At 28.1% G+C, this 54,451-nt stretch carries 47 protein-coding genes and 1 other annotated feature; of the genes, 42 read left to right on the top strand and 5 right to left on the bottom strand.

The window, feature by feature from the left end:
- Positions 1-436 precede the first annotated feature (436 nt).
- The 3 genes from RWN11_RS01340 to RWN11_RS01330 all read left to right on the top strand — a co-directional run bounded on the left by RWN11_RS01340 (position 437) and on the right by RWN11_RS01330 (position 3,899).
- Positions 437-2,038, top strand: a complete 1,602-nt coding sequence (locus RWN11_RS01340) for an ABC transporter ATP-binding protein (protein ID WP_314159997.1) — start codon at positions 437-439, stop codon at positions 2,036-2,038.
- A 157-nt stretch (positions 2,039-2,195) separates the two neighbouring features.
- Positions 2,196-3,392: an MFS transporter gene (locus tag RWN11_RS01335; RefSeq protein ID WP_314159996.1), complete on the top strand. Its 1,197-nt coding sequence runs from the start codon at positions 2,196-2,198 to the stop codon at positions 3,390-3,392.
- A gap of 117 nt (positions 3,393-3,509) precedes the next feature.
- Positions 3,510-3,899, top strand: coding sequence for a hypothetical protein (locus RWN11_RS01330; RefSeq protein ID WP_314159995.1), 390 nt, complete (start codon positions 3,510-3,512; stop codon positions 3,897-3,899).
- A 210-nt stretch (positions 3,900-4,109) separates the two neighbouring features.
- Here the strand turns inward: RWN11_RS01330 and RWN11_RS01325 are convergent, their stop codons facing one another.
- Positions 4,110-5,708 (bottom strand): ABC transporter ATP-binding protein, encoded by a 1,599-nt coding sequence (locus RWN11_RS01325; protein WP_314159993.1) that lies wholly within the window; start codon positions 5,706-5,708, stop codon positions 4,110-4,112.
- A gap of 675 nt (positions 5,709-6,383) precedes the next feature.
- Here RWN11_RS01325 and RWN11_RS01320 point away from each other — a divergent pair.
- The 18 genes from RWN11_RS01320 (at position 6,384) to RWN11_RS01235 (ending at position 25,581) form a co-directional block, all read left to right on the top strand.
- Positions 6,384-7,127, top strand: a complete 744-nt coding sequence (locus RWN11_RS01320; protein ID WP_314159992.1) for an ABC transporter ATP-binding protein — start codon at positions 6,384-6,386, stop codon at positions 7,125-7,127.
- 17 nt (positions 7,128-7,144) lie between these two features.
- On the top strand, positions 7,145-9,553 hold the full coding sequence (locus RWN11_RS01315; protein ID WP_314159991.1) for an FtsX-like permease family protein: 2,409 nt from the start codon (positions 7,145-7,147) through the stop codon (positions 9,551-9,553).
- A 391-nt stretch (positions 9,554-9,944) separates the two neighbouring features.
- On the top strand, positions 9,945-11,525 hold the full coding sequence (locus RWN11_RS01310; protein WP_314159990.1) for an ABC transporter ATP-binding protein: 1,581 nt from the start codon (positions 9,945-9,947) through the stop codon (positions 11,523-11,525).
- A gap of 124 nt (positions 11,526-11,649) precedes the next feature.
- A complete protein-coding gene (locus RWN11_RS01305; RefSeq protein ID WP_314159989.1) occupies positions 11,650-12,465 on the top strand; it encodes an AAC(3) family N-acetyltransferase in 816 nt (271 codons plus the stop codon).
- Between the two features lie 198 nt (positions 12,466-12,663).
- Positions 12,664-13,869, top strand: coding sequence for an MFS transporter (locus RWN11_RS01300; RefSeq protein ID WP_314159988.1), 1,206 nt, complete (start codon positions 12,664-12,666; stop codon positions 13,867-13,869).
- A gap of 118 nt (positions 13,870-13,987) precedes the next feature.
- Complete coding sequence (locus RWN11_RS01295) at positions 13,988-14,323, top strand: hypothetical protein (RefSeq protein ID WP_314159987.1); 336 nt, start codon at positions 13,988-13,990, stop codon at positions 14,321-14,323.
- Positions 14,324-14,905: 582 nt separating this feature from the next.
- A complete protein-coding gene (locus RWN11_RS01290) occupies positions 14,906-15,118 on the top strand; it encodes a hypothetical protein (RefSeq protein ID WP_314159986.1) in 213 nt (70 codons plus the stop codon).
- A complete protein-coding gene (locus tag RWN11_RS01285) occupies positions 15,109-15,729 on the top strand; it encodes a hypothetical protein (protein ID WP_314159985.1) in 621 nt (206 codons plus the stop codon). The genes RWN11_RS01290 and RWN11_RS01285 overlap by 10 nt, the downstream gene beginning before the upstream one ends.
- A gap of 445 nt (positions 15,730-16,174) precedes the next feature.
- Entirely contained in the window at positions 16,175-16,372 is a 198-nt protein-coding gene (locus RWN11_RS01280) for a hypothetical protein (RefSeq protein ID WP_314159984.1), read from the top strand.
- Positions 16,373-16,652: 280 nt separating this feature from the next.
- The gene (locus RWN11_RS01275) at positions 16,653-16,943 is read left to right on the top strand and encodes a hypothetical protein (RefSeq protein ID WP_314159983.1); all 291 of its coding nucleotides are present in this window, start codon (positions 16,653-16,655) and stop codon (positions 16,941-16,943) included.
- Positions 16,944-17,253: 310 nt separating this feature from the next.
- The gene (locus tag RWN11_RS01270; RefSeq protein ID WP_314159982.1) at positions 17,254-18,210 is read left to right on the top strand and encodes an ATP-binding cassette domain-containing protein; all 957 of its coding nucleotides are present in this window, start codon (positions 17,254-17,256) and stop codon (positions 18,208-18,210) included.
- Complete coding sequence (locus tag RWN11_RS01265) at positions 18,203-18,991, top strand: ABC transporter permease (protein WP_314159981.1); 789 nt, start codon at positions 18,203-18,205, stop codon at positions 18,989-18,991. The genes RWN11_RS01270 and RWN11_RS01265 overlap by 8 nt, the downstream gene beginning before the upstream one ends.
- 1 nt (position 18,992) lies before the next feature.
- Positions 18,993-19,784, top strand: coding sequence for an ABC-2 family transporter protein (locus RWN11_RS01260; RefSeq protein WP_314159980.1), 792 nt, complete (start codon positions 18,993-18,995; stop codon positions 19,782-19,784).
- Between the two features lie 467 nt (positions 19,785-20,251).
- Complete coding sequence (locus RWN11_RS01255; protein WP_314159979.1) at positions 20,252-20,950, top strand: hypothetical protein; 699 nt, start codon at positions 20,252-20,254, stop codon at positions 20,948-20,950.
- A gap of 757 nt (positions 20,951-21,707) precedes the next feature.
- Positions 21,708-22,592, top strand: coding sequence for an ABC transporter ATP-binding protein (locus tag RWN11_RS01250; RefSeq protein WP_314159978.1), 885 nt, complete (start codon positions 21,708-21,710; stop codon positions 22,590-22,592).
- A 4-nt stretch (positions 22,593-22,596) separates the two neighbouring features.
- Complete coding sequence (locus RWN11_RS01245; protein ID WP_314159977.1) at positions 22,597-23,367, top strand: ABC transporter permease; 771 nt, start codon at positions 22,597-22,599, stop codon at positions 23,365-23,367.
- A 191-nt stretch (positions 23,368-23,558) separates the two neighbouring features.
- Entirely contained in the window at positions 23,559-23,804 is a 246-nt protein-coding gene (locus RWN11_RS01240; protein WP_314159976.1) for a hypothetical protein, read from the top strand.
- 428 nt (positions 23,805-24,232) lie between these two features.
- Positions 24,233-25,581 (top strand): IS3 family transposase gene (locus RWN11_RS01235; protein WP_314159975.1). Its coding sequence is split into 2 segments (ribosomal slippage): positions 24,233-24,722 and positions 24,722-25,581, totalling 1,350 coding nucleotides; the frame shifts between segments, so codons are not numbered across the junction.
- 232 nt (positions 25,582-25,813) lie between these two features.
- On the opposite strand, the gene RWN11_RS01230 is transcribed toward RWN11_RS01235, so the two are convergent.
- Positions 25,814-25,918: a putative holin-like toxin gene (locus tag RWN11_RS01230; RefSeq protein ID WP_314159974.1), complete on the bottom strand. Its 105-nt coding sequence runs from the start codon at positions 25,916-25,918 to the stop codon at positions 25,814-25,816.
- Positions 25,919-26,225: 307 nt separating this feature from the next.
- On the opposite strand from RWN11_RS01230, the gene RWN11_RS01225 reads away from it, so the two are divergent.
- The 4 genes from RWN11_RS01225 (at position 26,226) to RWN11_RS01210 (ending at position 28,717) form a co-directional block, all read left to right on the top strand.
- Entirely contained in the window at positions 26,226-26,402 is a 177-nt protein-coding gene (locus tag RWN11_RS01225) for a hypothetical protein (protein WP_314159973.1), read from the top strand.
- A gap of 370 nt (positions 26,403-26,772) precedes the next feature.
- Positions 26,773-26,931: a hypothetical protein gene (locus tag RWN11_RS01220; protein WP_314159972.1), complete on the top strand. Its 159-nt coding sequence runs from the start codon at positions 26,773-26,775 to the stop codon at positions 26,929-26,931.
- Positions 26,932-27,017: 86 nt separating this feature from the next.
- Positions 27,018-27,677 (top strand): IS21-like element helper ATPase IstB, encoded by a 660-nt coding sequence (gene istB, locus RWN11_RS01215; protein WP_314159999.1) that lies wholly within the window; start codon positions 27,018-27,020, stop codon positions 27,675-27,677.
- Positions 27,678-28,174: 497 nt separating this feature from the next.
- Positions 28,175-28,717, top strand: coding sequence for a hypothetical protein (locus RWN11_RS01210; protein WP_314159971.1), 543 nt, complete (start codon positions 28,175-28,177; stop codon positions 28,715-28,717).
- A 485-nt stretch (positions 28,718-29,202) separates the two neighbouring features.
- Here RWN11_RS01210 and RWN11_RS01205 read toward each other — a convergent pair whose 3' ends face one another.
- Complete coding sequence (locus RWN11_RS01205) at positions 29,203-29,331, bottom strand: hypothetical protein (RefSeq protein WP_314159970.1); 129 nt, start codon at positions 29,329-29,331, stop codon at positions 29,203-29,205.
- Positions 29,332-30,072: 741 nt separating this feature from the next.
- On the opposite strand from RWN11_RS01205, the gene RWN11_RS01200 reads away from it, so the two are divergent.
- The 10 genes from RWN11_RS01200 (at position 30,073) to RWN11_RS01155 (ending at position 42,446) form a co-directional block, all read left to right on the top strand.
- Complete coding sequence (locus RWN11_RS01200; RefSeq protein ID WP_314159969.1) at positions 30,073-31,272, top strand: hypothetical protein; 1,200 nt, start codon at positions 30,073-30,075, stop codon at positions 31,270-31,272.
- 505 nt (positions 31,273-31,777) lie between these two features.
- Entirely contained in the window at positions 31,778-32,593 is an 816-nt protein-coding gene (locus RWN11_RS01195) for an ABC transporter ATP-binding protein (protein WP_314159968.1), read from the top strand.
- A gap of 1 nt (position 32,594) precedes the next feature.
- Positions 32,595-33,368, top strand: coding sequence for an ABC transporter permease (locus RWN11_RS01190; protein ID WP_314159967.1), 774 nt, complete (start codon positions 32,595-32,597; stop codon positions 33,366-33,368).
- A 1-nt stretch (position 33,369) separates the two neighbouring features.
- The gene (locus tag RWN11_RS01185; protein WP_314159966.1) at positions 33,370-34,158 is read left to right on the top strand and encodes an ABC transporter permease; all 789 of its coding nucleotides are present in this window, start codon (positions 33,370-33,372) and stop codon (positions 34,156-34,158) included.
- A gap of 438 nt (positions 34,159-34,596) precedes the next feature.
- Entirely contained in the window at positions 34,597-35,409 is an 813-nt protein-coding gene (locus tag RWN11_RS01180; protein ID WP_314159965.1) for a Cof-type HAD-IIB family hydrolase, read from the top strand.
- 16 nt (positions 35,410-35,425) lie between these two features.
- Complete coding sequence (gene rlmH, locus RWN11_RS01175) at positions 35,426-35,902, top strand: 23S rRNA (pseudouridine(1915)-N(3))-methyltransferase RlmH (protein ID WP_048803186.1); 477 nt, start codon at positions 35,426-35,428, stop codon at positions 35,900-35,902.
- Positions 35,903-36,010: 108 nt separating this feature from the next.
- Positions 36,011-36,889, top strand: coding sequence for a restriction endonuclease (locus RWN11_RS01170; protein ID WP_314159964.1), 879 nt, complete (start codon positions 36,011-36,013; stop codon positions 36,887-36,889).
- 13 nt (positions 36,890-36,902) lie between these two features.
- Positions 36,903-37,691 carry a hypothetical protein gene (locus RWN11_RS01165; RefSeq protein WP_314159963.1) on the top strand — a complete coding sequence of 263 codons (789 nt, stop codon included), beginning with the start codon at positions 36,903-36,905 and terminating at the stop codon, positions 37,689-37,691.
- A gap of 218 nt (positions 37,692-37,909) precedes the next feature.
- Complete coding sequence (locus RWN11_RS01160; RefSeq protein WP_314159962.1) at positions 37,910-39,340, top strand: sodium:alanine symporter family protein; 1,431 nt, start codon at positions 37,910-37,912, stop codon at positions 39,338-39,340.
- 141 nt (positions 39,341-39,481) lie between these two features.
- Positions 39,482-39,701, top strand: a binding site (T-box leader).
- 102 nt (positions 39,702-39,803) lie between these two features.
- A complete protein-coding gene (locus tag RWN11_RS01155) occupies positions 39,804-42,446 on the top strand; it encodes a valine--tRNA ligase (RefSeq protein WP_399535790.1) in 2,643 nt (880 codons plus the stop codon).
- A gap of 235 nt (positions 42,447-42,681) precedes the next feature.
- Here RWN11_RS01155 and RWN11_RS01150 read toward each other — a convergent pair whose 3' ends face one another.
- The gene (locus tag RWN11_RS01150) at positions 42,682-42,819 is read right to left on the bottom strand and encodes an LPXTG cell wall anchor domain-containing protein (RefSeq protein WP_314159961.1); all 138 of its coding nucleotides are present in this window, start codon (positions 42,817-42,819) and stop codon (positions 42,682-42,684) included.
- 17 nt (positions 42,820-42,836) lie between these two features.
- Entirely contained in the window at positions 42,837-43,436 is a 600-nt protein-coding gene (locus tag RWN11_RS01145) for a hypothetical protein (protein WP_314159960.1), read from the bottom strand.
- A gap of 251 nt (positions 43,437-43,687) precedes the next feature.
- Between RWN11_RS01145 and RWN11_RS01140 the strand changes: the two genes are divergently transcribed.
- From RWN11_RS01140 to RWN11_RS01110, 7 genes are all read left to right on the top strand, one after another.
- Positions 43,688-44,305 carry a CBS domain-containing protein gene (locus RWN11_RS01140; protein WP_314159958.1) on the top strand — a complete coding sequence of 206 codons (618 nt, stop codon included), beginning with the start codon at positions 43,688-43,690 and terminating at the stop codon, positions 44,303-44,305.
- Position 44,306: 1 nt separating this feature from the next.
- On the top strand, positions 44,307-45,116 hold the full coding sequence (locus RWN11_RS01135) for a pyruvate, water dikinase regulatory protein (RefSeq protein ID WP_314159957.1): 810 nt from the start codon (positions 44,307-44,309) through the stop codon (positions 45,114-45,116).
- Positions 45,117-45,169: 53 nt separating this feature from the next.
- On the top strand, positions 45,170-47,806 hold the full coding sequence (gene ppdK, locus RWN11_RS01130; RefSeq protein WP_314159956.1) for a pyruvate, phosphate dikinase: 2,637 nt from the start codon (positions 45,170-45,172) through the stop codon (positions 47,804-47,806).
- A gap of 368 nt (positions 47,807-48,174) precedes the next feature.
- Positions 48,175-50,715 carry a transglycosylase domain-containing protein gene (locus tag RWN11_RS01125; RefSeq protein WP_314159955.1) on the top strand — a complete coding sequence of 847 codons (2,541 nt, stop codon included), beginning with the start codon at positions 48,175-48,177 and terminating at the stop codon, positions 50,713-50,715.
- 181 nt (positions 50,716-50,896) lie between these two features.
- Positions 50,897-51,757, top strand: coding sequence for an RNase adapter RapZ (rapZ, locus tag RWN11_RS01120; protein WP_314159954.1), 861 nt, complete (start codon positions 50,897-50,899; stop codon positions 51,755-51,757).
- A 4-nt stretch (positions 51,758-51,761) separates the two neighbouring features.
- Positions 51,762-52,745 (top strand): YvcK family protein, encoded by a 984-nt coding sequence (yvcK, locus tag RWN11_RS01115; RefSeq protein ID WP_048803173.1) that lies wholly within the window; start codon positions 51,762-51,764, stop codon positions 52,743-52,745.
- A 22-nt stretch (positions 52,746-52,767) separates the two neighbouring features.
- Positions 52,768-54,117: a glucose-6-phosphate isomerase gene (locus tag RWN11_RS01110; RefSeq protein WP_314159953.1), complete on the top strand. Its 1,350-nt coding sequence runs from the start codon at positions 52,768-52,770 to the stop codon at positions 54,115-54,117.
- Positions 54,118-54,451: the final 334 nt, after the last annotated feature.

Raw genomic sequence — 54,451 nt, 5'->3', positions numbered from 1 at the left:
AGTGTATGCGAGCATAGCACCATCCCCTTTCATATTGAAGTAGCCACCATCTTTACCGGAAACTAATGTCCCCTAACTTCTCTCTCCAATTTTGATTATATCAAATTAAACGGTGATTATCAATAATTTATAAATATACGTAATATTATAAATTTAACGAATTCTAAAAACAACCTTGAATTTTCAGAAATAACATTGACTAGCAATTTTTTATTTGATATAATTTCTATAATTTAACAAAACGTTAATTGGATTTTATGTTGAGTGGAAAGTTAATCTATAGATTGAATTATTTTAGAATATCAAATATTAAGAAAGAAATTGATTGGCTTCTATGAGAAATTGATTTCTTTTTATTATATTTAGATTTTCAAAGGTTATTATAAAATGAAAACTGAACTTTTAAATAGAAGGACTCAACTAAGGAGTGGGAAATATGAGGAAATTTTTATTTGCGGTAGTTTTATTACTTATTACAGCAGTCTCGGGGATTAATATTTATTTTTCTTATCAAATTAAATATGTTGTTGATGCCCTTACTACTAAAAATGAGCAATTATTCTACAATCAAATTATATATTTATCTGTAATTATTATACTAATGCTTATATGTGAATATTTACGTCAGATTTTAGATACTATTTATCTAAATAAAGTTGGGTTTAATATTCATAGAACACTTGTGGGTAGTTTACTTAGGAATAAACTAGATACAAAGAGTAAAAATTTATTATCTACTGTGAACAATGATATTGAAATGGTGAAAGATCAATATTATAATACGATTTTCTCTCTGTATCAGGGGTTAGTTTATTTTATTTTTGCTATAATAGCGTTGTTCAAATTAGATGTAACAACAGCGTTTTGGGTTATAGGATTGTCACTATTTCCGATTGTAATTCCTAACCTATTCAAAGCATATTTGAAAAATGTTCAAAATACTATTTCTAAACAAAAGGCTAGATATAATGATAAACTTGAAGATTTTTTAGAAGGGTTATTAGTTATTAAAAATAGTGATTCGGCTAATATATTTTATGAAAAATTACTTAATGAATATAAAAAAATAAATAAACTTGTTAATAGAAAGAATATTTTAGCATCACTTGTAAATGTCTTAACAGGATTAGTATTCTACGCTACTATTATTGCTATTTTATATATAGGAGGGCGTCAAGCTCTGTTAGGAAATACTAGTGTAGGGGATATAGTATCTATTTTTACTATTTCTGCAGAGTTAGTAATGCCTATTAATTTGATAACAGCTTCTATAGCTAATATAGCATCGGTAAAAGATATAAAGAGGGAATTAGATTCTAAAGAGAGGTTTGAATATATAGATAGTCATAAAATTATCGATTTTAAAAATATAGAAGTTCGAAATGAAAGTTATAAATTTAATAATAGAGAAATTTTTAGTAATTTTTCAGCTAGTTTTGAAAAGGGTAAAAAGTATTTAATTCAAGGAGATAGTGGTAGTGGAAAATCGACGTTAGCATTATTATTAACGAAAAACCTTGAAGGATGTAATATCTTTTTAAACGGAAAAAATATTAACAGTTATGAATATAACACAATTCAGAAAATAATAACTTATATTCCTCAATATAGCTTTATATTTGTAGGTACGATTATCGATAATCTTACTTTTTATAAAAACATAGAAGCGGATAAAATAATGACCTTAATAAAAGAAACTAGATTAGATGACAAAATTAAAGAAGCTTCTGATTTGATTAATACTACGTACGATAAGAGAAAATCAAATTTATCTGGTGGACAAAAACAAAGGCTAGCATTAATTAGGGCTATCTTACAAGAAAAACAGATTATAGTTTTAGATGAAACATTATCAGGATTGGATAAAGATACATATATTTTAGTTGAAAAATTACTATTAAGTATGAAAGATAAGACTTTAATTCATATATCACACAGATCTTATCCAGAAACTTTGAAAATGTATGATGAGGTATATGTAATGGGGAGTGAATCAAAAGTTCCAAATTTTAAAAAAAGTTTACATGAGCACTCGTAGACGTAGTGATTTATTGATATATAAATTCACCTTATGAAAGCTTTTTAGATATTTGATAAACTTTTCGGAGATGACTCGATAAAATCTCCTTGTCCGAAATCACAATTTTTGAGTCACTTTCATAATATTTTAAAATATAGAGATAGGAGAGTCTAATATGTTAAATAGAAATTTTAATTTATTATGGTTATCACAGATAGTTAGTTCAATTGGAAATAAACTGACTATATTTGGATTTCCATTAGTAGGAATATTCATTTATGATACTACGGTATTAGAAACTTCTATGATTACAGTAATGTCGTTTTTACCGAGCTTACTTTTTGGAACAATAATAGGGGTTGTTGTAGATAGGGGGGATAAAAGGAAAATAGGGATTTTTACAAATATAATTTGTTTTGTTATTTCTATAATATTGTTTGTATTTTCTATTTTTAAAATATTATCACTGTGGGGATTTTACATTTTAATTTTCTTATTGAATACATTCTTATTATTTGGGAGTATATCTTTTTATAGTCAAATTCCTATGGTAGTAGAGAAAGAAAATCTAAAGAAAGCAAACTATAAAATGGAATTAAGTAATAGTGTTATTGATACTGCTGCTCCAAGTGTTGGGGGAATTATATTTGGTTTATTTTCTGCTCCATTTATTTTTATAATAGATGGGATAACATTTGTGCTAGCAAGTTTTTGTCAGATATTACTTCCATGTGATATAGAGAAAGATAAAGTAAAAACAAAAAAGAAATCGATAGTTCACATAAGAGAAGCATATAATTATTTTTTTAATAATCAAATATTATTTAAATTGGCGATGAGTTACTTTGTATTGGTATTCGGTATAGGTATTTTTCAATCGATTCAGTTTTATTACTTAAGTAAGGTTTTAAATGTTGATCCATATACAATTGGGATGATTATAAGCGTAGGGAATATAGGTCTTGTAGTAGCATCGATAAGTTCTTTAAAAATATCTGATACTATAGGAATGGGAAGAACTATAATATTATCATTTATTTTATATGCAGTGGGCTTCACTCTTTATTATTTAAGCAGTGAAGAGAGTACATTATCTTTATTTGTTGCAACGATGTGTATAGGAGCAGCGATGCCTTTATATAATGTGAATGCTACTACAATAAGACAGAGTAATGTTGATTTATCAATGTTGGGAAGTGCTTCTGCTATTTGGAGAATTTTTGGAAGAGGACTTATTCCACTAGGAGCGGCAATAGGTGGAGGTATTTCAACATATTTTTCGGTAAAAATGGCGATATTAATATCGGTTATTATAGTTTTATTAGGTTTTGGTATAGTATTATTTTCTGATGAATTAAAAAAATACACATAACATTACATCACAAATATTTTGAATGCGTTTTTAAAAATGGTATAATATACTTGAATAAGTATAAGTAATTATATTGTATTAGTTAATAAAATAATTTTAAAAGGGAGGAGGAGAAAAATGAATAAGCTTAAAGATTTAGGTTTGTTGGTATTGCAAGTTGAAATAGTAGGTTTCTTATTTATAGCGATGAATAAATATTTAACTAACACTACAAGCTTTTTACCTGAAGCTTTCACTCAAGATAAAACAGATATTAAGGCATATAGTTTAGCTGTATTGGCGTTTATGATATTAGGTATTGCTCAATATTATGTGGTTGACTTATATGACAAAATCAACTGGAAAAAAGCGAGTGTAATTGAATACTTGGTAGAGGTAGCAGGAGTTTTACTAGTATTTATCTATTTACAATTTATAGATAATCTAGTTAAGTTTGTATTTCTATTTGTGTTAGTTTCATTTTTATTTATAATGAGATATTTATACTTTTATAAGAAATTTGCATAAGTTTATACTTTTGAACAAAGTCTGGAGGAAAACACTGTTCAAAGTGTAGAAATTTTTAGTTTAAAATTTTAATTTGGAATGTAGGTATTCAATATAATTATTATACTGCTGTTGCTAGATTATATAAGGGAAAATAAAAAAACGGGGGTGACTTAAAAATCGTGATTTTTGAGTCACTCCCATTTTGTTTAAACCATTTAATAAATCATATTACTGTACTTTTAATTCTACACATTCTGTTAGTTGTTTTTTGATTTCTTCTTGTATATGGTGAGAAATCATTATTAAGGTTAACTTGTTGTCAGCTAAGATATTGTTTTCTATCTGTACTGCTGTTTTTTCATCTAATGCTGAGGTTGCTTCATCAAGAATTAAAATTGGATAATTTCTAATTAAAACTCTCGCAAGAACTAGTCTTTGCTTTTCCCCTCCTGATAGGATTTCTCCCATATTAGCTAGGTTGTGATTTAAGCCGTCAGGTAAAGCTTTAACTCTATCAGCTAAACAAACTTTTTCCAATATTCTCCATATTTCTTCATCTGAATAACTATCATCTAAAGTGATGTTATATCGAATTGAACCGCTGAAAATAGATGTTTGTTGACTCACATATCCAATCTCTTTTGAGAAGTTAATATCATCTTGTATTTCAAGAGGATTTCCATCGATTAATACTTTATCTTGGTTGGATTGTAATTTTCCTAGTAGCAACTTGATTATAGTAGATTTTCCAGAACCACTTTTACCGATTACGGCATATTTTCCACCTTTATTTATATTAAAGTTGAAATTTTTAATGACATGGTTATCTCCGAAACTATAATTAAAGTTTTTAAATTCAATATTTTCTTCAACGTGTGGATAAAGTGTTTCTTTAGCAGTTGATTTAGTTATAACGCTATTTAATATTTCTTTTGTACCGATTACCTTAATATACAGATCAACCAATTGATTGATAGAAGTAAGGTATATGCCTAGTATAGTAGATACCGAAGCTATCGTTCCTATAGTTAATTCATTTTTTAAAACTAAGTAAATCGCAAATATAAAAATTAATAATTCAAGTAACTTCTCGATACTTTGTAAAGTTAACTCAGCAAATGCCATTAATTTAGAAATACTATACTGTTGATCTTCTTTTTGAATCTGACTAGCTTTAACATTTTTTGAGAATAAATTTATCTTACCGATATTTTTTAAATCTTCATAACCTGTTAAATATTCCTTTAAAACTCCAGAGAATTTCCCTGATAAAATTGATAAATTTGTATATCCTACACTAATTTTATTACCGAACTTACCGCTTATTAAAAACATAGCGATTGATGATAATAGGGCGAATACAACAAATTTCCAGTTAATAAGCCATAAAAATACTACTGATGAGATAAATAATACAATAGCACTAAGTAAACCAGTTAATGGTGAGAATAAATACGCAGATAATAATTCAAGTTGATAAGTGTATTTAGTCATATGCTCACCAGAATCAACCTTATTAAATTCTGATTGAGACATAGTTTCTATGTTTTTACTAATTCTATCACCTAGATATATTTTCCATTGTTTAACTAATTGTGCAATTATAATTTTTAACCACGCTCTAAGCATTTCTACTATTATTAAAATACAAATAATAACGCCAACTTTTGTCCATAGAGATCCTGTTTTGTATATTACAGAATCAACAATATCAACACGAGCGTATACAACATAAACAGTCCCTATTGATACTATTAGTGTTAAAATAAACATAATGGATAACTTTAATTTGTTCAATGTTATAACTTCTAAAATATTTTTAATCATATTGCTCTCCTTTGTATAGATTATATTTCTATAGAAGTTATTCAAAAATAGTGACTACCGAGACATCGATTTGTCAATTTCTCCATGAAGTTTCTTAGATCTCTAAAAGCTTTTATAAGGTGAGTTTAGACTACGAATACGAGTTCTCATATAAACTTTTTTAAGATTTAGTTATTTTTGAATCCCCTATAGTATTTATGTAACTTTAATTATACTGACTTTTTTTTTTGTGTCAAGATAATTAGAGTAAGTTTTCTGAAAAATACAATTAATTAAAATACAAAAAAAGATAAGAAATTTTATTGCTAATATAGAAAGAAATATTATATAAGAAAAAGAGATGGGAAATATTATTGTATTTAAATCAATTTTTAAATAAAAAAATGTCGATTTCATAATGTATAAGTATGGGATATTGATTCTTTAAATAAGAAAAATATTTTTATTTGGTAAAAATAAGTTTTATATGTGAAAATATTCACTTTCTATGTTCATTGTGATAAAATACAATTAAAGTAAACGGTTACTTTTGTTTTTTAAAAAAATTCAAATATCAAAGATAAAACAAAAGTACGGTTACATAAATAGTATAATAAAGGGAAGACCAATATATTTTATAAAGTTTAGTTTTATATGTGATGTGAAATATATGGAAGTAATTAATAGGCGAAAAATATGATAAATTTATTGAATATTAACAAAGAAATTAATAACAGAAAAATTATAGATAACTTAAATTTATTCGTGGAAAAAGGTGAATTTATTGTTATTATGGGGAAGAGTGGATCAGGGAAAAGTACCTTATTAAAAATTATTGCAGGTTTGTTAAAGCTAGATAGTGGTAAAGTAGTAATTGATAATAAAAATATTACTAGTCTTAACAATGAGAAACTAGCAGAATATAGATTAAAGAATATAGGGATAGTTTTTCAAGATTATCAACTCCTAGATATTTTTACTGCTTACGAAAACATTATTTTTCCTGCTAGAGTACTAAAAAAGGAAGATACAAAAACAATTAGAAATAAAGCAAATTATTTTATAAAAATGGCGAATTTGGAGAATGAAAAGGATAAAAATATAACTGAATTATCAGGAGGAGAAAAACAAAGAGTAGCATTTGCTAGGGCATTTATGAATACCCCTAAAGTTATCTTAGCAGATGAACCTACAGGAGCATTAGATTCAAAAAACGCAGCTAATTTGATAAAATTTATTCGTGAATCTATAAAAAAAATAGGACAGACGATGATAATGGTTAGTCATGATTCTTATGTTGCTGCATATGCGGATAAAGTATATTTTTTAAAAGATGGAAACATTATTTCAAATTTATCTTTTGACAAGACTAATATAGATATTGATTTAAGTAATCGAGTAGATTTAATACAAAGAGAGTTATTAAAAATTAACATTTAGTTTATGGGGGAGAAGATATGATAAAGAAATATATTTTAAATTCAATAAAATTTAATAGAAATAAAAGCAAAATTCTATTAATATCTTCATGTATAAGTCTAGTATTATTACTAGTTTTTACTCTTATATTCTTCAGTGTGAGTACTGGATTAAAAAATAAAAATAATCAGAAATTTGGAGAATATGATTTACAATTTGGGTACATCGAAAGAAATGTGTTTTTTGATAATGATAAGATAAGGGAGATTCCTATTCCATATGAAAAGTTTAATAAATTATTAGTTTTAGAATTAGAGGATAAATCAACAATTTATGGGCTTGAAAATAATTCTATGGAACTTGCAAAATATCAAACATTAAATGGAAATAAAGAGTTAAATAGTGGTGAAATAGTTATTAATAAAAATTATGCTGATAAGTATAAATTAGAAGTAGGAGATACTATGACTATATATAATAATAGTTATAAAATATCTGCAATTGTTTCTAGTAATATTCAGGATAGTTTATCGTTGAAAATATTTATTAATTTATCTGATTTACAGAAAAATAATAATTATAAAGATAAAGTTAATTTGCTTCAGTTAAAAACAAAAGCAAATAAAGAAGCTATAAAACAAATGTTAGAACAATATTTTAATGATAAAAAATTAAAATATGATAGTATGAAAGGTAAAGAATTAGATTATAAAAAAATAAGAATATATACTCCTTTATTTTATATTATGATAACAGGAATGTTTCTGACATATATAATATCATTATTTGGAATTTTTAAAATGAGAATAAGATCTCGTTTTTTTGAAATGACAGTCTTAAAGAGAATGGGAATTAGTCATAAGTATCTAAATAAAATATTTATAGGTGAAAACTTAATCTTAGCAACAGTAGGATCGGTATTAGGAATATTCTTATCAGGTGGTATATATTTACTTTCTAATAGTATTTTTAAGAAGTTAGATGTATCTTTTGAAATACTTTCATTTTCAACATTTGTTTTTTGTGCAGTTGTATATTTACTGTTAAATCAACTAATAGTTTTCTTAGTAACATATCTGTTGCTAAGAAAAGAGAAAAATAAATATGTAGACGATATTGAGGTTATTCATAAAAAAGATAGTATTATCAATACAAAATTAAGAAGAAAAATTTTATCCTTATTAATAATAAATTTATTATTCTTTGTAATGTCTAATGTATTAGATAATGAAAATTTTAAATATTTAACTGTAGCTATTTTAATAGTATCATTTTTTATAGTGTTTAAGTACTGTTTTGTAGGATTGTATAAATTGTCCGAAAGAGAAAAGTTCTTTGATATTTCATATCCAGTTAAATCATTTGCAAATAATTATAATAAATATGCTATGATAATGAAATTGATGGTTTTATCAATTGTTTTACTATTATTTAGTTTCAATTTTTTATCTATATTTTCTAATAAGGTTAAAGAAAATACTTTAAATCAGTTGCCTGCTGATTATATAATAACAAATGCTGATCAGAATAAAAGTGAGAATTTTGTTAATAATAATGATTTAAAATATATAGAGGAAAACATACAAAGCAATAATATAGTAGAAATATTATATACAAAAGACTATAGAATAGCTTCAAATGTTCCATATAGTGATGATTGGAAAAGATTAAGTGAAAAATCAAAGGTTGATATAAATGAAATAGAAATTATTAAATTAGACATAGAAAAAAGAGATAAACTAAGAACTTTTAATGTGATTTCAGGGAAAAAATTAAATAATAATTTTTTAGATAATGAGTTGATTTTGAATGAAAAGCTTAGGAGATTATTAAATCTACAGGTAGGTGATACTCTAGATTTAAAAGATTCTAGAACAGGGAAATTGGAGAAGTATGTCATATCCACAATAATAGACAATCAATTTTATCCTTATAATTTAGTAGCTATTGCACCTAAAACATCAAGAATAGAAACTTCTAATATCTTATCAGTAGAAGTCTATAATACTGACAACAATACTGATGTTATTAAGAATTATGTGAATTCTAATAGACATTTAGAAGGTCTATATACAAGAGATGTAATAAGTGAAAATTTACAGTTTTATAACTTTGTTTATTTTGGTTTGTTATTTTTAAATATCTTTATTTTAATTATATTTGTAATAAATCTATTTAATTCGATGATATTAAGTTTAGAAGAAAGAAAAGCTGAAATTCAGATATTAAAAAATATGGGAATATCTTTAGACAAAATAAGAACTTTTGTAATTGGAGAAATCTATATGAATTTCATAGGAGTTCTATTATTTTCATTACTAATTATTATATATATTTCATTAGTATTATCTCTAGCGATAGAAGTAAAACTAGTCTTAATGATTTATGGACTGTTATTAGCAAGTTTTATTATATTATTGATATTATCTAGAAGAATTGTAAAATAATAATATAAATTTTAAATATTATTTTGTTGATGAATCTTAAATATGAGAAATTAATACGGACTTTATAATAGAATTTCTTAGTTATTTGTTTTTTGATAGGTGGAAAAATAAAGGCAAGAGAGAAGTTAAACTGTTCAGGTGCGCTTGGGAGTGACTCAAAAATCGTGATTTCAAAGAAATCGATTTTTTAGTCACTCTCAATTATACTGACTTTTTTTTCGTGTCAAGATAATTAGAGTAAGTTTTCTGAAAATTATAATTTTATATTGTTTCTATCTTTTTTCTGTACTATAATAAAGGTATAAATATAAGTTGGTGTTTTACACATTTCTCAAAATTTCCCTTATTAGTATGTTATTAAATTAAGTGGAATTAAAAGTAGGAGGTACTTATGAAAAAATATATTTTAAAATTTAAATATAGGTTCTTATTAATTTGTTTTCTTATATTGTTAAGACAGTTATTTCTTATGAAGAGTAACTTTTTAAATGCAGATGCTATAACTGTGCTTACTAATAGAAATCTACATAGTTTCTTTGAAATTATCTTATTCTTATCAGTTACGTGGATTGTTATTATAGTAATTGATAGGGTGGTAAAGGTAAGAGAGGAGATTTTTATTCAAGATATTGGAATAGATGTTAAGGATAATCTGTCTAGTAGCCTTATAGAATTAGATATTGAAAAGTATAAAGATAATTCATCTGGTGTTTATCAATCTTGGTTTAATAATGATATTCAAATGATTCAAGAAAAAGGTTTGAGAAATATATTTGCTATAATATACAGTCTTTCTGGTGTGGTATTCTCTCTTTATGCTCTATTGAAATATCACTGGATCATTTCTTTAATTACTATTATAGGAACGGGAATATTAATTTATCTTCCAAAAATTTTTAATAAAAAACTTCATAATATGGGAACAGAGGTTACTAAAGAAAATGAGAATTATGTTGCTTCGTTAGAGGAGACGATTCTAGGCTATGATACGTATTTCTCTCTTAATAAATTACAAATAATTCCTAAAAGAATAGCTAATATAAGTAGAATTTTGAAAAATGTATTTGTTAAACAAAGTAAGTTGGAAAGTAATTATTATATGCTTAACTTTGGCTTAAATGTCTTTTTCCAAGTGTTATTAGTTTTTGTTACAGGGTATTTAGTTGTTAAGGATAATTTGGAAATCGGTGCAGTTGCAGCTGTAGGAATGTTTTCTAATCTTGTATTTGATGGTATGAGCCAAGTTGGTTATAGAATAGCATTTATTAAGGGGGCAAAACCTATTATCTCTAAGCATGATGAATTCATGTTAAATAATAAGGATACTCACTTACCCGTTGAATATTCTTTAAGAGAAATATTATTTAAAATAAAAAACTTATATTTCAGTTACGGTGATAAAGAAATTCTAAATAATGTGAATTTTGATATAAAAGAGGGGAATAAATATTTAATAAGTGGAGATAGTGGCGTTGGTAAATCAACATTATTTAAAATAATTACAGGACAATTAAGAAATTATGAAGGTAGTGTAGAGTATTGTAGTGTTGATTTGAAGAAATTATCTACTAAACAAATACTAGAAAAATTGACTATAATTCAGCAAGAAAATTTTGTATTTTCAGGTACTGTTAAAGACAATATAACTATGGGAGAAGTGGTAGAAGACAGTGAAGTAGCTAAATATTTAGAAAAAGTAGGCTTAACACAGAAAGACCTCTTATATTCAGAAGTAGAGGTTCATGGAAAGAATCTTTCAGGAGGACAACGCCAAAGATTGGCTATAGCTAGAGCGTTATTTAATGGTAAAAAAATACTTTTAATTGATGAAGGAACATCAGCTTTAGACAAAGAATCAGCGAAAAGTTTAGTAGAAATGCTGTTAGGAAATAAAGAATTAACGATAATAATGATTAGCCATGACATAAGTGATGAACTAAGAGGAAAATTTGATAATATTATTAAATTGTGATACAAATGAAAGTTAGTAAAAAATGATATAGATTGAATAGAAAAATGAAAATAGGGGAGTGCTCAAAAATTGATTTTCCGAAAATAAGATTTTGAGTAGCTCCCATTTAATAAGGAGGACAAGCATGAGTTATAAGTTTATGAGTGATGCTTTAGATAATAATTTAATGCCAATAGGTAAAAGTGATTTTTTAAATTTATTTAAAGATTTAGAAATAGGAGAAGGCGATATCTTGATTGCACATGTTTCTCTTAGTAAATTCGGTTATATAATCGGTGGTGCAAGATGTATTTATGAAGCACTTATGGAAAGATTAGGAGAAAGTGGAACGCTTGTTGTCCCAACACAATCTTTAGAAAATATGTCTCCAGAGTATTGGGAATATCCTAAAGTTCCTAAGGAGTGGATAGAAAAAATAAAACAGGAAAGTTTATCTTATGATGTTGATCTATCTAGTACACGAGGTATGGGAAAATTTAGCGAGTTTATTATGAATCTAAAACATTCTGTTAGAAGTTCTCATCCACTATATTCTTTTTCAGCAGTAGGAGAAAAAGCACAGGAAATAATAAAAGAGCATCCATTAAATGATGGTTTAGGATACAATTCACCATTGGGGAGATTGTATGATCAAAATGCCAAAATTTTGTTATTAGGAACTGATTTTGAATCTAATACAGCATTGCATCTTGCAGAGTACTCACTAAATCGAAAAACAATAAAAGAAAGTGCTAATGTGGGTGGAGAGTGGTTAGAGTTCTCTAATATCGAATTAGATATATATGATGATTTTTTAACAGTACAGAAAGAATTCTTGGAGAATTGTAAGGAAAGTTATCAAATAAAAGGGATTCAGAAAACATCAGTTCTTTGTATAGATTTAAAAAGTTGCGTAGATTTTGCAAAAGAATACTATAGGAAAAAGGAAGAAGTGAAGTAGAGGGAGCATGATTTTATATTAAAATTTTCAAATTGTTACCACTTTATTTTCATATTATAATAAATATAGTAATTGTTTATATGTTATGAAAAATAAGGGAGAAATTTTTCGAAGGTGTATTTAAAAGCTATAAATTCACATATTATTAAAATTTTAGAATAAGACATGAGAGACTATGGAATAAAAAGGAATTGATTTATGAATAAATATATGAGTGTTTTAAAAAATGTTGATTTTATAAAGTATTTTTTTTCGATTAACTTCACAACATTAGCGCAATCATTTGTTAGTATAAGCATTATCTGGTTGATTTATGAAGAAACTAAAAATCCATTATTGATAGCTATTTTTGGTGTGTTGACTCAATTACCAGCTATAGTTTTTGGACCATTAATATCAAAAGTGTTAGACAGGTTTAATATTGGAAAAGCAATGTTCTTATTTTTACTACTAAGAGCTGGTATTTTTCTGATTATATTCTTATTACCGTTTAATGATAAGATATCTTTAAGTATTATAGGATTATTGATAGGCTTGAATAGCGTTATAGGAATTCCTTTATCAGCAGGAGGAGATATAATAATAAAAGAGGTGTGTGATGATGAACAATTAGTAACAGCTAATGCATTGATGATAATATTTTTCGACATCTCTTATATCTTTGGTTCGATTTCTGTTGCGATAATGGGAGTGCTAGGTAATAATAGAATAGCTTTCATAATAGGTGCTGTATTATTTTTCATTTCAGCGATAATAATAAGTACAATAAAAAGTGACGAGATATTTAGTAACAGTGAAAACAGACAGGAAAAATATACAATATTTAGTTCTATGAAGTATATTGTAAAAAATAGTGAGATATTCCTTATGACAATTAATACGACATTGTGGAATATGTTTACTTGGGGAAGTTTTATCGTTTTATTACCAATATATGTAGAACAAAATTTAAATAATGATAGTGTAGCGTATGGAATATTAAATTCTTTACAATCTGTTGGTATTATACTGGCTTCGCTTATAATAGGTTTGCAATTTATATCAAAAATTAAAATAGAAAAATTAATTTGCTTAGGTATTATAGTGCATTGTTTATTATTGATACTGTTTTATTTTAGTACGAATATTATTCTTTCAGTAATTATACTTATTATAGCAGGAATCGCTTCAGCACCAGTACTAATTTATAAAGCAACATTTTTTCAAAGAAAAATTTCTAGAAAAATAATGGGGCAAGTATTATCATTAATCCTAGTTTTAGGAAGTGTCTTGTATTCTCTAGGAGGCATAATTATAGCGTTTCTGATAGAAAAATTAGGAAAAGAATATTTTTCATATATAAATTTATATTCTTTAATTATCATTATAGTAATATCACTAATGAGTCTTAAAAAAATATCGTAGATTTATCTGTTATAAATTAAAAAATACTTTTACAGATTGAATTAAAGGTATTTATTTGGTATGAGAGAATGATATAATTATATCTGTAAATAAGTACAACAGAAAGGGGAAAATAATTATGGATCCTATGATTGAAAAAATGTTTAATGATAATTTACTAAATTTTAAAGTTATTGTTGAACTAGTAGATTATTTAAGGGTTAAGTACGGTGAAGAACCGTCATTTACATTTGCTTGTTTTAAAAATGGGTTAAATATAGAGCAAACTGAAGATTTGCTTATTTTCTATTCAGACATTACTGATGAAATAGCAGCCGAGGATATACATTTATTAGATAGAAATTTATTAATAGAAAAAACTAAAGAAAAAATTCCAAATTTGACAGATGATAATAAAATTGGAGAAATAGTAGACAGTTACATTAATTGTTATTTTTTGTTAAAAGATGAATAAATTATAGTATCAGATTAAGTTATTACTAAATCAAGAGTCTGTTTTTTGAAATTAATGGGAGAATAAAGTGAGGAAGAATAGATTTAATAATTTAAAATTAGTACATATGTTGTTAATTATGAAAAAGGATGATTAGAAATTATGAAATCAAAGAAAGATTTTTTTGAAAAATTATTAATTTATACATTTCCGATTATTATAGTAGTAGATATTATAAATAGATATTTAATTAATAATTATATGCTGTATATTTTAAACAATATTATGTATGTAGGATATTTTATAATAATTCTTGTGTTTCTTTTCAATAAAAATAAGAAGAGAAAAAGGAAAGAAAAGAGTTAAAAGACAATAAAAGGAGAGATTGTATAATCAAATTAGACATTTGGTGTATTTTATTCCTCCAAGGGAGTGACTCAATAAATCGATTTCTCCGAAATTACGATTTTTGAGTCACTCCCTTTTTTTATGCCTATTAGAATAGCAATTTTGGAAAATTTCCATGTTGTTTTTTTTCTATAAAAGAATTAATTTATCTTGATTTTTAGCTGAGGAAATGGTATATTTAGTGTATGAAAGTGTATGATTATAAATAAAGAGGGAATGATATTTATGGCTACAAAAAGTTTTACAGCGGATATTAAATTTAATAGAAAAAATGCTGATAGTTTAATAAAAGCTTTAGAGTCTACAAAAAAAGCAAAAACTGTTGAGGTTTCTAATGTAGAAACAATAAAAGATTTAAGTTTAATTAAAAAGATGTTTTCTTCTAGAAAGGAAAAAGAATGTCTTTAAAAATTATAGGGTTGCAATCATTACTAAAAGCACTGGATAAAGAAACTGTCCAAGAAATACTAAATAAATTTGAAAGTATTCCTAATACAGAAACTGGAAAAGTTAATGATGTGGAATACTTTTTACATTCTAAAGCTATTCAATTTGAAAAAATGGCAATTTCTACCACTCATTTGATATTTAGCGAACACAAAGGAAATGACGTATTAGTAGGATATTTTTCAGTAGCAAATAAACCTCTGACTATGTCGAAAAGAAATTATAGTAACTTATCATCTTCTCAAAAAAGAAAATTATGTCAGGGAGGAAGAAAAACAGAAAGTGGCGGTTATGTTTTAAACAGTTATCTCATAGGACAAATTGGTAAGAACTATTCAAAAGAAGCATTACAAACAAGAAGTATAACAGGAAACATGATTCTAACCTTAGCGTATGATACATTATTGCAAGCAAAAATGATAGTTAATGCAAAATACGTTTGGTTAGAATGTGCTGATACCCCTAAACTTTTAGATTTTTATAAGTCTTTTGGTTTTTCAGAGATAAAGGATTATACATCTGAAAATAATCTAAAGCTATTATTAATGAAATTAGAAGAACAAAAAAATTAATTCAATCTTTATATTTATGACTTACCAATTAAGGTAGGTCTTTTTTATTTCCGCTTATAATAGAGATTTTTAAAAATTTCCGTTAAAATAAAAAAGTTTAAAAAAAACTCTTGACGTTATACCTTGTGCAAGGTATAACGATAAATGTAAAGGAGGTGAGGTAGTGAGTAACAGAAGAAATAAAAAAAACAGACTCTCACAAAGACAAGATGCTTGGGTTAGCAACTGTGTTAGCTATCTTAGAAATAGTAAACACAATTCTTGAAATCTTTGAAAAAGTCTGTAAATAGACCATTAGGGAACGGAGCTTATAAAAGCTCCTAGTACCTAAATGTTATTCACATTATATCATGAAAAAAGAAAAAATACAAACTATGATTATAGTATTAGGTATATTTACCGTGATAATTTCAATTATCTTAAAACTTATTTAGGAGGTTTTACAATGATAGATAAAGCGATTAAACAAATAGAAGAATTATTCAACAGTGACTTAACTGATTATAGAATTTCAAAAGATACAGGATTAACGCTTAGCGTTATTCAAAATTACCGCAGTGGTAAGTATGAATTAGAAAATATGACTTTAAAAGTCGCAAATAAATTAATTAGATATTCGGAGGAATTAAAAATGAGAAATTAGTATTTCAAGTGGATTTTAGAAGTGATGAAGATAGATTATATCAATTTTATATGAGGGGAAAAAAAGGGGGAAAGCCTCTTGATACTCTATAAAATCTACTATTTTTTGACTATTTTCTATTATAATTAAATTACAGCAAAATATACTTAAATTGCTGTTAAATTAACGTTTATTAATATTAAATATCATGAAGTATATTATGTCTAGAAAGTATGAGGTTTCAGCCGTTAATGAGAGATTTTATTGCACTAGTACCTCGATTCCAATAGATGATAATTTTATGAAATTCATAGATAAATTGCCGTATTCAGAAGATGTTAAGAGACTAGCTGGAACAAACCATCATATTAATAAAACAAGAGGGAAAAAACTATCTAGTGTAAGGAAGAGTATATATTCATTAATGTTTTCTATATCTATATTTCAAGAAGCTGATGAATTGACATTATTTAAGGACAAAATTAAAGTGGAGTTGGAGAAACTACGTTTATCATTACCAGAAAGGTCTTATGAATTTATAAAAAAAGAGATGGGGTTAAATTTTGATTGGCATAATAAATTAGTAAAATAAGAGGAAGTATTATGAAAAAGAGTTAAAAAACAATAGAAATAAATTACGCAATTCTGACCTCATCTCATGATTTAGTGAGATGGGGTTGTTTTTTTATTGTTTCAAAAATCACCGAATTTGCTAGAGAAAATAATTTCCTTATCGCAAATTAAAAGAAAAATAAACATAATATTCAGAAAATATTGACTTTATGAGAAAAACACGTTAATATAGTAAAAAACAAAAGAACAGGTTCTAGAAAAATAGTAGAATTTGATGAAGAAAATCATCGTAAATCGGATAATAAATTAGTAAAATAAAAGGAAATATTATGAAAGAGATAATTAGTGTTGAGAGTCTTAGTAAAGATTACATAATAAAAAATAGAGTTAGCTTTTTTAATACAGAAAAGACGGTTAAACAAGCGTTGAAGGATATAAATTTTAGTATTAAAGAAGGAGAAATTGTAGGATATATAGGAAATAATGGAGCTGGGAAATCTACAACAATAAAATTACTGTTAGGAATACTAACTACTACAAAAGGTTCAATAAAAGTGTTCGGTAAAGATCCGTTTGTAAATAGGCAAAAAAATGCTAAAAACATAGGTGCACTATTCGGACAAAAATCACATTTATGGTGGGATTTATCACTAATTGATTCTTTTGAGTATTTATCAAAAATCTATGAAGTAGATAATAAAGAATGGTTAGACTATTTAATAACAGAATTAAATGTAAAAGAGTACTTATATCAACCGGTAAGGCAACTATCTTTAGGGCAAAGAATGCGTGGGGAGTTTATAGCTAGTATTATTCATAAGCCTCAACTAGTGTTCTTAGATGAACCAACTATCGGTTTAGATATAGAAACAAAGAAGAAAATTATGGAATTAATACTAAAAATAAATGAGAAGTATAATACTACTATCATACTAACAACTCATGAGATTTCTGATATTGAAAAAGTATGTAAGAGAATGATTTTGATAAGTGATGGCGAAATTAATTATGATGGTGAAGTGAAGAGCTTCAAGCAAATTTTTAATAAATATAAAAAATTAAAAATGTACGGAGAGAATATAGTAGATTTGGCTAAAGAAGGAATATTGCCTTTACGTACAAATATTGATTCTAAAGAATTTGTTTTTGATGAAACTAAATTTAATGTGTTAGATATAATAAAACTACTACCTAATGAAAGTATTATTACACAAACTGAAGTGTTGGACTTAAATCTACAAGAAGTATTGCTTGTGAAAGATAAGACAGGTGATAAATATGAATAGATTTTTTGCTTATACTTTATATCAATATAAAAGTTTATTACAATACAAATTTAATACAGTAATGCAGATAATTGCATCACTTTCTATGGTATTAATACAGTATAGTATCTGGATATATGTTGAAAAATACAATTCTAAAAATATTGATGAAATAATAACTTATGTACTGTTTGCGATTATTTTACAAATAGTTTTACCTATAAAAATAATTACCAATTTTGTATCTGAGAAGATTTTAAAAGGTACTATTATTAATTATTTAAATAAGCCTAATAGATTAATAGTCATAACGTTTTTCACTACTTTAGGCAATTTTCTCTATAAATTAAAATTCCAAGTACTGTCGATTTTAGTTATTTATATTTTACTGTTTAATAATTTAATATTTAGAACTATATCTCTTAAGAGATTTGTACTTTTTATATTCGTGTATACTTTGAGTTATATTATTGCTTTTTTATTAGGTTATATTATTGCATTATTATCAACGGTATTTATAAGAATAAACGGTGTATCTGAATTAGTTAATGCTCTTCTTATTATTTTCGGTGGAGGGTTGCTACCTTTAGATTTATATCCGAAACTATTATTAAGAATATCAGAGGTAACTCCATTTTACGCTGTAATGTATGCACCTATTTCTATTATTGTACATGATAATGATTTAGGAAAAGTCTTATTTATTCTTGGTGTACAGATGTTTTGGTTAATCATATTATTGATAATTTCAAAAAAACTATCAAGATATGTATTTAACAAGTTTGATATAATGGGAGGTTAATATGAAGAAACATTTATATTTATATGCAGAGTTTTTTAAAATGGATGTAAAAAGGATATTGAGTTATAAACTAGATTTTATTATAGGAAATTTTGGTTATTTACTAGATACTCTTACAACATTATTTGTATTACTTATTACGCTTAATTATACAGAATTAATCGGTGGCTTTTCTTTATATCAATTGTTGTTTTTATATGGTTTTCTAACATTAACATCGGCATTATGGGAATTTTTCTTCGTTACAACTTTAGAAGTCCCATATTTAATTCAAACTGGAGAACTTGATTTATTTTTATTAAGACCACTAAATATTCTTTATCAATTTATTATTTTCCAATTAGATGAGGAAGCCTTATTTGAGTTAATTACAGGTGTAGTAATTGTGATTTTTTCATTATATAACTTAGATATTGATGTAAATTATTTATTTATAATAAAATTTATTTTATTTACAATATCTGCAGTTTTAGTAAGAGAGGCTATATACTTAGCATTAGTATCGATTAGTTTCTTTTCGATAACAAATGATGGTATAAAATCAGTTTTATGGCAATTGTATCAATTGGCAAATTATCCAGTTAATATTTATCCGTTTTTTATTAAAGTAGTACTAATAATTATTCCATTCGCATTTGTGGGATATTTCCCAGTGGTAAATTTAATAAATTTACATGATAGTTTTAATTTAGAAACATGGCTTTTAATATTATTTGGACCGCTTCTACTTATATTAATCTATAAAACAATATGGAATTTCGGATTAAAAAAATATCAAAGTACAGGATCATAATAGTAAAAAAGGTTAATGAGTTATGAGAAATAAGAACAAAGTGAATCATATAGGAGGTGTTTTTTATAGAATTTAATGTTAAATTAGCGAGAAGTTTGTATTTATGTTTGAATTTAATTTTGAGTGTTTTATATTCATACATAACGGTGAAATTTATATCTGTATATAATTTTCCTATATATTTTATTTTGTTAATAACGACTTTGATAGAAATATTTATTTTTTTAGACACTAGTTATTTCAGATTATTAACTAGTATAAAAACAAAGTATTTTTATTATATATTAATAGTTTTTTCAGTAGTAGTATTTATTCTTAAAAATAACATAAACTTATACTACGTATTAACATTTTATTTTGTCTATTATTTATTAATATCGATAGTGCTACTTAATTATAATTTATTTGTAATAGAGGAAAGTAAGTCTATCAAAGCTGGAGTGACAGATATATCCTTATATAGTAACTTGTCTAAATTGCTTGGCTTTTCTTTAGGAAGTTATATTTATAAGGTGAATATTGATGAATATTTAATAGTATTTATAATTATGTTTGTTTTATTTTCAAGTTTCAAAATAAATAATTTTAAAAATGAAACTGAGAAAAATTCTGAAAGATTAGTTTTTAATAAATTGAAAAGAAAATATATTATTATCAATACAGCGTTATTATCAGGAGCAGCAGTGTTTTTTATACCGTTGTTTATAAAACAATTAGCGGCTAGGAATTTAATACAATATTCTAGTATTATATTTTTTATACCAGGACTAACAGTAGTTTTATTTTTAATACTTACTAAGAAATATGATATAAATTTAAATAGAATACTTATGTTTTACATAATTTTTGATATAGTATTCTTCATATTGGTTATATGTGAGGTGTTTTTACCATTACAAGTGATATTATTATCTTTAATAGTGGCACTTGGGGTATCAATCAGTATAAAATTAAGGACTAATTTCATAAAAATTAATGATAAAGATTATAGAAAAAGTATAGTTCAAATTTTTCGAATAAGTGCACCATTATTTACTATTATATTGAGTTTTGTAGGATTATATGTAGAAAACATTGCTTATTATATTTTGCTAATAAATGCAATTTCGGCTATTCATGTATTGTATGTGAATTTAAGAAATAGAGAGCACACTTTATTAGATTAAGGAAAAGTTATTAGAAAAAATTTTAAAAATGAAAAATTAATAAAACAATGTACACTTAGTATTTTTAGAAATAGCTAGGTGTACATTTTTTATCTTAATTTAAGAAGTAATACCAAGTCATATTCCTATTTAAACTGGTATTTATTTACTTTAAAAAAACAAGAATTAATTTTTGAAAGCGTTTTTTTTTTTTTTTCTTTTCATATTGCTTTCAAATCGTTTTTATATTACAATAAAACTATAAAGCTTTATAACCTCATAAAATAAGGAGGACAAAAAAATGGTATTAGATATTGGAATTTTATAGTTTATAATGTAAAAAATAATAAAGAGAATCATCATTATTTTTTGAGTTTCTAATGATCTTAAAAAATTGTTGTTTCTCATTATAACTTGAATAGAGGAGAGGAGTCAGCTATTTTAACAGACGATAATGATTTTATAGTATTTGTTAAAGTAGATACTCGATTAATAAGCTACTCATTCAAGAAGATGCACTTTATTGTGTAAGCTACATATTAAAGAGTTAAAGGGGCTGACAAAAAGGTCCTAAAATTTAACAAAGTGTCTATGAGAACTCATAGACGCAGTGGTTTATTGATATCTAAAGTCGCTTTATAAAAGCTTTTTAGATATCTAATAAACTGTGCGGGGGTGACTCTAAAAAATCGATTTCTACGAAATCACGATTTTTGAGTCACTCCCTTTTCTAAAAAGTAATTAGAAGTAAAACGTAATATCGGAAGGAGGGAGTTAAATGGTAAAACTTTTAACAGTAAAAGATTTAGCATATAAATATAAAAATTCTAGTGATTACGCGATTAAAAATATTTCTTTTTCTGCGGAAAAAGGAGATATGATTGCACTTATAGGTAAAAGTGGTTCAGGGAAAACTACGATAATTAATTCTACATTAGGATTGTTTTCTAATATCGAAGGTGAGGTATCTTTCGGTGAAGGAGTGTCTGTTCGAGATGTGGATTATTGTATGCAAAATCAATCAGTAGATTGGTACTTAAATGTATACGACAATATTTATATGGGGCTATTATATTCTCAAAATACTATTAGTAGGAAAAGTGTAGATGAGATTATTGATGTTCTAGGTTTAAAAGGTAAGGAGAAATCTGATTTAACAGAATTATCTGGTGGACAATTGCAGAGAGTACAAATAGCAAGAAGTCTGGTGTCAGATTCAAAAATTTTATTTTTAGATGAACCTACTACAGGATTAGATGTAGTATTATCAAAAAATATATTAGAATACATAAAAAATAATAATAAAGAACATGCTGTATTTATATCTTCTCATGATTTAGATCTTATAGAAAAGTATTGTAATAAGATAATTTATATAAACGACGGGGAATGTTTATATTTTGGTGAAATGAGCACGTTCTTAAGAGAATATAATAAAGAAATAGTATACAATATTTCTTACAATGGTGAATTAAGTAGAGATATAGTAGAGAAATATAAAGATACTATTACAATCGTTGATGATAAAAATTTAAAAATTTTCTTGGAAAAAGAAGAGGAAATTTCGAATGTATTAAAATTATTATTGGCAGAAAATATTACAATAGGAAACTTGCAGAAAGAAGAAATTACCTTGAAGAGAATATTGGAATTGGAGGAGTAATTATATGAAAAATGTAATAAAGAATTTTTGGGCAACATCGTATATAGAATATAAGGCGATTGAAAATAATAAGCAGATTATATATACTCAGCTTATGGTTCCAATTTTGTACTTTGTATTCTTTGGATTTGGGATAGGGAACTCTTTTTCAAGTTTGGCTTTTAAAGGAGAAAATGTTAGCTATATTGAATATATTTTTGTTGGAATAATTGGAGTAATACTAAATTCTCAGATGAATCAGTCGGTTTATAGGGTGAATTTAGATAAAAAATGGGGACTTTTAGCGTATAAAAGAATAAAAGGAACATCGGCTATTTCTTATTTTTTAGGGAAATTAGTATTTCCATTAGGAATCACAATAGTCCAAGTATTACTAATTTACTTTTTATCGTTCTTTTTAGGAATAAAAATACAGATAGTTCCTTTCTTAAAAGTATTAATTATTGTAATTATTAGTCTAGTATTTTGGTTTTCTCTTGGGGTTATTATCTCATTAGGAACTGTATCGTATAGAACTAGAGACCTTATCTTGGGAACATTATTACTACCGATAATTTTTGCTGCACCGACTTTTTATAGTTTAGACAATTCTAAGGCGCTATATTATATATCAAAACTTAATCCATTAACTTACCAATTAACGAGTATGAGAACTGTAATTTTTGATATGGATCTTGATATAAATACTTATGTTACAATATTCTTAAGTCTAATAATGTTTGTTTTAGCAATAAGCGTGATAATAAGATCAGAATTATTAGGTGATGAGAGATAAAAGAATGTACACTTAGTTGTGATAGAGACGACTAAGTGTACATCTGTTTTATATGAAATGCATTATCGAGATTTTCGTATTGATACCATTGTATTTTCATATTAAAATAATGGTGTAAAGTTTAATAACACTATAAAAATAAAATTATACAGAATATGAAATTTCCACATACATAATAGGAGGTATTGATAATGGACAGTATATTAGGATCTATAGTTGCAACTATAACTATTGCTTTTCTTTATTTTATGTTTAGAAGGAATTCTCAACCTATTTTCAAACAGAATAAACAACAATTATTAGTAGGATTAATACCAATTGTTGTATTTTGTATATTCTTTCCAAAGGCTATCAAAATAGCCATAATTTTTTTAACAGTTGAGATTATTTTATATATAATAGATTATCACAATGAGAAGAAAAATTCTATAAAATAAAGTTATATAATTCAAAAAGTAAAAAGGGAAGTAATATTTATCTAGTTTTTAAAAGGAATTTATGCTTTTTTCATAATAATTTTACTATATCTTTTTAAAGTATTTTCTATGTTTTTGATAAAGATTTGTATTATAATGTTCATATGAATAAATTCCTTTCTGTAGTGTTGTAACTTATAGTTTAAAGGAATTTATTATTTTTTTTACCTTTTCCGTAATAATTATACTATATCTATTGACATTTACCACTTGAGTTTTATCTGAATTATGGTATAATAAAAATATAAAAAGAGTCTAGCGCTAACTAGACTCCAATGTAGAACCGTTTAAGACGGTAGCTTATATTTGAATTAAATTAATAACTCGTCCTACTCGCCAAAAGGGTAATAGCCCCCAAAATTTGGACAAATTTTGGAGGGCTATTTATTATGAAATTAACAGATGAAAATAGGATAGAAATGTATAGACTTAAGAAAGAAGGATACTCATACAAGGAACTGTCTAAAAAGTTTGAAATTGATCCTAGTAATGTGAAGTACATGGTCAAATTGGCTGATTTACATGGTGAAACAGTGCTGATTAAGGGGAAAAATAATTACTATCCACCAGAATTGAAATTAGATATAATCAATGAGGTTTTAATATTAGGACATTCTATAAAATCTACTTCATTAAAGTACGCATTACCAAACCCTGCTTTACTTAGTAATTGGATTTCAAAATTTAAAGAAAACGGGTATAATATACTAGAGAAACCGAGAGGAAGAACTAGTAAAATGAAAAATAATAATAAAAAGATAGAAAAAAATGAATTATCAAAAGTAGAACAATTAGAGAAGGAACTTGAGTACCTACGTGCGGAAAATGCAGTTTTAAAAAAGTTGAGGGAGATAAGGTTAAAACAATCTCAAACGAAGAAAAAACAAAAATAGTAGAAGAATTAAAGGAAACACATAGATTAAACATACTATTAAAGATTTTAGGCTTATCTCGTTCATCATATTATTATACAAAAAATAAAGAAGATAAAGATAAAAAAAATAAAAATATAGAAGAAGCTATTCTATTAATTCAGGAAAAGAACAAATATAGATACGGTTATAGAAGAATAACATTAGAACTTAAAAATATGGGATTTGTAGTAAATCATAAAAAAGTTTTAAGATTAACGAGAAAACTTGGTGTATTATCATTCGTAAGACCTACTAGAAAATACAACTCATATAAAGGAGAAATTGGAAAAATCGCAGATAATATAATAGCTAGAGATTTCTTCGCCTCAGAACCATTAAAAAAATGTTATACAGATGTAACTCAATTCAAGATTGGAGAGGATAGAGTTTATTTAGCACCTATAATTGATGGATATAATGCGGAGATAATAGCTTATAATATTTCATTCTCACCTAACATGGAACAACAGTATGAAATGTTATCGCAACTTCAAGATAATAGGTACGATGGCATGATACTACATAGTGATCAAGGTTGGCAATATCAACATATTACATATAGAGAAATTCTTAAAGCAAAAGGAATTAAACAATCAATGTCTAGAAAGGGAACATCGGCTGATAATGCATTTATGGAATCCTTCTTTGGAGTTTTAAAATCTGAGATGTATTACGGATTCGAAAATACTTTCAAGAATAAATATGAATTAAAAGAAGCTATTGTAGATTATATAAAATATTATAATGAGGAAAGAATAAAGTTGAACTTAGGTGGATTAAGTCCCGTAAACTATAGAAAAATTAATAGAAACAAATATAAATAAAAAGAGACTTTCATTCCCTTTTACAGTTTAGATTTCTCTCCTATTTAGTCAAGGACAAGGGCTACGCCTTTTAAAAATCCTTGACTAAATAGTTCAAAAAATCTAAAATAACTGTAAGGAATGAAAGTCACTAAAAGTAATAAAATTTACTGACTTTAAAGTTTAAAATACTAAACAAAAATAACTGAATATTTTGTCCAATTTTTTGGGTGCAGTACCAAGTGGGGACGGGTTATTTTTTGTTTTGGTCTTTAAAGATTTTATAGCACAAACCAATTAATGCGATAACAAATGTACCGAACATAAATAGAATCTGCACAACTTCAAAGGCTGTCAACTCAGGCTACCTCCTTTCTTGAAAGATTTTGGATATATGCCCATAGGCATCACCTACTTTCCTAAAAAAGAATAGCCACCGTCTTCACTCTTCTACATACCTATTATTATACAATAAAAAAGATTATTTTTCGACTGATAGAGCAACCTATCGTAGATTTTCAAGTCTACGGTAGGTCTTTTTTATTGATGGGGGTTCATTTTAATAAAAATCTTTTGTCTATAGATATAGGAAGAGTGGAGAATTTTTTTAAAGTCGGTACTCAAGATAAATCCAATTGTCCTATATCTACTAGGGGGATAAAACTATGAATTACAACAAAAAAGAAGAAATCAAAAAACTTAGAAAGAATGGTTTAGGATATAAACGTATTTCAGTTATTACTGGGTTGTCGCTTAATACTGTAAAGTCTTATTGTAGACGGTGGGATATAGAAAAAGAAACGAATGAGGATGTTAATAGATGTTTATTATGCATCAAATAAAAGGTAAAGTAGAATCTCAAATGAAAATATTAGATGAAATACGGGCATACAGTGGAACATTGACACTTAGCGGATTAGTGTAATTAGTAGAGAGGATAAATACAAGAGAAAATAACAAATTATCTCAAGCAACAGGTAAAATCCCCATTTTTAAATTTGAAAAAGAAAAAGATTCCTTATTATCATTACCACCTGAAAAAATAAGGAATCGATACAGAATCAAAACTAAAACCTAAAAAGTGAATAGTGTCGGTATGATTACAGTAGATACTAAGCAATATTCTATAGGTCGAAAATATATTGGACAAAATTATAATATCAAGTTATTGATTCGAATATATACATATACTCTAACACAAAACTTATTGAAATGCACGAGATAAGTAATATAAAAATAAACTATAATCCTGAACATTATAAAGAAGGTTTAAAAAATAAATTTTCAAATAAAGAAAAAACAGAAATAGAGGAAATGGCTAAACAAAATCTTAATAGTATAGGAGGAGTATATAAAAATGAAAATAACTAGCACATATGAGAGAATAATAAATAATCTAAATTTTTTAAAGAGTAAAGAGTCATTAGCTGTGCTTGATCAAACATTAGAACAGGTAAATAAAAAATAATCTTACCTTTATAGACGGATTTCTATACTTTACACAAGCACAGGTAGAAAAGAAAAAGCAAAATCTTATTCAACATTCTGTGAAAGTAGCAGAATTTCCTAGTGTAAAAACTTTATCGGAGTTTGACTTTGACTTTCAAGAATCAATAAATAAACAACAAATATATGATTTCAATTCATTGAGATTCATAGATAAGAAAGAGAACATAGTATTTTATGGAAATAGCGGTGTTGGAAAAACACATTTAGCTATTTCTATAGGAGTAACCGCAGCTCAGAATAGGAAATCCACATACTTTATTAAATGTGCACGTCTGATAGAAATATTAAAAAAAGCTCAGTTAGAAGGTAGACTAGAAGAAAGATTAAAGAAATTTTGTGGTTATAAATTATTAATAATAGATGAATTAGGATATCTTCCCATAACCAAAGAGGAATCTAAATTGTTCTTCCAATTAATAGATAGACGTTATGAAAAACATAGTACAATAATAACTACAAATATAAATTTCTCACAGTGGGATGATGTATTTGGCGATCCATTAATCGCTAGTGCAATAGTTGAGAGATTACTACACCATTTACATGTAGCTAAAATAACTGGAAATTCTTATAGACTAAAAGATTTTTTCCAAAAAGCAGATGAATAAAATGTACATTTTTATTTTGAATTTTTTTGACATATTTAGATTGACATTTACAATATTTTATGTTTAGAAGAAATTCTCAACCTATTTTCAAACAGAATAAACAACAATTATTAGTAGGATTAATACCAATTGTTGTATTTTGTATATTCTTTCCAAAGGCTATCAAAATAGCCATAATTTTTTTAACAGTTGAGATTATTTTATATATAATAGATTATCACAATGAGAAGAAAAATTCTATAAAATAAAGTTATATAATTCAAAAAGTAAAAAGGGAAGTAATATTTATCTAGTTTTTAAAAGGAATTTATTTTTTCCGTAATAATTTTACTGTATAAAAATTTGACGTAAATTATTTTTTTCGATATAATAAGTATAGAAGAAGTCGGAGAGTAATACCGACTCTAAAAAGAAAATACTCTCAAGTTGATGTAGTCGTAGGAGTCGCGACTCTAAAAAGAAAGGCTCTTTTTTTATACAGTAAAGGAAGATAGATTATGTCAAATATAAATAAAAATAGTTTATATTTTCATTTATTAACTGAAGATTATTTTAACATATATAATAGCTTAGATGAATTTCAAGAAGATGTTTCAAGAGGACATGGCGTTATGATACTTGGTATTAATGATCTTTTAATTGCTATTCCATTACGCTCGGGTATTTCAGAAAATTTAAAAAATGCAAGACATATTTTTCCGTATACAGTGTATGAAAAAAGTGATGGGAGAAAGTGTTTAAAAGCATTAGATTTCAGCAAACTAACTATTATTAAAGAAGAACATATAGACTATTCAAGAGTTTATCGTTTTAAGGATATAGAGGAGAAGAGATTTTATTTAAGTAATTCAAATCGTATTTTTACAAGAGTAAAAAATTATGTCCAAAAATACATAGATATTTGTAACAAGATAGAACAAAATAAGTTAATAACCAAACGAACTTTACAACCATATCAATATAGTACGCTTAGAAATTTTCATTCTGAATTAGGTGTAGTTATCACAAAAGAATTATTTATCAGTCAATTAGTAAAATAAATCAACTAAGCATTGGTAATAGCCCCCAAAATTTGTCTGAATTTTGAGGGCTATTACTCTAGTTAACTAGTCTTTTTCTTTATTATATATTTAATGATTATATATGATAGCGATATAAAAATAATATATTTTAAATTTGTTATTTTTATATTAATTATGTAAAGGATATTTATGATACTTGTAAAAATTAGTAATAAAATTATATCGATTTTATCAGTTAATATATTTAATTTATTTTTATTTGAATCTATTACTATGTAGAATATTCCAATAAGTGTACATATAAGTAAATAATTTATTATGAATGTGTTCTTTATTATTACATAATTTATTATATTGATAATTGTAATAAATTTAAAACAAGTTAATACGTTTTGCGTCACTGTTATCTCCATTTTTATTTAGGTATTTATCAATGAGACTTTAAAATTATGATTTTATTGAAATTAATTTTTTAAAGTTGATCTCAATGTTGATTAAGTTAATTATTTATCTTTTTTTCTTTTTTCTTTTAATTTTTCTATTTTTTTATTGACGAAATATGAACGTGTTCCTGATAACAGGCCTGTTATTACAGCGAATATTGCTATTTCTATATATTTTTCAGTATTCATTTTGTTATCTCCTATATATTTTATTATTAATTTATTTGATGTTGATAATATTTGGCTTTGTTAAAGTAAACAATAATTTCATTATATAATTCAGCCTCTATTGTCATCCAAATAGATGTTTTTAAAATTTATTGTGCTATGAATTTGTAGATTTAACTATACTTTAATTACATAGAAGATATAGGGGGGACTAAAAGACCAGTAGAAAGCATAGTACGTATAAATTTAAAATTTTTATTCATGAAATATACCTCCGCTTATGAATGTAAAGCATAATATAGTAATTACAGATAGATTAAATCATACTTCTATTATTAACGCTTTCATTGTAACGTGTTTTTGTGTTAAAGTCAATTAAAGACAATAAAACGTATATTTTATGGGAGATTGTATAATTAGATTAGACACTCAAAAATAAAGAGGGATTAGTATATATAATTAGATATAATATTTTTGTATTTAAAAAATCCTTTATTAGTTTTCTCTAACATTAAAAATTCGTAATTTTCAAATTATTTATTTATATTATAAGGTATTAATATATTTTTTGTTTTTTCAGATATTTATTCTCTTTTTTCAGAAAAAAGAATTGACTATATAATGTATTAGTGCTAATATAGATTCATATTTTATTTATGGCTTCTGGAATGATATCATATAAAGTGTTTTCAGAACTCAGAGGTTTTGGAAATATGAAAGATATAATTCGAATCAACTTACTCACATGGGAGGTGTATAATTTTGAAATTACTAAAAATATTTCCTAAGAATTTTATTAATCTAATCTTAGGGCGTTCGGTATTGAATATAGTAGATAGCTTTTATATGGTTGCGGTAACGATTGCTTTGGTAGAAGTATATAGTATAGAAGCAAGTACTTTGACGTCGTTTGCTTTAATAGGAATGATTCCATCGCTAGTCGCATTTTCATATAGTTATTTCTTTAATAAGATAAAAAATACAAAGTTTTGGATTCTCTGTTTCCAAATTATGCATATTATTTTAGTCAGTCTTTTAATATTTGCATTAGTTAATAAAGCTCATATTTCTTTTATATTTATTTATAACTTTTTATTTAACTTAGTAAATTGTGTTCTTACTTCATTAAATGTAAAAGTGACACCAGAAGTTCTTGATAATGATAATAATTTGATTAAAAAATCAGTTGATATTCAATATTTTACATCAAACTCATTAGATATACTTAGTAATTTCGTTGCATCGCTGTTACTTGGTTTTATCACTTATTTATCACTTATGCAACTAAGTATTCCAATCTTTTTAGCGGGAGTATACTTTTTTACAAAGTTAAACCTGAATAAAAATATCCAGACTATCGAAGAAACTGAGGAAACAGAAGAGGTGGTTGAGGCTAGTATAGTCGGCAATATAAAGACATTGTTTTCACGAAAAGCAGCGTCAAAGATAATTGTTATCGAAGCATTTCTTAGTGGTGCTACTGACTTGCTTTTAAAACTGCTTCCGCTTTATCTTATTAGCATAAATATTGATGTAAAATGGTTAGCTTTAGTTCTTTCTGTATGGCGTGGTGCGGACTTAGTAGGAGCAATGGTTGCACCTTTTGTAAAAGTTCCTCCAAAAAATTTCTTTTATATGGATTATTTGATATCAGGAACTAGCTTTTTATTAGTATTTATAATAGATAATAGTTATCTAAAATTATTGTTTTTCTTTATCACCTTCGTCGTAATAGGAGTTTCTGGAAACTTCTTTGAAAAAATGCTTTATGATGATTATGAGGGAGAAGATTTTGGAGCTATTCACACTATCATAACTAGTTTTTATTCAGTATTTGGCGTCTTGTTTTTATTAATACCTTTCGTTTATGACAATATAAAAGTTCTTGGAGTATCTTTGAACATATTAACAATAATGTTTGGTTTGGGAATATTTGTTTTATTGAAATTTGAAAAACGTTAAAAGGAAAAAATATATCATAAGTATTTAAAAGAAGAAATAGAACGAAGGATAAATAATAATTCATAAAGAAAAAAGAATAGAAATTCATTCGAAAAGTGGCTGACCAAAAGGTCCTAAATTTTAACAAAGTGTATATGAAAACTCATAGACGCAGTGGTTTATTGATATCTAAATTCGCTTTATAAAAGCTTTTTAGATATCTAATAAACTTTGCGGGGGTGACTCGACAAAATCGATTTCTACGAAATCACGATTTTTGAGTCACTCCCTTTTCACTATGAGAGAGTAGTGTAATCTGATATAATGTATAGAAGCAAAAGATAAGATTATAGATTTTTTTAAATCTCCTAAAGGAGTTTTTGTATGATAAAATTAGTTGTTACAGAAATAACAACGTAAAGTAGAATATAAATAAACGTTATTGAAGTCTCTCTATTAAGGGATTTGAATATAATTAGTTGTTGAAAAGTCTAGGTTGGAATTATTTTAGGAAATGGAGAAAGTGATGGATAATATAATAGATGTAAAAGGTCTAAAAAGAAGTTTTAAGACTCCGAAAAATGGTGAATTTGAAGCTATAAAAGGAATAGACTTTTCAGTGAAAGAAGGAGAAATTTTTGGTTTACTTGGACCTAATGGTGCGGGTAAAACAACAACAATAAAAATTTTGACTACGATGCTTGCTCCAAGCGAAGGAGAAGCAAAAGTGTTTGGGTTTGATACTTTTTCGGAAGCCAAAAAAGTTAGAGAATATATTAATTTTGTTTTTGGTGGTGAGAGGAGCCTTTATTGGCGGCTTAGTGCAAGAGATAATTTGGCATATTTTGCAGATCTATACAAAATTCCTAGTAAAGATCAAAAAGAGTTAATTGAAAAATTAATAGCTCAAGTGGGGTTAAGTGAGTTTATAGATAAAAAGGTAGAAACTTTCTCCAAAGGAATGAAACAAAGACTTCAAATTGCAAGAGCATTATTAAATAATCCAAAAGTAATATTTTTAGATGAACCGAGTATTGGATTAGACCCAGTAGGAGCAAAAGAATTAAGAGAATTAATAAAAAAACTGTCTAAAGAAGGAGTAACTATTTTACTAACAACTCATTATATGCCAGAAGCAGAAGAACTTTGTGATAGAATTGCAATAATAAAAAAAGGTAAGTTACTGGCTATAGACGATGTAGTAGGTCTCCAAAATTTAGTTTCTAACGAAAGAAAAGAAGAAATAAAAGCAAAGAAAGAACGCGAACAAGAAGAGAAAAATAAAAAGAATTTAGAAATAACGTTAGAAGATATTTATATAGAGCTATTGGGGGATGCATAATATGTTAAGAGCGATATTAATGAGTGCCAAAGTTCAGATGAAACAATCGATAGCACGCCCAATGTTTAGATTTTGTATTTTTATTAGCCCGATATTAAGTGGAATTTTACTCGGGATGATTTATCAAAATCGTAGTGTGGAAGATTTTATGTTATATGCTTTTATAGGAGCGGGAATTACTACTTTTTGGGGAAGTATTTGTTTTTCATCAGCCAGTGATATGGATAGAGAAAAATGGCTAGGAACTATGCCAATGATTTTCACCTCACCGATAGGTTTCGAAAATATCATTTTTGGAAAAATTTTAGGGAATACACTTTGGGGAATTTTTAGTTTTGGACTTAATATGCTGACGGTAAAAATTTTATTTAATAAATCTATCCAGTTTGCAAGTTTTAGTTATTTTGTATTAATAACAATCTTAATGATAGTATCTATGATAGCTGTCGGTTTTATGATGGCAGGATTATTTACTTTATCTAGAAAAATAAGTATTCTTATGAATGTTATTGATTATCCGATAATAATGCTAACTGGGATGGTCTTTCCTATTTCGATTTTCCCAAAATTTATTCAATATATTTCATACTTATTGAGTCCAACATGGGCGATGGAAGGTTATAAATTAGCTGTTCAAGGTGGCAGTAATGAAGAATTATTGAGAGTAGCTTTTATACTGGTGATTATTATAATTATTTATTTTATTATTAGTATATTTTCATTTAGAAAAATTAAGCAACTATGTGTTATTAATGGGACTTTGGAGGTATTTTAATATGGAAAATATGTATAGATTTTTTAGAAGAGTTAGTTTTTCATATAAAATGTCTTCGGTATTAAATGATTGGCGTGCTTTCTTTACTATAGATTTGTTAATTCCACTAATGCAAATGATGTGTTATTCACTAGTAGGATACTATGTTTATGGTGCGGAAAATATTGAAAAATGGGTTATAAGTAATGCGATAGTAACTAGTGCATTTACGGCAATTTATAGAGTTGGTCTTCAGTTAGCGAGGGAGAGGGCAAGTGGAACATTGTCTCTAATGTTAGCTACTAAAACGAGTATTTCAGAAATATTAATTTCAAGTGCAATCTCAACTATGTTACTAAGTTTTGTATCGGTAGTTTTTGGAGTTAGCGTACTTAGTTTATTATTAGGACTAGCTTGGAATGGACAAAAAATATTGGAGTTTGTTTTTATTTTAATATTAGCAATATTTGTAGCGACTTGTTTTGGATTTTTTATCTCGTGTTTAATATTATTAACGACAGAAATTCACCTAGTAACGAATACTATAGACAAAGTGCTTTTAATATTTACAGGAGCGAATTTTCCAGTTAGTAATTTTCCATATTTAGTAGAGCAATTTTGCTATACTTTACCTCTAACACGATCTATACTTTTAGCGCAAAAATTAATAGGTGGAGAGAGTATAATAAGCAACATATATCTAATTAGAGGAGAGTTAGTGTTAGCTTTTGTATTTTTAATATTAGGAATAGTGTTGTTGAAAAATATGGAGAAAGCTGCCATAAAAGGAAGCAAATTAGATTTACTGTAAGTAAATATAAGTCTCAGAGTAGAAATGCTTTGAGTCTTATTTTTTATGTTAATTTTAGAAAAAACTTAATATTAGAGTGATTTAATGAGGAAAACGGAGGGGGCTGCCCCAAAAGTCCTAAATTTTAACAAGGTTTATATGAAAATCCATAGACGCAGTGGTTTATTGATATCTAAATTCGCTTTATAAAAGTTTTTTAGATATCTAATAAACTGTGCGGGGGTGACTCGACAAAATCGATTTCTTCGAAATCACGATTTTTGAGTCACTCCCTTTTCACTATGAGAGATTAAGGTTATCTGATATAATATATTGAGTAAACAAGGGTTAAACAGATTTGTAGAATATGATTAAATTAAGGATAGAACAAATCGTTAAATGATGCACCCCCTAAGAGGGTTTTGCACCCCCCCTAGTGATAAAAAAAGGAGCTTTTGTATGATAAAATTAGTTGTTACAGATATTGATGATACACTATTAAATAGTGATCGTGAGATTTCTAAGAAAAATAGAGAAGTAATTGGAGAGTGTAAGAAACAAGACATTAAAGTTATTTTAGCATCAGGTAGACCTGATTTTGGAATGATGAGTATAGTAGAAGATTTACAACTTGATAGTTATGATAACTACTTACTTTCGTTTAATGGAGCTAGAATTGCTAATCTTAAGACGAATGAAGTAATCTATGAGAAGTTTTTATCTCCTGAGAGAATTAAGTTCTTAATAGATGTTGCTTTGGAGAATGATTGTGATATTCTTACTTACCAAGGTGGGAAAGTTCTTACGAATCGTGATAATGAATATGCAAGAATTGAATCTAGTTTAGTAGACGCTGAGTTAGTTATTAGTGAAAATATGAAAGATGATATTAAAGAAGGTGCGGCTAAGGTAATAATTCTTAAGCATCCCGATGAAGCTATTGCAGCGAAAGATAAACTGGCGCTTGAATTAGGTGATGAGTATGAGGTTGCTATGTCTAAACCGTTCTTTATCGAGATTAATGATAAAGATATTTCTAAAGGAGTATCTTTAGATTCATTATGTAAAAAACTTGGTTTAACAAATGAGAATGTAATGGCATTAGGTGATGGGCTTAATGATTTAAGTATGATTGAGTTCGCCGGTATGGGAGTTGCGGTTGATAATGCAAATCCTACTTTAAAAGAAGCGGCGAATTTCATTTCTAAGTCAAATGATGAAGATGGTTTCGCTTATGCTATTGAAAAATTTGTTCTTGGTAAAGATGTGTAGGTAGAAAGAGGTTCTGATGAAAGTAACTTTGATTTGTGTAGGTAAAGTTAAGGAGAAATTTTATAGAGACGCTATAAAAGAATATGAAAAACGTCTTGGAGCATATATTAAGTTAAATACTATAGAAATTTCTGATGAAAAAGTAAAGGTAGAAAATGATTCAGAAATAGCTCTTGCGATGGAAAAAGAGGGGAATAACATATTATCAAAAATTAAAGATAATCAATATGTTATTACTTTGGAAATTTTAGGTAAGAATTTATCGAGTGAAGAATTTGCATCAAAAATTGATAATTTAATGCTTACAGGTAAGAGTGATGTAGCATTGGTAATCGGTGGAAGTTATGGTCTTTCTGATAGCGTGAAAAAGCGTAGTGATTTTGCATTATCGTTTAGTAGAATGACGTTTCCACATCAAATGATGCGTGTTGTTTTACTTGAACAAGTGTATAGAGCTTACCGTATAATAACAGGCGCAAGTTATCATAAATAATTGTAAAGGATGAGGTTGTATTTTCAGACAATTTCATTCTTTTTTTGCTATTAAATTATAAAGATTTTTAGTATAATAAAGGTGAAGGAAATAAAGGAGGGAGAATTTGTGAATATATTTAAAATGACAACTAGTCAGAAAGATAATGTTATTTCTAAAGAAATAATTATTGCACTTAGAAAAAAAGGGGGAAGTGATACAAAAAGAGCGATAGTAGAGTATCTTAGAAAAAATTCTGAAGTTATAACTGAAGAATATATTGATTTTCGTCGTATTTCTGAGAAGAGTAATAAAGAATATTCACCTTTTGAGTTTTTTATTAATTTTAGTTTGAATTATTTAGAAAGAGCGGAATTTTTAAAGAAAGAAAATAAAATATACACTCTTACGGATAAAGGGCGAGAGGCTAACCTTGAAGTTTTAGATTTTTCTGCTATATATAAAGAAATTAATAAGGAAATTAAACGGAACAAAGAGGTCGTTGATATTGAAGAGGTAATTACGTTCGATGAGAAAGAAATTGTAGAAGATCAATGGAGAGTCGAGCTAATTGAGAAATTAAAAAAATTTAGCCCAGCAAAATTTGAGATGTTCGCAAGAAAACTCGTTTCGAAGATGAATGTTGAAATGGATGAAAAGATAGGGATTCAAGTTTCTAATGATGGTGGATTAGATGGGTTTGGATATATAACAAGTGATGATTTTCGAACTGCGAGAGTTGCTATTCAGGCTAAAAGATGGGAAGGTAATGTTCCTTCTCCTGAAATAGATAAGTTTAGAGGGGCAATGGATAAATATAATGCTGAGTTTGGAATATTTATCACGACATCGAAATTTTCAAAAGTTGCCATAGAAGCATCTCGTTTGGGAACTAGAGCCATTACTCTGATTGATGGAGATATCATTGCTGATTTAGTAGCTAAATATGAATTATATGTTAAACCTGTAACAACTTATGTGTTAGATGAATTTTATGATAGTGAATAAGGGGGAATTATTTATGTTTAATTTAGATGAATACATGCTACATCAAGTGTTAGCTATAGTTGGAATAGTATTATTTATATTTGTTTTTGTTGGGTATATTATCACAGCTATTTTTTCAAAAATTATGTTTGATATACTTGGGGTTAGGTCAGGACTCGCGTTTATACCTTTCTATAATACTTATAGAATTTATAAAGAGTACAAAGGACGTGTATGGAAAAATAATTGGGGAATAGCTTATTTACTAACTTTTGCGATTCCATCTGCTGTAATTGGGGTCTTATTGCTATTACTGATAGATTTACGATTTACTACTGATGTTTTTAAGGAACAGTATGCTGGTTTGCTAATTACTGGACTCGTATTATTAGTGGTCGGGGGATTAGTAGTTTATATATTTAACTTTATTATGTTATTTATAATGTACTTACCAATTTTTGATACAAAAGGTAGACGAGTGGTATTGTATATTCAAGCTGGATTAACAGTATTATCTATGTTTAGTGCATTTATTTTCCAGGGGAACACTACCTTAGCGAATATTTTTTCAGTAGGTCAGTTAATATTCTCTATTGTCTTTATGGTTGTCTACTTTGTTGCTGCGACAGATATTAGAGCTAGAATTAGAAGTGGAGAATATGTACTTCAGGAGAAGTTAGATTATAGGACTTTAAACAGTTATGAAATAAATTCTATTTTAAAAGCTCGAGGTAGAAGATTAGTAGTTCCTAACATGAATAATAGCTTCAGTGATTATCCAAAGAATAATAACGAAGAAGTAAATAGAATTGAATATGTATAAAGTAGGAAATTCAGGTAATTTAGAAATGATGTTTAAATTACCTGGATTTTTTATGTTAGATTTCAAAATTTCTCGGTGTATTTTTTGTAAATATGAGAAGAATTGTTCATTTTGGTTAGGTTTATGTTAGATTTTCTCACGTATATTTAGAGATATTGTATTTTATACAGTATAATAGAAAACGTAATAAAATAAATTTAATGAGGAGTTGACTCTTAATGGATAGATTTTTAGAATTGTTAAATACCGTTAACGACTTTATGTGGACTTATTTCCTAATTGGGTTAGTGATGGTATCTGGTATTTATTTTACATTTAGTACGAAGTTTGTACAATTTACTTATATTAAAGAAATGTTCAGACTTATTACTGAGAAGCCTAAAGTTGGAGAAGACGGAGAACAAAAAGGGGTTTCAGCATTTCAAGCATTCACTATTTCAGCTGCGTCAAGAGTAGGTACTGGAACAATTGCCGGGGTTGCTATTGCGATTGCAATGGGTGGACCTGGATCAGTATTTTGGATGTGGGTGATGGCTCTATTTGGAGGAGCTTCATCATTTGCCGAATCAACATTAGCTCAAGTATATAAAGTTCGTGATAAAAAAGGTGTTTATCGTGGGGGACCTGCTTACTATATGGAAAAAGGTCTTGGACAAAAATGGATGGGTGTACTGTTTGCTATTGTTATTTCAGTAACTTATGGTATAGCATTTAACTCAGTTCAAACTAATACTATTGCACAGGCTTTACAAGTTTATAATGTAAATACTCATATCGCAGGAATTGCACTATTAATTCTTACAATTTTCGTAATCTTTGGTGGTGTAACAAAAGTTGTTAAAATTACTCAATGGTTAGTTCCTGTAATGGCAGTAGCGTACTTATTTATCGTATTAGTTATTATGGTTATTAATATTGACAAATTACCTGGTGTTCTTGTTCAAATCGTTAGATCAGCATTTGGTCTTGAACAAGTAGGTGGTGGAGTAATTGGTATGGGGACATCAATTCTTTTAGGAATTAAACGTGGTATGTTCACTAACGAAGCCGGTTTAGGGTCTACTCCTAACGCTGCGGCAACAGCTGATAGTACTCACCCAGCCAAACAAGGATTTATCCAAACTCTAGGAGTTTACTTCGATACATGTTTAGTATGTACAGCAACAGCATTTTTAATCTTACTATACCCTGGTGTTGAATATGGTGCTGGTAAGTTACAAGGGATTCAACTTACTCAAGCTGCTTTAACTTCACAAGTAGGAAGCATTGGAACAATCTTTTTAATCGTAGCTATTTTCTTATTTGGATATAGTTCTGTAATTGGGAACTACTACTACGGAGAAACGAACATTCAATACTTACTTCCTAAGAAATGGGCAGTAAATGTTTACCGTGTTATTGTATGTATCTTTGTATATGTAGGAAGTATCATGGACCTAAACTTAGTTTGGGGATTAGCCGATGTAACAATGGGGATTATGAGTTTACTTAACTTAATCGCGATTATCGGTCTTTCTGGTGTAGTTTATGTAGTATTAAAAGACTATGTGAAACAACATAAACAAGGAAAAGATCCAGAATTCTATTTAGATAACTTACCAATTAAAATAGATAACGCCACAGCATGGAAAAATAGAAAAGAAGATTAATATTTAAAAAGTACTTCGATGATGGAATTAGATTTCTAATCATTGAAGTACTTTTTTATAATGTATAGATAGTTATATTCTCATTTCACTTGCATTATAAAAAAAAGTATGTTATTATATTAAACATATTTTAATTATAAAATATATGCGATGAGCCGATAAGTAGAAGTTCTTGCGTACCGTAGGATACAGAAAAGAAATCAGTGGTTGAGAGATTTCTCCTAGGCAGGACTTTGAAGTAGCCGGTGAGCATTTAGAGTGAAAGTAAGTAGCTTTAAACGTGGTTAGAGCGTTAATCTTATTAAGTGCTAATTTATATAATTAGAATAAAGGTGGTACCACGGAAACTTTCGTCCTTATGTAAGGATGGAGGTTATTTTTTTTACCTAGAAAAAATATCACCAATATAACTAGTAAAAGTAAAAATAATTAATAATAAAATAAAAATTTAGGAGGAATAGTCATGACTGAAATGTCTACAAAATATAATCCGACCGAAGTAGAAAATAATCGCTACAACTGGTGGTTGGAAAAAGAAGTTTTTAAAGCTGATAATAAAAGTAAAAAGAATCCATATACAATCGTAATTCCACCACCAAACGTAACTGGTAAATTACACATTGGGCATGCTTGGGATACAACTCTACAAGATATGTTAACACGTTATAAACGTCTTAAAGGATTTGATGTACTTTACCTTCCAGGAATGGATCACGCTGGTATCTCTACACAAGCCAAAGTAGAAGCTAAAATGCGTGAAGAAGGATTAAGTCGTTATGACTTAGGTCGTGAAAAATTCTTAGAGCGTGCATGGGAATGGAAAGAAGAGTATGCTGGATATATTCGTGCACAATGGGCTAAACTTGGATTAGGTTTAGACTATTCAAGAGAAAGATTTACATTAGATGAAGGATTAAATAAAGCAGTAACGAAAATTTTCGTAGATCACTACAACAATGGAACAATCTACCGTGGTGAGAAAATTATCAACTGGGATCCAGTTCAAAGAACTGCATTATCTAACATCGAAGTAATTCACAAAGACGTAGAAGGTGCATTCTATCACCTTAAATATTTCTTAGCTGATGGAAGCGGGGATTATCTAGAAGTAGCAACTACTCGTCCTGAAACTCTATTTGGGGATACTGCGGTTGCTGTTCATCCTGAAGATGAAAGATATCAAAAATATATTGGTAAAACAGTTCTTTTACCAGTAACAAATAAAGAAATTCCTGTTATTGCAGATGAATATGTAGAAAAAGATTTCGGAAGTGGGGTAGTTAAAATAACTCCTGCTCACGATCCAAACGACTTTGAAGTGGGTGAACGTCATAACTTAGAACGTATCATCGTTATGGATGAAGGTGCTGTTATGAATGAATACGCTGATAAGTATAACGGTATGGATCGTTTCGAATGTCGTAAAGCTCTTATCGCTGATTTACAAGAAAGTGGAGTATGCTTCAAGATTGAAAAACACCTTCACTCAGTAGGTCACTCTGAGCGTAGTGGCGCTGTTGTTGAACCATACCTTTCTAAACAATGGTTTGTTGATATGAAGCCTCTTGCTGATAAAGTTTTAGAAAACCAAAAAGATACAGATAGAAAAGTTAACTTCTATCCACCTCGTTTTGAAAATACGTTAAACACTTGGATGGAAAATATCCAAGACTGGTGTATTTCGCGTCAATTATGGTGGGGGCACCGTATTCCAGCATGGTATCACAAAGAAACTGGTGAAGTTTATGTTGATGTAAACCCACCAAAAGATATTGAAAACTATGTTCAAGATGAAGACGTTCTTGATACTTGGTACTCTTCAGCATTATTCCCATTCTCTACATTAGGATGGCCAGACTTAGAAAGTGAGGATTTCAAACGTTACTATCCAAATAGTTGTCTAGTAACTGGATATGACATCATCTTCTTCTGGGTTGCTCGTATGGTATTCCAAGGATTAGAATTTACAGGTACTCGTCCATTTGAAGATTGTTTAATTCACGGTTTAGTACGTGATGAACAAGGTCGTAAGATGAGTAAATCACTTGGTAATGGTGTAGATCCAATGGAAGTAATCGAACAATATGGAGCTGATAGCTTACGTTATTTCTTAGCTACTAACTCAACACCAGGTCAAGACTTACGTTACTCAACTGAGAAAATCGAAGCAAGTTGGAACTATATCAATAAAATTTGGAACGCTTCTCGTTTCGTAATCATGAACCTTGAAGGTTTCGAATATAGTGATATTGATTTAACTGGAGAAAAAACATTAGCTGATAAATATATCTTAACAAAACTTGCTAAAACTATTGAAGACTTCGAAAGATTATTCGAAAAATATGAGTTTGGTGAAGCAAGCCGTATTCTTTACAACTTTGTATGGGAAGAATTCTGTTCATGGTATATTGAAATTGCTAAGATTTCATTAAATGGTGAAGATGAAGCTGCTAAGAAAACTACTAAATCTATTTTAGTATATGTTCTTGATGCTTCTCTAAAAATGTTACATCCATTTATGCCGTTCGTAACTGAAGAAATTTGGCAACATATTCCTCACATAGGAGATAGTATTGTAACTAGTGAATTTGCTAAAGTTGATGCAAGTCTAGTATTTGAGAAAGAAACTGAAGATATGCAATTCATCCAAGATGTAATCACAGCAGTTCGTAATATCCGTAGCGAAGTGAATGCGCCAATGTCTCGTGAGATTCCTATTAAGATTAGATACTCACAAGATAGTGTAAAAGAAGTATTATTAAATGGTAGTGCGTATTTAGAGAAATTTGCTCGTCCTAGCGAACTTATTATCGAACGCGAAGTAGAAGCAAGTGAAACTGACATCAGTCGTATTTTACCAGGTGCTGAAATCTATGTTTCATTAAGTGACTTAATCGATGTAGACAAAGAAAAAGAACGTCTAGGAAAAGAATTAGAAAAATTACAACAAGAATTAGATAGAGTAAATAAAAAACTTTCTAATGAAAAATTTGTCGGTTCTGCTCCAGAAGCGGTTGTAGCTAAAGAAAAAGAAAAACAAGAAACATATCAAGAACAATATGATAGTGTTAAAGAAAGAATAGCTGCATTAGATAATTTAAAATAGTATAAAATAAAATAGATAGTGATTTGAAAATCGATACGATTTTCGAATCACTATCTTAATTTATGAGAAAAGGGAGCGACTCAAAAATCGTGATTTCGTAGAAATTGATTTTGTCAAGTCGTCCCTGTACAGTTTATTAGATTTCAAAAAAGCTTCTATAAAGCTATTTTTGAAATTAATAAACCACTGTGCCTATGAACTTTGTTAAATTTTAGGACTTTTGGATCAGTCCTTTCTAGTCATCTTTATTATTCTTTTTTCTCCATACTAGGAAGAAAATTATCGCGATTATTATGATTACACCAATGTATGCACCATAATTTTTAACTGCTTCACCTGTGCTAGGAAGGGTATTTAGTGATAGTAGATTCATGTTAAATCCTCGTTACACTATTTTTCGTCTTGATTTTCAGGTGTGTTGTTTAATACTTCTGTTTCAACTCGTTCTTTAACAGATTCTAAAGTTTCAGTTGATTTATTAGCGAAATCTTCAACTTTTTCTTGAACGTGTGATTCATCTACATCTTTTTTAATGTTAGAAACTTGATCTTTAATTTTTTCAAAAGATTCTTTTGCTTTTTCTTTATAAGCTTCTACAGAAGGTTTGAATTCTTCAACGATTTTCTTTGCATCACCTAGATTTTCTTTAACTTCTGCAGTGTATTCTTTTACGTTAGATACATGTCCTTTAATATCTGTTACATTATTAGATAATTCTTTTCCGTAATCAACAGCATCGTTGTATTTGTTCTCTAAAGCATTCTTAGCTTTTTTAAGATTTTTTACTAAATCATTGTATAAGTAGATTGCAGCTTCTTCAACACCATTTTTCTTAGTATAGCGAATCATGCAACGTGTGTAACCATAGTAATCTTTAGATTTTTTCTTAACGTATTCAGCGTGTTCTTCAACTTTATTTGGATTTTTTGAATAATAGTTAGCAACGGCTATTCCTGTACCGATTGCGAATAGTTTTGATAATTTTGACATACAATTTTTCCCCTCAATTTATTATTAGATTAATTATAACACATAAATATTTAAATTTAAATAAATATAGACACCTGGTAACTCTATTTTAATAATTTGGTAATAAATAGAATTAATCTCATGTATCATGGATGTTTTATTAGAAAAATATATTACATAATTTATAAATGTTACACATTAATTAAGGGTAGCGCTTGAATTAATGTGTAATATATTGTATAATAAAAAATATGATACAAGAAGGAGGAGCAATGAAACTTACTGAAAGACATAAAGCTATAATTGAAATAGTAAAGAATTTTGAGCCGATTACGAGTGATGAGATTGCCGAAAAGCTTTCTTTAGGGAAATCTACTTTAAGAAATGATCTAGCTGTCTTAGGGATGTTAGAAATTTTGGAAGCAAAACCAAATGTAGGTTACTATTATAATTATAACTTTTCATTAGGAGAACAACGTGAAGAAATAAGAAGTAAATTGGTAAAAGATGTAATGGGGATAGCTATTACTGCTAAAAGTACAGCGACTTATTCTGAAGTATTATCGAAATTATTCATTTATGATGTAGGGACTATTTTTATTGTTGATGAGAATAATCACCTTGCCGGTGTCACATCTAGAAAGGATATGCTGAAATTATCTAGAAATGCTGACGGACAAAATCTTCCTGTAGTATTAGCGATGACACGTGTACCGAATGTAATATACATATATGAAGATGAATTAGTGACAGATGCATTAAGAAAATTAATTTTACATGAGATTGATTGTTTGCCTGTTGTAAGGGATGAAAAAGATGGTAAGATAATCGTTGGGAAAATATCGAAAACTACATTAATTAAGTTATTATTGGAAATACTGGAGGGGTAATATGTTAACTGTACATATAATTTCAGATTCAATAGGGAATACTGCGAAGGATGTTGTAGATGCAGCTTTAGTACAGTTCTCTTATGGAAAAGCTGATTTTAAGGTATTGAAGAATTCAAATGTTTGTACGATAGAAAAAATAGATTGTATTATGTCGAATGTAAATGATGGGGATGTAATAGTTCAAACATTGGTGGATAGTACCTTAGCCGAATACGTGAAGAAAAAAGGGTTAGAAAAAAATATAAAAGTTATAGATCTGTTAAGTGAAATGCTAAATACTTTTGAAGATAAACTTGGAATAAAATCTGAGGGCAATCCAGGTTTAAACAGAAAAATGGGAACTGAGTACTTCAAAAGAGTTGATGCATTGGAATTTGCTGTGAAGTATGATGATGGTAAGGATATTAATGGTCTTAAAGAGGCGGATATTGTTATTTTGGGGGTATCAAGAACGTCTAAAACACCATTAAGCTTATATCTAGCAAATAGAAACATTAAAGTTATGAATGTTCCTATTGTACAAGATTTAATACTACCAGAGCAATTATATGAAGTAAAAAGAAAGATTATTGGTTTAACAAATTCAGTAGAACAACTTAATAAGTTGAGGGAAGAAAGACTAAAAACTTTAGGAGTGGATGGAAATACTGATTATACAGATGAAATCCAAATATTTGAAGAATTAGAGTACGCGTTAGAAATTATGGGGAAAATTGGTTGTCCGATAATAGATGTTCAAAATAAAGCTATAGAGGAAACTGCAGAATTAATAATTGGGATAATGAGAGAACGCGGCTTAGAAGTCTAACATTTAATAAATAATTATATACTGTAACAAAAATGTGATGGGGGAATTTTAAAATGACAAAAAAATATGTTTATAATTTCAGTGAAGGAAATAAAGATATGAGATCTTTACTTGGGGGTAAAGGTGCGAATCTTGCAGAAATGAAGGGATTAGGGATTAATGTACCACCTGGTTTTACTATTACTACAGAAAGCTGTAATAGTTATTATGAAAATGGGGAACGAATTAAACCTGAGATTTTAAAACAAATTAATGAACAATTAGAAATATTGGAAAAAAATATAGGTAAAGAGTTAGGAAGTATAGAAAATCCGTTATTAGTATCTGTACGAAGTGGTGCTGTATTTTCAATGCCTGGTATGATGGATACAATTTTAAATTTAGGATTGAATGATGAAACAACTATTGCCTTAGCTAAGAAAAATAATAATTATCGTTTTGCTTATGATAGTTATAGAAGATTTATTCAAATGTTCTCTGATGTAGTAATGGATGTAGAGAAATATAAATTTGAAGAAGTATTAACACGAGTAAAAAATGAAAATGGCTATGAACAAGATAGCGATATGAATGAAAAAGATTTATTTAAAGTTGTTGAGGAGTTCAAAGAAATTTACAGAAAAGAAGTAGGACGTGAATTTCCGATGAGTGTGAAGGAACAACTTATGCTAGCTATCGAAGCGGTATTTAAATCATGGAATAATAATCGTGCTAAAGTATATAGAAGACTTCATAATATTAGTGATAAACTAGGGACTGCTGTAAATATCCAAGCCATGGTTTTCGGTAATATGGGAGACAATTGTGGTACTGGAGTATCGTTTAGTAGAAATCCTGTAACTGGTGAAGATGAATTATTCGGAGAATATTTAATTAATGCACAAGGGGAAGATGTAGTTGCGGGAATTAGAACGCCGAAAAATATTAGTGTGCTAGCTGAAGATATGCCACATTTATATAAAGAGTTTGTGGAGCTTTCTAAAAAATTAGAAGGACACTACAAAGATATGCAAGATATTGAGTTCACTATTGAAGATGGTAAGCTATATATTCTTCAAACAAGAAATGCTAAGAGAACACCAAATGCAGTTGTTGAAGTTGCAGTTTCATTAGTAGAAGAAGGTGTTATTAGTAAGGAAGAGGCTATTTTAAGAGTAGGTACAGAAGAAATTAACAAACTTCTTCATTCTACATTTGAAGATAAATCATTGAAACAAGCACAACAATTAACTCAAGGATTAGCGGCTTCACCAGGAGCGGCAGTGGGAGCAATTTATTTTACTGCTCATGAAGCAGTTGAAGCAGCTAAAACAAAACCGGTTGTATTAGTAAGAGAAGAAACATCACCTGAAGATATTGAAGGAATGGTTAGCTCAGAAGCCATTGTAACTCTACGTGGAGGTATGACATCACATGCTGCGGTAGTAGCACGTGGAATGGGTAAATGCTGTGTATGTGGTTGTCAAAACATGATTATTAATTATGACGAAAAAACTTTAAAAATTGCTGGAATTACATTAAAAGAAGGAGATGTAATCTCTGTTGATGGAAGTAGTGGTAAGGTTTACCTGGGTGAAGTTGATAAAATAGATGCTAGATTCAGTGATAGATTCAATAAGCTTTTAGGATGGGCAGATGAAATTAGAAGTCTAAAAGTATTAGCAAATGCTGATAATGAAGTTGATGCAAAAGTTGCTTTCGAGTTTGGAGCTGAAGGAATTGGATTATGTAGAACAGAACATATGTTCTTTGAAGAAGATAGAATTAGTTTAGTTAGAAAAATGATATTAGCATCAGATACAAATGAAAGAATTAGATTCTTAGATAGATTACAACCAATTCAAAGTGATGATTTCTATAAAATTTTTAAAGAAGCAAGGGGTAAATCTGTTAACATAAGATTATTAGATCCACCACTTCACGAATTCTTACCGAAAGATGAAAAAACTGTAAAAGTTATTGCCGAGGAAATAGGTGTAAGTGTTAGTCAATTAGAAGCTAAAATTGCTAGTATTGCTGAATTCAACCCTATGATGGGACACCGTGGTTGCCGTCTAGGAATAACTTATCCAGAAATTTATTTAATGCAAGCAAAAGGGATTAGTTCAGCAGCGATTAGAGCACGTAAAGAAGGAATTGAAGTTAATGTAGAAATTATGATTCCGTTAGTAGGTTTAGAAAAAGAACTTTCAGTTCTACGTGAGCAAATAGTTGAATTAGTTGAAAAAGAAATACAGTTATACAATGCGGACTTTAATTATAAAGTAGGAACTATGATTGAAATACCACGAGCTTGTGTAGTAGCTGATAAGATTGCTGAACATGCAGATTTCTTCAGTTTCGGAACAAATGACTTAACACAATTAACATTTGGTTATTCAAGAGATGACGCTGAGAAATTTATCGATATCTATAAGAAAAAAAATATCTTAGAGTCAGATCCATTTGTTCATTTAGATGAGAGTGGAGTACTAGAGTTAATGAAGATTGCTGTCAATAAAGCAAAAGCGGTAAAACCTAATATTAAACTAGGAATTTGTGGTGAGCATGGAGGAGATGAAAAATCAATTCTACTTTGTTCAAAAATTGGTTTAGGTTATGTCTCTTGTTCACCATACCGAGTTATTATTGCGAGAATTGCAGCAGCTAAAGCAGCTATTAGTAATATAGAAGTAGCGTTAACTAAGTAAAATGTTAAAGAAGAAATAGAGGTTTTTAGTAATTTATCTACTAAGACTTTGCTATAATAATTAATGATTATATTAGCAGAATATAAGGGTGATTCTTAATGAATTATCCTTTTTTGAATTATGTTTACTAATATTAATTTGTAAAAAATTTAAATTAAGTATTAATTAACTGAACTATAATTATAAAATCTTTGTAAATGTTACAAAAATATTAAATAATAGTTAATATTATACAAAGTAAATTGATTTTTTTTTCATTATACATTAAAATTAATGTAGTATATTGTACCATTTTATATCGAAAAAAGGGTTCAAATCAAAATGAAAGTTAAATGAAAGTTTAAATATTGAAAAAGAGAGGATATACTATGGCAGAAAATAATAATAGTCGGCTATCGAGAAGAGATAGACACTCTCAGGAAAGAAAGAGTGTTATGCCAGGTGGATATATATCTAGAGGAAATAATAATCCAACAAATAATGGGCAACAAAGAAGACCATTAACAAATGAAGAAATAATGAGAAGAAATGCACAGAACGCAGGATCTTCCAATCAACAACAAAGAGCAGGTAATGCTAATCAAGGACAAGGAGTACCACCTGTTAGACCGAGAAATGCTCAACAATCAGCAAGAACTGGTAGACCAGGAGGGCCTAGACGTCCATTAGGTCCAAATAGAATTAGTAATCCAAATTCTAAAAAATCTAATAAAACTTTATGGATGAAAATATTGAGGTATGGGTTATATGCAGCAAGTGTTGCTATTATATCACTATTCTTATTATGTGTATTCTGGATTTATCAAGCACCTGCATTTGACTCTAAGATACTAGATAATAACTCAAGAACAGTCGTTTATGATGTTAATAATAATGAGGTGGCGAAATTAGGGAACCAAATTGGTGAAAATTTAAATACATCAGATATCCCAACAAAAATGCAAGATGCAATCTTAGCGACAGAGGATAATAGATTCTTCGAACATGGAGCAGTCGATTTTAGACGTTTAGTAGGAGCGGTATTTTCAAACCTTACAAGTGGATTTGGATCTCAAGGTGCGTCAACAATTTCTCAACAGTTAATCAAGAGAACATTCCTTGATGACAATAAGAGCGTTAAGCGTAAAGTTCAAGAAGCGTACCTTGCATATAAACTTGAACAAAACTATGATAAAGAGTCAATTTTTACAATGTATGTAAACAGAATCTATTATTCTGATGGAGTTTATGGGCTTAAAACAGCTGCTAAATATTATTACGGAAAAGAATTAAATCAACTTACTCTTCCACAAATGGCTCTTTTAGCAGGGATACCTCAACACCCTAATACGTATAACCCTTATGATAATCCAGAAGCGGCTAAAGCTCGTCGTGATACAGTGCTTTACTTAATGCAATATCATGGGAAAATTTCAGAAGCTGATTCACAAGCTGCGCAAAAAACTGACGTATTATCAGGGATAATACAGCGTGATGAAAGTGAACGTGTATTATTATCAAGTGAATTTGATTCAAAATATACTTCTTACATGAATCAAATTGTAAATGAATTAAAAAATAGTAAAGAATATAAAGATTATGAAGGAGACGTATTAAACTTAGGACTTAAGATTTATACAAACTTCGACTCTAAAATTCAAAATACGTTAACTGAAAGTGTTAATGCAAACTATGCTGGAATAAAACAAGCAAGTAATGTAGCGATGGTAGTACTAAACAATGAAAATAGTGGTATTGCCGCATTATACGGTGGTAAAAAACAAACATTCCATGGGTTTAATATTGCAACACAAGCTAAATTACAACCTGGTTCATCGATTAAACCAATACTAGCTTTCGGACCAGCGATTGAGTATTTAAATTGGGGTTCTGATCATATAGTTAATGACTCTAAACTTCAAGGTTCACAAATTCAAAACTGGGATAGAAGATTTCATGGTAATACTACTATAAATAATGCATTAGTATGGTCATACAATATTCCAGCGATTAAAACATACCAAGAGGTTGGGTTTAATAGAGTAAAACAATATGCAGCTAATGTAGGTATGGAAATCACAGATGATTCTATTACTACGCCAATAGGAGGAAGTGGAGATGGATTTTCGCCATTACAAATGGCAGGAGCATATGTTCCATTTAGTAATGGAGGATACTATGCAACGCCGAAAGCTATTAAAAAGGTCTACGATAGTGAAGGTTCTGAAGTGAAGAGCTTTAGCAAAGATGATAGAAAACGTGTTATTAAAGAATCTACAGCATATATTATGACATCAATGTTAAGAAATGGAGTAAATGGTTTAGCTTCGTTTGCTCGTATTAGTGGAGCTGATATGGCTGTTAAGACAGGTACAACTACATTCGGTGAAGGAGAAGCTCAAAAGTATAATTTTGATATAGATAATTATTCTAAAGATTCTTGGACAATTGGATATACTAGTAATTATACGATGGCTGTATGGCAGGGATTTGATGCAATAGATGGTCCAACGAAGTATATGACTCAAGAAGATACACAAAAAACACAAGCATTGTATAGAATTAATATGCAAAATATAGTACGTATCCATCCACCTAAAGGATTTAAAGTCCCAGAAAATGTAGGATCTATTAATGGAGGAGTTAAGGTTATTTCTGATAATGAGCGTCGAGAAATTGAAGAGAAAAATAGACGTAATCAAGAAGAAAAAGAGAAAGATAGAAATAACAATAATAATAACGATAATAACAGCAATGAAAATAATAATCGTAACGGAAATAATTCTGAAGATAATAATGGTAATACATCAAATCAAAACGGCCAACAAAATGGAAATAATAATAGTTCCCAATCACGAGGAGGGAATTCTAATGTAGTTCAACCTAGTGGAAGAAATACTGGGAATAATACTACTAGAGGTAATGGGTAATTAGTGATAAACCTACTGTAAAAGAAATCTAAACAGTAGGTTTATTTTTTATAATTTTAAAATACTACACAAATAAATAGAAATGGTGTACAATATAGGAATGGAGCAGTTTATTTCTTTGTTAAACTGAATTTATCATTCCATAAAACTTACATAATATTATAAAGATGGATGTGAAGCTATGAAGAAAAAATTAGTTATTATAACAGGAATAAGTGGAGCAGGGAAAAATACAGCATTAGAAATTTTTGAAAATCAGGGGTATTTTTGTACAGATAATTTGCCCGGATTGGTTGTAGAGGATTTTTTAAGAATAATTGAAGAAAAAGATATTGATAAAACCGCTATAAGTATTGATATAAGAAGTAAAGTCTTATTTGTTGATTTAAAAGAGGTATTAAAAAAAATACAACAAAATGAATATTTTGATGTTCGTATAATATTTTTAGATAGTGAAGACCAAGTATTGGTAAATAGATATAAAGAGACTAGAAAAAATCATCCATTATCTAGTGAGTTCAGTTTGCTTGAGGGAATTGCTCAAGAAAGAAAAGATATGGATACTATTAAAGGTATAGCGAATTATATTTATGATACTACAAATACAACAATTAAAGATCTTAAGAAAAAAATATTAGAGGATTTTGGAATTGAAAAGAAAGATAGTTATCATATTACTATCTCTAGTTTCGGATATAAATATGGTGTGCCAATTGATGCAGATAACATAGTAGATGTTCGTTTTTTAAGAAATCCATTTTATACAAATGAACTACGAGAAAAAACAGGTCAAGATAAAGAAGTTTATGATTATGTTTTTGAAGATGAAGTCACTAAAGAATTTTATGATAGATATCTAGAATTAATGACTTATATGATTGATAAGTACCAATATGAAGGAAGAGATAAAGTCGCAATAGCTGTAGGATGTACCGGAGGAAAACATAGATCGGTTAGTGTAGCAAGAAGGTTACATGAGGATATATCAAAGTTAGGTTATAGAGTACATCTAGAACATCGCGATATTAATAAGGGTAGGTAGTAAAATGAGAACTAAAGTAAAAGTAGTTACTATTGGTGGAGGAACAGGTTTATCAGTTCTTTTAAGAGGTTTGAAAAAATATCCACTTGACATAACGGCAGTAGTAACAGTAGCAGATGATGGTGGAAGTTCTGGGAAAATACGTAGTGATATGAATATTCCTTCACCAGGGGATATTAGAAATGTTATTGCAGCTTTGTCAGATGTAGAACCATACTTAGAAAAGATGTTTCAGTATCGTTTTGATAGTGGAGAAATAAAAGGTCACCCAGTTGGTAATTTAATGATAGCTGCCATGACAGATATTCATGGTGATTTTTCTACTGCGGTTAAGGTTATGAGTAGAATCTTAAATGTCCGTGGAACAGTATTGCCAACAACTAATGATATAGCAACGTTAAATGCTGTTCTTTCAACAGGAGAGATTATACGAGGAGAATCTTCGATAACAGGAGCTGGCGGAGAGATTGATCATGTTTATATTACACCTTCTAGGGTAAAACCTAATGAAGATGTATTAAAAGCTATAGAACAGGCAGATTATATAATAATGGGACCAGGTAGTTTATATACTTCAATTATTCCAAATTTAGTGATTTCTCAAGTTTCGGAGAAAATTAGAGAAAGTAAAGCTAAAAAAATATATGTATGTAATGTTATGACTCAACATGGTGAAACTGACAATTATACTGTATCTGATCATATTATTGCAATAAACAAACATGTGGAAGAAAACATTTTTGATCTAGTAATTGCAAATTCTCGTGAATTCGATGATAGTATTTTATCGAAATATCACAAAGAAAAACAAGAACCGGTCAAAATCGATCAAGACGAAATAGAAAAACTTGGAATAAAATTGATAAAAAATAATGATGTAGGAATCGTTGATAATAATACGATTAGGCACAATGCAGAAAAAGTTTCTGAATTAATTTACGATTATATTATAGACGACAAGCCAACAATGATTTATAATAAAAGATGAAAATAAAAAAAGGAGAACAAAAATGCACTTAAATTTTGATTATTCGAAAGCACTAAACTTCTTTAACGAACAAGAAGTGAAAAATATGGAAGGTTATGTGAAAGTTGCACATGATCAATTACACAATAAAACTGGAATAGGAAATGACTTCCTAGGATGGTTAGATTTACCAACTAATTATGACAAAGAAGAATTTGCTAGAATTAAAGAAGCTAGTAAAAAAATCCAAAGCAATTCTGATGTACTAGTAGTTATTGGTATTGGGGGATCTTACCTTGGAGCTCGTGCTGCAATAGAAATGCTAAATGATAGCTTCTATAACTTCTATGAAGAAGGAAGAAAAACACCGAAAATTTTCTTCGTTGGTCATACTATTTCTTCAAGTTACACTCAAGAATTAGTGAATTACTTAAAAACTACAGGAAAAGATTTCTCTGTAAATGTAATTTCTAAATCAGGAACAACTACAGAGCCTGCTATTGCATTCCGTATTTTCAAAGAATTACTTGAAGAAAAATATGGTAAAGAAGGAGCTAAAGAAAGAATCTTCGCTACTACTGATAAAGCTCGTGGAGCATTAAAATCATTAGCTGATGATGAAGGATATGAAACATTTGTAGTACCTGATGATATCGGTGGACGTTTCACAGTTCTTACTGCGGTAGGGTTACTTCCAATTGCTGTAAGTGGAATTGATATTGATAAAATGATGGCTGGAGCTAAATTAGCTCAAGATGAACTTTCTTCACCAGATTTAAGTACTAACATTGCTTACCAATATGCTGTAATGCGTAATGTATTACAACAAAAAGGTAAATTAATCGAAATTCTTGTTTCTTATGAACCATCAATGGTTTACTTCAATGAATGGTGGAAACAACTTTACGGTGAGTCTGAAGGTAAAGATGGAAAAGCATTATATCCATCAAGTGTGTGCTTCTCAACAGATCTTCACTCTATGGGACAATATGTTCAAGAAGGGCGTCGTATTCTAATTGAAACTATTTTAAAAGTTAAATCTCCAAATAAAGATATTGAACTTAAAGAAGCTGAAAATAACTTAGATGGACTTAACTATTTAGCAGGAAAAACTATGAACTTTGTAAATACTAAAGCATTTGAAGGAACTCTTCTTGCTCACACTGATGGAGGAGTACCTAACTTTGTAGTAGAGCTTCCAGATATGAGTGAGTTTACATTTGGATACTTAGTATACTTCTTCGAAAAAGCTGTAGGTATTTCTGGATACATGCAAGGATTAAATCCATTTGACCAACCAGGAGTAGAAGCGTATAAGAAAAATATGTTTGCTCTTCTTGGAAAACCAGGATTTGAAGACTTAAAAGCAGAATTAGAAGAAAGATTAAAATAATCACAAATAATATAAAAACTGATAAAGGAATAATGTTCCTTTATCAGTTTTTTTGTATATTAGATAATTTAATTTTACTATTCAAATATTTTAAGTATGGTGGCGGACGGTTCCATCTAACTTTAATTGTCATTTAGACAATTAAAGTGGATATTACACCTTAAAATTAAGCTTGTAATCTTAATTTTACCGATGGAACTTTTCAAGTTCCATTATCACCATTACAAAATATTTGAGTAAAATTAATTAATTCATTTATTAGTCAAGTTCATATTTTTCGGCAGTGTCAAGATTTTTGTGTAAACACAATCTGATGTTTTAAATAAAGTTAACT

Origin of the sequence: uncultured Gemella sp., from assembly GCF_963519265.1 — a bacterium.
Taxonomy (GTDB): Bacteria; Bacillota; Bacilli; order Staphylococcales; family Gemellaceae; genus Gemella.
The sequence above is the reverse complement of the archived record's forward strand: the minus strand, read 5'-3'. Positions and strand labels throughout refer to the sequence as shown.

Bases quoted from the DNA above. Each gene is read 5' to 3' on its own strand.
- RWN11_RS01340 (WP_314159997.1), top strand. From the start codon at position 437: ATGAGGAAATTTTTATTTGCGGTAGTTTTATTACTTATTACAGCAGTC.
- RWN11_RS01335 (WP_314159996.1), top strand. From the start codon at position 2,196: ATGTTAAATAGAAATTTTAATTTATTATGGTTATCACAGATAGTTAGT.
- RWN11_RS01330 (WP_314159995.1), top strand. From the start codon at position 3,510: ATGAATAAGCTTAAAGATTTAGGTTTGTTGGTATTGCAAGTTGAAATA.
- RWN11_RS01325 (WP_314159993.1), bottom strand. From the start codon at position 5,708: ATGATTAAAAATATTTTAGAAGTTATAACATTGAACAAATTAAAGTTA.
- RWN11_RS01320 (WP_314159992.1), top strand. From the start codon at position 6,384: ATGATAAATTTATTGAATATTAACAAAGAAATTAATAACAGAAAAATT.
- RWN11_RS01315 (WP_314159991.1), top strand. From the start codon at position 7,145: ATGATAAAGAAATATATTTTAAATTCAATAAAATTTAATAGAAATAAA.
- RWN11_RS01310 (WP_314159990.1), top strand. From the start codon at position 9,945: ATGAAAAAATATATTTTAAAATTTAAATATAGGTTCTTATTAATTTGT.
- RWN11_RS01305 (WP_314159989.1), top strand. From the start codon at position 11,650: ATGAGTTATAAGTTTATGAGTGATGCTTTAGATAATAATTTAATGCCA.
- RWN11_RS01300 (WP_314159988.1), top strand. From the start codon at position 12,664: ATGAATAAATATATGAGTGTTTTAAAAAATGTTGATTTTATAAAGTAT.
- RWN11_RS01295 (WP_314159987.1), top strand. From the start codon at position 13,988: ATGGATCCTATGATTGAAAAAATGTTTAATGATAATTTACTAAATTTT.
- RWN11_RS01290 (WP_314159986.1), top strand. From the start codon at position 14,906: ATGATTATAAATAAAGAGGGAATGATATTTATGGCTACAAAAAGTTTT.
- RWN11_RS01285 (WP_314159985.1), top strand. From the start codon at position 15,109: ATGTCTTTAAAAATTATAGGGTTGCAATCATTACTAAAAGCACTGGAT.
- RWN11_RS01280 (WP_314159984.1), top strand. From the start codon at position 16,175: ATGATAGATAAAGCGATTAAACAAATAGAAGAATTATTCAACAGTGAC.
- RWN11_RS01275 (WP_314159983.1), top strand. From the start codon at position 16,653: ATGAAATTCATAGATAAATTGCCGTATTCAGAAGATGTTAAGAGACTA.
- RWN11_RS01270 (WP_314159982.1), top strand. From the start codon at position 17,254: ATGAAAGAGATAATTAGTGTTGAGAGTCTTAGTAAAGATTACATAATA.
- RWN11_RS01265 (WP_314159981.1), top strand. From the start codon at position 18,203: ATGAATAGATTTTTTGCTTATACTTTATATCAATATAAAAGTTTATTA.
- RWN11_RS01260 (WP_314159980.1), top strand. From the start codon at position 18,993: ATGAAGAAACATTTATATTTATATGCAGAGTTTTTTAAAATGGATGTA.
- RWN11_RS01250 (WP_314159978.1), top strand. From the start codon at position 21,708: ATGGTAAAACTTTTAACAGTAAAAGATTTAGCATATAAATATAAAAAT.
- RWN11_RS01245 (WP_314159977.1), top strand. From the start codon at position 22,597: ATGAAAAATGTAATAAAGAATTTTTGGGCAACATCGTATATAGAATAT.
- RWN11_RS01240 (WP_314159976.1), top strand. From the start codon at position 23,559: ATGGACAGTATATTAGGATCTATAGTTGCAACTATAACTATTGCTTTT.
- RWN11_RS01225 (WP_314159973.1), top strand. From the start codon at position 26,226: ATGAATTACAACAAAAAAGAAGAAATCAAAAAACTTAGAAAGAATGGT.
- RWN11_RS01220 (WP_314159972.1), top strand. From the start codon at position 26,773: ATGCACGAGATAAGTAATATAAAAATAAACTATAATCCTGAACATTAT.
- RWN11_RS01210 (WP_314159971.1), top strand. From the start codon at position 28,175: ATGTCAAATATAAATAAAAATAGTTTATATTTTCATTTATTAACTGAA.
- RWN11_RS01205 (WP_314159970.1), bottom strand. From the start codon at position 29,331: ATGAATACTGAAAAATATATAGAAATAGCAATATTCGCTGTAATAACA.
- RWN11_RS01195 (WP_314159968.1), top strand. From the start codon at position 31,778: ATGGATAATATAATAGATGTAAAAGGTCTAAAAAGAAGTTTTAAGACT.
- RWN11_RS01190 (WP_314159967.1), top strand. From the start codon at position 32,595: ATGTTAAGAGCGATATTAATGAGTGCCAAAGTTCAGATGAAACAATCG.
- RWN11_RS01185 (WP_314159966.1), top strand. From the start codon at position 33,370: ATGGAAAATATGTATAGATTTTTTAGAAGAGTTAGTTTTTCATATAAA.
- RWN11_RS01180 (WP_314159965.1), top strand. From the start codon at position 34,597: ATGATAAAATTAGTTGTTACAGATATTGATGATACACTATTAAATAGT.
- rlmH (WP_048803186.1), top strand. From the start codon at position 35,426: ATGAAAGTAACTTTGATTTGTGTAGGTAAAGTTAAGGAGAAATTTTAT.
- RWN11_RS01165 (WP_314159963.1), top strand. From the start codon at position 36,903: ATGTTTAATTTAGATGAATACATGCTACATCAAGTGTTAGCTATAGTT.
- RWN11_RS01160 (WP_314159962.1), top strand. From the start codon at position 37,910: ATGGATAGATTTTTAGAATTGTTAAATACCGTTAACGACTTTATGTGG.
- RWN11_RS01155 (WP_399535790.1), top strand. From the start codon at position 39,804: ATGACTGAAATGTCTACAAAATATAATCCGACCGAAGTAGAAAATAAT.
- RWN11_RS01150 (WP_314159961.1), bottom strand. From the start codon at position 42,819: ATGAATCTACTATCACTAAATACCCTTCCTAGCACAGGTGAAGCAGTT.
- RWN11_RS01145 (WP_314159960.1), bottom strand. From the start codon at position 43,436: ATGTCAAAATTATCAAAACTATTCGCAATCGGTACAGGAATAGCCGTT.
- RWN11_RS01140 (WP_314159958.1), top strand. From the start codon at position 43,688: ATGAAACTTACTGAAAGACATAAAGCTATAATTGAAATAGTAAAGAAT.
- RWN11_RS01135 (WP_314159957.1), top strand. From the start codon at position 44,307: ATGTTAACTGTACATATAATTTCAGATTCAATAGGGAATACTGCGAAG.
- ppdK (WP_314159956.1), top strand. From the start codon at position 45,170: ATGACAAAAAAATATGTTTATAATTTCAGTGAAGGAAATAAAGATATG.
- RWN11_RS01125 (WP_314159955.1), top strand. From the start codon at position 48,175: ATGGCAGAAAATAATAATAGTCGGCTATCGAGAAGAGATAGACACTCT.
- rapZ (WP_314159954.1), top strand. From the start codon at position 50,897: ATGAAGAAAAAATTAGTTATTATAACAGGAATAAGTGGAGCAGGGAAA.
- yvcK (WP_048803173.1), top strand. From the start codon at position 51,762: ATGAGAACTAAAGTAAAAGTAGTTACTATTGGTGGAGGAACAGGTTTA.
- RWN11_RS01110 (WP_314159953.1), top strand. From the start codon at position 52,768: ATGCACTTAAATTTTGATTATTCGAAAGCACTAAACTTCTTTAACGAA.